The organism is Bradyrhizobium sp. OK095 (assembly GCF_900109945.1).
Lineage (GTDB): Bacteria > Pseudomonadota > Alphaproteobacteria > Rhizobiales > Xanthobacteraceae > Bradyrhizobium.
Window position 1 is genome coordinate 53,376 of record NZ_FOBX01000010.1, and the last position, 55,878, is coordinate 109,253.

Genomic DNA, 55,878 nt, shown 5'->3' on the forward strand with positions numbered 1-55,878 from the left:
ACCAGTGAAACGAGTAGCTACCCCCGCCCGAACTCGTCACCGCGAAAATGGCGGCCGATCTGGTCGAGCACCGCGTTCACCATGCCGGTCTCCTCGCGATCGACGAAGGCATTGGCGACATCGACATATTCGGAGATCACGACGCGGCCCGGCACGTCCTTGCGGTGCTCCAATTCGTAAGCCCCTGCCCGCAGCACGGCGCGCAGGATTGCTTCGATGCGCTTCAGCGGCCAGCCCTTCGACAGCGCCTCGTCGATCAGGGGATCGAGCTTCATCTGGTCGCGTACGACGCCGGAGACGATGTCGCGGAAGAACGCGGCTTCCGCCGGCAGATACGTGTCGCCCTCGACCTCGTTGCCGAGCCAGTGGCTCTCGAACTCCGCAAAAATGTCGTTGATACCGGCCCCGGCGATGTCCATCTGGTACAGCGCCTGCACCGCGGCGAGCCGCGCGGCACCGCGCCGGTTCGCCTTCTTCTCAAGCCCGCCCGGCGGCTTTTTGCTGTTGTCGGCCATGATTACGCCCGCGCCAGGCGGCGTTTGATGCGCAGCATCGCAATCGCGGCGCGCGCAGCGTCGCCGCCCTTGTTGAGCTCGCTGGCACGCGCCCGCGCCCAAGCCTGGTCCTCATTGTTGACGGTGAGGATGCCGTTGCCGAGCGGCAGCTTCCGCGCCACCGCAAGGTCCATCAGCGCGCGCGAGGATTCCTGCGAGACGATCTCGAAATGAATGGTGTCGCCGCGGATGACGCAGCCAAGCGCGATCGCCGCGTCATAAGGCTTGCCATTCGCCGCGGCCGCATCGACCGCGATGGCGACTGCTGCCGGGATTTCCAGCGCGCCGGGAACCGTGATGACGTCATGGGTCAGGCCGGCCGCCTTCAGCTCGGCGACCGCGCCGTCAAGCAGCGCGTCCTGGAGGTCGTCATAGAACCGCGCCTCGACAATCAGCGCCCGCGCGCCGGAAATGTCGGTCTGGTCCTTCAGGGGTGCGCGCCGCGCGTCAGCCATCGTCAAATCCGTTTCACAGAGGTCGGCGTTATGTAGTCGCCGCGAGAGGGTAAGCCAAGCACGAATGCCAGAGACACCGTCATTCCGGGGCGCGCAGCGAGCCCGGAATCTCGAGATTCCGGGCTCGGCTACGCCGTCACTTCATTTCCGTCAGCCGCGCCGCGTAGCGGGCCATCAAATCGACCTCGATATTGACCTCGGTCCCCGTCTTCCAGCCGCCGATCGTTGTGACCGTCAGCGTGTGCGGGATGATCAGCACCGAGAAGGTCACGTCCTTCACCGTATTGACCGTCAGCGAGACGCCGTCGAGCGTGATCGAGCCCTTGGTGGCGATGAAGCGCGCCAGCTCTCGCGTGGTCGAGAGCTCGAACCGCGCCATGTCGGGCAGGTCCTCGCGGCTGACGATGGTTGCGATGCCGTCGGCATGGCCGGCGACGATATGGCCGCCGAGCTCGTCGCCGATCTTGAGCGCGCGCTCGAGATTGAGCCGCGTGCCGACCTTCCAGTGCTTTGCCGTCGTCAGCGCCAGCGTTTCGGCGGCGGCATCGACGTCGAACCAGGTTTTGCTCCCCGCCACGCCGGAGGCGACCACGGTGAGGCACACGCCGTTGCAGGCGATCGAGGCGCCGTCGGCAATGGTGGTCTGATCGTAGCGACAGGCGATGCGCAGCCGGTGCAGCTGGCCCTGCGCGGTCGGCGTGAAGCCGACGATCTCGCCGATATCGGTGACAATGCCGGTGAACATGTTAAGCGCGCTCGTAGATGGTGAGAGTATCCTTGTCGAAGGTCTCGCTAGCATGAACCTTGTAGGCCTGGGACTGCGTGATTTTCGACAGGGGCAATGCATCGAGCGCATCGACGCCGCCGGGGCCTACCGCTTCCGCGCCGCGGAACAGCCAGATCTCGTCGACGAGGTCGGAGGCAACGAACGAAGCCGCAACGCGGCTGCCGCCCTCGACCATCAGCCGTGAGATGCCCTTCTCGGCCAGTGCATGCAGCACGGCGGGAAGATCGAGCCCGGCGGCGTTTCCGGGCGGTATACGGATGATCTGTGTGCCCGCAGCCCCAAGGCGTGTCGCGGCGGCAGCCTCTGCGAGTTCCGAAGCGATCACCCAAAGCGGCGTCTCGCGCGCAGAACGCGCGAGCTGGCTCGATGCGGACATCCGCAGGCTCTGGTCGAGCACGACGCGCACGGGAGAACGCGCTTCCATGCCCGGCAGGCGGCAGTTGAGCTGCGGATCGTCCGCCAGTACCGTGCCGATACCGACCAGGATGGCATCGCACTGCGCACGCAAGAGATGCACGCGATTGCGCACGGCCTCGCCGGTGATAGCGACCGGTCTGCCACCGGCTGCGCCGATCTTGCCGTCTGGAGAGACCGCGAGCTTCAGGATCACATGCGGGCGCTTGTCACGAATGCGGCGGAAATGGCCGGCATGGTCGAAGGCGGCCTCCGCCGCGCACAGGCCCACATCCACAATGATGCCGGCGGCGCGCAGCCGCGCATGACCCTGGCCCGCGACGTCCGGATTGGGATCCTCGATCGCCGCCACCACCCGCTTGATGCCGGCAGCGATCACCGCGTCGGCGCAAGGCGGCGACTTGCCGAAATGCGAGCAAGGCTCGAGCGTGACGTAGAGCGTGGCGCCGCGCGCCGCCTCGCCGGCCCGCCGCAGCGCTTCGGGCTCACCATGCGGGCGTCCGCCTGCTTGCGTCCAGCCGCGACCGACGATCACGCCGTCCTTGACGATGACGGCGCCCACGGCCGGATTGGGCCAGGTGCGCCCCTGCCCGCGCCGGCCCAACGCCAGTGCCAGCTGCATGAAGCGGCGATCGGCGTCCTTGGTCTCGCGGATCTTCTGGGCGAACTGATCTTCCAGGATGCGGAAGATCATTTGCGTACCGTTGTAAGCCGCGCTTCCTCCTCGCCGGAGAGCTCGCCGAGCACATTGGCGAAATCCTTGGCTTCGCGGAAATTGCGATAGACCGAGGCGAAGCGCACATAGGCGACGTCGTCGAGCGTGCGCAGGTGCTCCATCACGGTCTCGCCGATCACCTCGGAGGAGATTTCGGCCTCGCCGCCGGTTTCGAGTTCGCGCACGATGGTGGAGACCATCTTCTCCACCCGCTCCGGCTCGACCTGCCGCTTGCGCAAGGAGATCGACACCGAGCGCATCAGCTTGTCGCGGTCGAACGGCACGCGGCGGCCGTTGCGCTTGATCACCGTGAGCTCGCGCAGCTGCACGCGCTCGAAGGTGGTAAAGCGGAAATTGCAGGCGACACACACGCGCCGCCTGCGGATGACGGCAGAATCCTCGGTCGGACGCGAGTCCTTTACCTGCGTATCGAGACTGTTGCAGTTCGGGCAGCGCATCCGTTGACCTTGACCTTACTGATAGATCGGGAACCGATCGGTGAGCGCCTTGACCCGTTCCTTGATCGCAGCTTCGACCAGCGGCGCCTTGCCGTCGTCGGACTGTGCGATCGCGTTCAGGACCTCGGCGATCATGCCGCCGACCTGCTGGAATTCGGCAACGCCGAAGCCGCGGGTGGTCGCCGCAGGCGTGCCCAGACGAATGCCGGAGGTGACAAACGGCGACTCGGGGTCGAACGGAATGCCGTTCTTGTTACAGGTGATGGCGGCGCGAACCAGCGCCTTCTCCGAAGCGTTGCCCTTCAAGCCTTTCGGCCGGAGGTCAACCAGCATCAGATGGTTATCGGTGCCACCGGAGACAATATCGAACCCATGGCTCTTCAGCGTCTCGGCCAGCGCCTTGGCGTTCTCGACGACGTTCTTCGCATAGATCTTGAAGTCCGGACGCAGCGCCTCGCCGAAGGCGACCGCCTTCGCCGCGATCACATGCATCAAGGGGCCGCCCTGCAGGCCCGGGAAGATCGCCGAGTTGAACTTCTTGGTCAGCGCTTCGTCGTTCCACAGCATCAGGCCGCCGCGCGGACCGCGCAGCGACTTGTGCGTCGTGGTGGTGGTGATGTGGGCATGCGGCACCGGGGAGGCATGCACGCCGCCGGCAACGAGGCCCGCGAAGTGCGCCATGTCGACCAGCAGATACGCGCCGACCGAGTCCGCGATCTCGCGAAAACGCTTGAAATCCCAGGCGCGCGAATAGGCCGAGCCGCCGGCGACGATCAGCTTCGGCTTGACCTCTTCGGCCTGCTTGGCGACCGCGTCCATGTCGATAATCTGGTCCTCGCGGCGCACGGTGTAGTGCGCGGCCTTGAACCATTTGCCGCTCATGTTGACGGGCGAGCCGTGGGTGAGATGGCCGCCGGCCGCAAGGTCGAGGCCCATGAAGGTATCGCCGGGCTGGAGCAGCGCCAGAAACACCGCCTGGTTCATCTGGCTGCCGGAGTTCGGCTGCACGTTGGCGAATTTGGCGCCGAACAGCTTCTTGGCGCGATCGATCGCGAGGTTCTCGGCGACGTCGACCCACTCACAACCGCCGTAGTAACGCGCGCCCGGATAACCCTCTGCGTACTTGTTCGTCATCACCGAACCCTGCGCTTCCAGCACGGCCCGGCTGACGATGTTCTCGGAGGCGATCAGCTCGACTTCATGGCGCTGCCGACCGAGCTCGCCCTTGATGGCGGCGGCGATTTCCGGGTCGGCCTGGTCGAGCGCGGCGGAGAAAAACGAATCGGGCGCGGAAGCGGTTTTGGCTGATGTCATCTTGCGAATATCTCCACCGCCGCAGCCTTGTGGCGGGCTACGGGCGGGTCTGGTGTGGCGATCGGAAGCACGCGCGATCTACCACATCGCCCGCAACAGGCCAAGGGTTTGCGGGTCGGGCCTGATATTTATGCAAGATATGGTGGGATTGAAGGATTCGAGCACGAGGATATTGATCCGGAATCGTGCCGATCCGATCAGCCTTAACAGGTCCGATCTGGGCCCTAACCGCCCTCTCAGCGAGGGCCAATTGGGGCCGGTTTCCCTGGAGCACGGCAAACCCCGCCTTGACGGTAACCACACTGCTGCCGAGCTGCCGCTTGCCGAATGCGCCCCTGCAATGGCAGGTTGCCTCCGACAGACGAGTAGGTCATCTTCCGGCCGTTTTCGGTGCGGTGCCCGATGTTGAGACCTTTCGCTCTTTGCTTTCTGATCTTCGTCGTCACTGCTCCAGCCCTCGCCGGCCTTGCGCCAGGGGGCCCTGCCCGCGCTCATCTTGAAGAGGCTGTCAAGGATCGCCCCAACGAGCCGACGCGGTTCGGCGGAACCGTGCACTGGAGCAACGACACCATCAGGCGCGCCGACGGCTCGCCCGAGGTGATCGCGCGCGCGGATGTCACCATACCCGAGCGGCGGCTGAAGATCAGCCTGCTCTTCCAGAACGATACGGGAACCGGTCCGCTCGGACAGACCATCCAGATCTCGTTCGACGTCCCCGCAGATTTCGCCGGCGGCAAGGGCATTCGCGAGCTTCAAGAACTGCGTATGCGCGAGGCCGAGACCTCGATCGGGATTCCATATGGCCGCGCCGTACAGAAAATCCGCGACGGCGTTTTCCTGATCGGCGTCGCACGCGACGTGCTCACCGCAGAGGCGTCATTCAATCGCAGAGACTGGGACTGGATCACGCTTTCGCTCGTCTACGGCGACGACCAGCGCGCGCAGCTTGTGGTCGGAAAAGGCCATGACGGCCAGCAAGCCATCACGGCTATGAACGAGCAAAACGAGAAGCTGAAGCTGACGCCGTCTGCTGAAACTGCTCCGAAGCCGGCGGTGGAGCGCAAGCCGGAGCCACCCAAGCCGGTGTCTAAGGCGGAGCACACGTTCGACGTGAACGTGCTCCGCGCACTGCTCGAGAAGCGTGATCCGACCGGGTCCGCAGCAACCCGCCGTCTATTTCAGGAAAGCCTCGATCGCATCACGGAGAAGCTCGCGCAATGCTGGCGACCCGACAAGACCTTCAAAGGGACGCTGCGCTATCGCGTCGCCCTGGAGAAGGACGGCAAGATCGCCAAGATGATCCCCTTTGCCGACAACAGGAACGACAACGGCATCGATCGGATCGCGACCGCAGCTCTGCAATCCTGCCAACCCTATGCTATCCCCGCATCGTATCGCAGCTCGAACTTCTTTGAGGTCGTGCTGACCCAAGGCGTGGAAATTGTCTCCCTCGCGGACATTCCGCCGGAACAGGGCAAGCCATTACCCGCCGCGGTGAGACTCGCCAACGATCCCTCAAACCTCGCGAGCTCGGAAAGAGAAAAGCTCGCGGCACAAGTTAGAAAATGCGTGCCAACACTGGAGCCGGGCAGCATGGCCGAGATCGACCTCCGTCTGAATGTCGACGGCTCCGTCGCACCGACCTCGAAGGTGGTTTCAAGTACGACGCCAGGCCTGGGCCAAAGATTGTTGCAGGCAACGTTCCAATGCCAACCCTATCTGCTTCCAGCGGAGAAATACGATGCATGGAAAGCGATCGTGCTCGACTTTGGCCACGGATCGTGACGAAATTCGCGGCTGACGAATTTTGGTCGCTGAGGATGTTCGGCTTTTGCAGCAGCGTCCCTTACGAGCGCGCCTGGAATGACCGGAGAGCTGCAGCGCTTCCACGCCTGGCTATCGCCCTCATGATTGCAATGGCGTCCACCGCCGCGCGATCGCAGGAGGCCGTCACGCTCGACGCCCAGCCCTTCTCTCTATCCCCTTCACCGGTCTTGAAGATGGACATCCTGGGCATCAGCCCGGGAACGCCGTACGAAAAAGCCAAGAAGATACTCATCGACGAGTTCGGCGCGACCAACGTCCTGGAGAGGACCACATCGTTCCATGAAAGCCGTCGAGAGGGCAACGTGGAGATATCGGTGAAATCCACCGAGGTGGTCCATTCGCTCGTCGTAAACACGAAGGCCGTCTTCGACGGGGTGGAATTCGGCAACCGGTACACGCTGCTTACAGTGCCCACCTTGCGCGAAAACCCTGTGTATCTCGTCCATCGCCAAACCTATTATTCATCGCCATCCAAGGCGCCGGACTTTGCAACAACGCTTGTGTCCATCCAGACAAGATATGGCAAAGCACCTCAGACCACCCAACGTCCGATCGTCGAGCGGGGACGGCAGGGAACGCGCCACTTCTATGGATGGGAATTTCTGAAAGACTCGGCACTCGTGCCGGCCAATGGCGGCGTCCGAATGCCCTCGTTGATCGCCGTCAAACCATTCTTCGACACCAACAAGACCTTTGAAGATCGGGTGGAATGCAAGACGGGAGCGGCATCCGGACACGATTCCGAGGCCTTCGTGGAACTGGACCAGTACGAGGGTAAGCTCGCCGCCATAACGGTGGCGCTGTCCAGCGCGGAACTATGCAACCTTGGATTTGAAGTCCTGAGACGTCAGATGGAGGAAGCACTAATAAGGGCAAGCGGCGGGGTGATCAGGCCCGGAACGCAGAACAGGACGCCTCCGCGACAGGAGACGATCGAAATTCTCGTGGTGGACCCTGCCGAACGACGCGGGCTCCCGCGCCAGCGTCCCTGATCGCCGGCAGACCGGCCGTCGCTGCCCCCAACCGAGAGCAAGCTGCGCCTGCTACAGCCCAGTAAACCCCGCCTTCACGGGGTCCACGCTGCCGTCGAGCTGGCGCAGATAGGTCAGGCCGCAGACCGTCAACCTGTGGGTGTCTTTTTCGCCGGCTTCCATCAACGTGTTCAGATAGTTCGTGACCTTGGCCCGCGCCTCTGCGCTCGCCGCGGACGTGCGGTTTGCGAGCAAATCATAGGTCTGCATGATGCGGTCGATGGCGGCTTCCATGGCACCCTCTGGCTGTCTTGAATTTTGGGAGTTGTGATCAGGCAACCGCGCGGGCATCGGACTGCGCCTCGAAGCGGGTGATCGCCTTGTTGGCGAGCCTGAGCTTGTTGCACTCGCCGTGCTGGAGCAGTTTGACGATGATCTCGAGCAGGCGTTCGTTGGTGACGAGCGTGTCGGGGATTGCGCCGGAGCGGCGCAGGTAATTCGCGGCGATCGCATAGGCATCGCTCACGAGTTCGACACTCATTGCCTGCAATCCGCGCTCGACCAGCATCGCGTCCTCCGATCCGGAGTGACAACTGCGCTGCGGGGAACTGGTTCCGTCCCGTTAGGTCATTATTTCGCAGGTGCGAAAACGACAAAACGCACCGGTCCGGGGGCAACTCCGGGCCGGCGCGCTTGGGGGAAGTGAGGCACGTTAGAGAGGCTTGCCGGTCTTGTTGCGGGCCGGCTTGGCCTTGGTCCCGTCGAAAAAATCAGAGCCGGTACAGGATCTGGTCGGTCCAGAACCGCTCGAGGCGGTGCAGCGACTTGTTGAGGGTCGAGAACTCCTCGCCGGAGATGCCGCCGACCTGCTCAACCGTCTTGACGTGCTTCTGGTAGAGACTGTCGACGATGCGGCGGATTTCCTGGCCCTGCGGCGTCAGGCGGATGCGCACCGAGCGGCGATCAACGCGGGAGCGCTGATGATCGAGGAAGCCGAGCTCGACGAGCTTCTTCAGATTGTAGGAGACGTTGGAGCCGAGATAGTAACCGCGCGTGCGCAGTTCGCCCGCGGTCAGCTCCTTGTCGCCGATGTTGTAGAGCAGGAGTGCCTGCACGGAATTGATGTCGGCGCGGCCACGACGATCGAACTCGTCCTTGATCACGTCGAGGAGCCGGCGATGCAGCCGCTCCACCAGAGTCAAAGCTTCCAGATAGAGCGACTGCACCGAACCCTGCTGGCCGGAGACGCGCTCTGCGGTATCTGCCGCAGTTGCGACGGCTTTCATCATGACACTTCCCCTGTTGTCGTTTTTATCGACACTTATTCGACGAAACTTGTGCTCCGTCTGATAGGTGCAACTTAAGGGGAGGCGTTTGAAGATCGGCTTAAATAAGAGAATAAAGAGATCATGAATTTAAGACAGTGAATTGCGGATTAAGCCTGTCCCACAAGGGCTTTTCGCAACCCTCTATTGACCCTGGCAAGGTCCTGTTCACCCTCCGTCCGCACCTGATGTCGCATTCCAGAACAGCCCCGCCCCGTTTCGAAACGCGCGCGTAACAGCTGTGGCGGACCACGCTGGTTAGCGAAAAGTTACGTCGAATTTTACGCAACCAACGGTCAACCAATCGCAGCATTCTCGTGTCCCGGACGAGCGCAGCGAAGATCCGGGACCCGGGAGCCAAAAGCGAGATCGCGGAGAAATGGGCCCCGGCTCTGCGACGCATCACGCCGCAAGTGCGGCGCGCTGCATCGCGTCCGGGGCACGAGATGCGCGCTAAAAATCTAACCGCTATGGCGGCCGTTCGCGTGCGGCCATCCAGGCGAGCGCGAGGTAAGCGGCGAGCATGAACACCTCGACGCCGACCACGACCAGGCTGCCGCCGTAGATTCCCGGGAACATCAATTCGATCACCGCCATCGACACCACGGTGGTGAGCCAAACCACCGCGCCCCAGGGCGTGGCAAGCCAGAGGCCGACCGCGGCGACGAGCTCGATCACGGCGAAGTAGATGGTCGAGGCCTGCCAGGCCATCGACTGGTTCTCGAACGCCTCGTCCTCGCCGCCGACGAAGCCCGTCACCTGCGCCCAGTGATAGAGGCCCTTGAGGATCGACAGCAGCGCCATCACGCGCAGGAACAGCACCAGCCGGCGCGTCCAGACATTGTCATCGGATTCCGGCCGCTCCGACGAGATCGCCGCCACCGACATCGCATTGTCTCTGGCGTTGTCTCTGGCATTGTCGCGGGCGGCATCCCTGGCATTGGCGCTGTCGCGGGCCGCATCACGGGAGGAGATCTCGGACATGGCCCCCTTGTGGCTGCTTCGCCCCGCAAAATCAATCGGCTGCCATCCCTTGCGGAAGGTCAAGCCGCGGTGACGGGAACCATGCGAGCTGGTATAAGAATAATTCCAGCCGGAGGAAGAGTGATGGCGATCAAATACGGACGTCCGATCGAATTGCGCGAGGTTTCGCGCCGGGATGGCACGGCCGCCTCCCCTGCCCTCGATCTGACCATCCGCCCGCGCCGCAACCGCAAGGCCGAATGGGCCCGGCGCATGGTGCGCGAGAACGTGCTCACCACCGACGATTTGATCTGGCCGCTGTTCCTGATCGACGGCAACAACAAGCGCGAGCAGATCGCCTCGATGCCCGGCGTCGAGCGCCTCAGCGTCGACCAGGCCGTCCGCGACGCCGAGCGCGCAATGAAGCTCACCATCCCCTGCCTTGCGCTGTTTCCCTATACCGACCCGTCCCTGCGCGACGAGGAAGGCTCCGAAGCGACCAATCCGAACAATCTGGTCTGCCAGGCGGTGCGCGCGATCAAGAAGGAGTTTCCCGAGATCGGCATCCTCTGCGATGTCGCGCTCGATCCCTTCACCAGCCACGGCCACGACGGCCTGATCACCGACGGCAAGATTTTGAACGACGAGACGGTCGCGGTGCTGGTTCGCCAGGCGCTGGTGCAGGCCGAAGCCGGCTGCGACATTATCGCGCCCTCAGACATGATGGATGGCCGGGTCGCTGCGATCCGCGAGGGGCTGGACCATGCGGGCCTGCTCGACGTGCAGATCATGGCCTATGCCGCGAAATACGCCTCCGCCTTCTACGGCCCGTTCCGCGACGCCATCGGCTCGGCCAAGACGCTGACCGGCGACAAGCGCACCTACCAGATGGACAGCGCCAACACGGATGAAGCGCTGCGCGAGGTCGAGCTCGATATCGCGGAGGGTGCCGACATGGTGATGGTGAAGCCCGGCATGCCCTATCTCGACGTCGTCCGCCGCGTGAAGGACACGTTTGCGATGCCGACCTTCGCCTACCAGGTCTCCGGCGAATACGCGATGATCGCGGCCGCCGCCAACAACGGCTGGCTCGACGGCGAGCGCGCGATGATGGAAAGCCTGCTGGCGTTCAAGCGCGCCGGCGCCGATGGCGTGCTCAGCTATTTCGCGCCGAAGGCGGCGGAGAAGCTCAGGGCGCAGTAATCGTCCCGCCACCGCCCCCGAATCGCCGGAATATTTCGGCTTGTTAACGTCCGCTCACCCTTGGCAGGGGTATAGCCTGTTCCCATGTCCTGCCACGGGAGTTTTCCCTGGGAGGACGGACGATGTCATATGACTCGGGCAATTCAGGCGCTTGGCGCAGTGATGGCGCGGCTCATGCCTATGACCCCTATCTGCATCCGGACCTGTTCCGCGGCGTCGCGACGCGGCGAGTGTTCGCCTTCCTGATCGACATGGTCGTGATCTCGGTGCCGGTGATCCTCGGCTACCTCTTCATCGCGGTGTTCGGCGTGGTCACGCTCGGCATCGGCTGGGCGCTGTTCTGGCTCGCCTGGCCCGCTTCCGTGATCTGGGCCATCGTCTATTACGGCGCCTGCATCGGCGGATCCTCGTCCGCAACGATCGGTATGCGCCTGATGGATCTGGAGCTGCGCACCTGGTACGGCGCGCCGGGCTATTTCGTGCTCGGCGCCACCCATGCCGTGCTGTTCTGGGTGACGGTCTCGTTCCTGACGCCCTTCGTGGTGCTGGTCGGCCTGTTCAACGGCCGCCGGCGCCTGCTGCATGATTTCGTGCTGGGAACGGTCGTGATCAACAATTCCGTCCGGGCCCCCGTGCCGCAGGCCGCCAGAACGTATTGATCAAGGACCTGTCAACCAGGACCCACTAAGCTGACTGATCTGACCTGCCGAGCAGGCCAATTGACCGGGGGCTTCCGTAGCGCGATGCTGATATTCACTTCGGAGGCCCACGACGTCCCTTGACCCAGCACTCGCGCGACACCCCCCAATTTTACCTCACGGCGCCCTCGCCCTGCCCGTATCTGCCGGGCCGGCATGAGCGCAAGGTGTTTACGCACCTCGTGGGCGAACGCGCGGGCGACCTCAACGACCTCCTGACCCATGGCGGCTTCCGCCGCAGCCAGTCGATCGCCTACCGTCCCGCCTGCGACCAGTGCCGCGCCTGCGTCTCGGTCCGGGTGGTCGCCAACGAGTTCCGTGCCTCCCGCAACTTCCGCAAAGTGATCGCGCGCAACGCCGACATCATCGGCGAGCAGCGGAGCGCCGTGCCGACCTCCGAGCAATATTCGGTGTTCCGCGCCTATCTCGATTCCCGCCACCGCCATGGCGGCATGGCCGACATGACCGTGCTCGACTACGCCATGATGGTCGAGGACAGCCATGTCGAGACCCGCATCATCGAGTACCGCAAGCGCGGCGTCGACAGCGGCATCACCGGCCGCGGCGATGAGCTGATCGCGGTGGCGCTGACCGACGTGCTCAGCGACGGCCTGTCGATGGTCTATTCGTTCTTCGAGCCGGGCCAGGAAAGCCGCTCGATGGGCACCTTCATGATCCTTGACCATATCGCCCGCGCCCGCCGGCAAGGACTGCCTTACGTCTATCTCGGCTACTGGATCGAAGGCTCCAAGAAGATGGACTACAAGGCCCGCTTCCTGCCGCAGCAGCGCCTAGCGCCCTCAGGCTGGCTGCGCATCGATGCGCAGGGCGATGCGGCGTCCGAGCCCCAGGATTAGAAAGCTGTGGTTCGATGTCGCGCGGTGAGCAAGGACGCACGCTTGCGATCGGCACATTGCGCTCTCTTCGCTCTCTTCGCGTTGATCATGCCGGCGAGCAGTGACGCTCATGCCTGTAACACTGGCGACAAAGAGTATTTTGGCCGCTGTATTGCGGTGACGCCTCCGCCCCCAAAGCTTCGCACGTTCCTCAAGGACTACGGCCAGCCGATCGACAAGGTCGGCGAGATTGCCGATCTCTTCGCGCCCGACGTTCCCTTGTTCGACAAGCCCGAGCCTGGCCGCAAGATCATTCACACATGGCGGAGCCCGAATGCGGACGTTGAATCCGAGGCACGGATCGAGGACGTTCTTCCCAATTTTTACGTCGTAACGGTAAGCCTGTACGAGGGCCCGACGTCATGCGGAATCGAGGAATTCAGGCTTAAGGGTCCGAAAGCGACGTTACGGGGTTACGTGCCGAAAACCAGTCCGCAAGGACTACCGTCGCTCTGGAAGTTCAAGCACATGAGCGGGCTCTGCTAGCAGCCACGGAGACCTTCTCGCATTCAGAAAGCGGCAGCGTGGGCGCCCCACAGTTGCTGGCATCGATCTTGACATCTTAAGCGCTAGATATACATATTTCAGGAAGTATATCCGGCGGAGGTAATAACATGCAGGTCGCCAAGTGGGGAAATAGCCTTGCCGTCCGCCTTCCCGCCACCGTCGTCGAGGTGCTTCAGTTGAAGGAAGGCGACGAGATCGAAATTCACGTTGCTGGAGAGCGGGAGTTCGGTGTGGCGCGCAAGCCGGACCGTGCCGAGTTGCTAAAGCGTCTTCGCGCCCTTCGGGGCAGCCTTCCTGTCGATTTCAAGTTCGACAGAGATGAAGCGAATGCCCGCTAGCTTCTTCGACACCAATGTCCTCGTCTATCTCGTGTCAGGCGACGCGGTGAAGGCTGATCGCGCCGAGCAAGCTCTTTCGCGCGGGGGCGTGATCAGCGTGCAGGTACTCAACGAACTTGCCAACGTAGCCCGCCGGAAAATGCAACTGCCGTGGCGCGAGACACACACCTTCCTGAACTCGTTGCGCGGGCTACTTACGATTCATCCCGTCACGCTTGATATTCATGATACCGGCCTGCGCCTCGCAGAACGTTATGGGATGGCAACCTATGACGCGATGATCGCAGCCTCGGCGCTTCACGCGGGATGCCAGACATTGATGTCTGAAGACTTCCAACATGGGATGGTCTTGAAGGAAGGCCTTCGCATTACCAATCCCTTTGTGTGAAATCCACCGCTGAGCCAAACGGTCTCGTGGGCGGCCTCACCCAAGGATCGTATCCGCCAGCAGCTTCACGTTCAAAACCACGATCACGCCCGCGACAATCCACGCGATCGCGGCAACTGACGTCGATATCGCGAACTGGCCCATCTTGCGGCGGTCGGAGACGAAGCGGACCAGCGGGATGACGGCAAAGGGCAGCTGCATCGACAGCACGACCTGGCTGAACACCAGCAGATCGGCCGTACCGCGCTCGCCATAGATCGCGGTCACGACGATCACCGGAATGATCGCGATGCCGCGCGTCAGAAGGCGGCGCGCCCAGCTTGGCAGGCGCAGGTCGAGAAAACCTTCCATCACGATCTGGCCGGCGAGCGTCGCCGTCACCGTCGAGTTGAGGCCGGAGGCGAGCAAGGCCACCGCGAACAGCGTCGAGGCAATGCCTAGGCCAAGCAGCGGCGACAAGAGCTCGAACGCCTGGCCGATCTCGGCAACGTCGGAATGCCCGCTCTTGTGGAAGGTCGCAGCTGCCACCACCAGGATCGCGGCGTTGATGAACAGCGCCAGCATCAGGGCGATCGTCGAGTCCGTCGTCGCCCATTTGATCGCTTCGCGCCGGCCCTCGTCGTTGCGCTCATAGGCGCGCGTCTGCACGATCGAGGAGTGCAGATAGAGATTATGCGGCATCACGGTCGCGCCGATGATGCCGATCGCGATGTAGAGCATTTCAGGGTTGGTGAAGATCTCCGTCGTCGGCACAAATCCCCTGAGCATCTCGGCAACCGGCGGCGCTGCCGCGGCGAGTTGGACCCCGAAGCAAACTGCGATCACGACGAGCAGCGCGATGACAAAGGCCTCGAGGAAACGGAAACCGCGATTCATCAGGATGAGGAGCAGGAAGGCGTCGAGCGCGGCGATCAGCGCGCCGCCGATCAGGGGAATGCCGAACAGCAGTTTCAGTGCGATCGCGGTGCCGATGACTTCGGCGAGATCGCAGGCGATGATCGCCGCCTCGCAGGCGATCCACAGCAGGAAATTCACCGCCGGCGAATAGGTCGCGCGGCAGGCCTGCGCGAGGTCGCGGTCGGTGACGATGCCGAGCCGCGCTGCCAGCGCCTGCAGCAGGATCGCCATCAAATTCGAGAGCAGGATGACCGAGAGCAGCGTGTAGCCGAACTTCGAGCCGCCGGCGAGGTCGGTCGCCCAATTGCCGGGGTCCATGTACCCGACCGAGACCATGTAGCCCGGACCGACGAAGGCGAGCATCCGGCGCCACCACACCCCCGCCGTCGGGATGGCAACCGTGGCATTCACCTCCGCGAGGCTCTTGGTGGTTGGCGCGTCAGTGCGCCAGCCGGCGGCGTCTCGGGTCAAGTCGGGCGAGCGAGCATCCATGAGGCGAGAATACCGAAGTCGGGCCTTATTGCAACTCATTTGCAACTGCATCTAGCCGCATGGGTTCCCGGGCGGGCTGTTATTTGCCGCCCTGTCGGGAAGCGGGTGGGTTTGACCGCGCTCAGGGGCGAATACTGGCGCCAGATCGACTTTGCAGGAAATGAGCCATGTCAAATCCCCCGCGCCTTCCCGACACCTTCAGCCGCCTCGCCTGGTCGAACCTCGCCGCGCAATCGGCCGAGCAGATCGCGCTGGCCGCAGCTCCCATCGTTGCCGTGCTGACGCTGGGCGTCGCCGAAGGCCAGACCGGCCTGCTCCAGACCGCCCTCACTTTGCCTTTCGTCCTGTTCGCGATCCCGGCAGGCCTGCTCGCCGACCGCATCTCCCGCCGCGCGCTGATGGCGGGCGCGGAGGCGCTGCGGGCGGTCGCGCTTGCGACCATTGTGCTCCTGCTCGCACTCGGCGGGCTCAATCTGCCACTGCTCGCGCTGCTCGGCTTCACGGCCGTGTGCGGCACCGTCGTCTACAGCGTCGCCGCGCCGGCGCTGGTGCCCTCGCTGGTGAGCGCAGAGCTGTTGCCCGCGGCCAATGCACGGATCGAGCTTGCGCGCACCATCGCCTTTGCCAGCGGCCCTGCGCTCGGCGGCGCGCTGGTGGGGTGGTGGGGTGCAAGCCCCGCCTTCGGCTTTGCCGCGGCGCTCTCGGCCATCGCCGTGGTGCTGCTCTCCGGCATCTACGAGCCCTCGCGTGCGCCCGTCCCGCGACGCCATCCGTTCCAGGACATCCGCGAGGGCGCGGCCTTCGTGTTTCACCACCCGCTGCTGCGGCCGGTATTCATCACCCAGTTCATCTTCAACACCGGCTGGTTCCTCCAGATCGCCGTGTTCGTGCCCTACGCGGTGCGCCATCTCGGCTTGACGGCAGCCGGCGTCGGCACGGTGCTGACGATGTTCGGAATCGGCATGGTGATCGGCGCGCTGCTCGCCACGCGCGTGATGCAGCATATCGCTTTCGGCACCGTGGTCGGCCTCGGCCCGGTCACCGGCTTCGTCGCCTCATTGGTGATGGCGTTAACGGTGCTGGTCCCCTCGCCCTGGCTTGCGGGTTTGAGCTTCTTCCTGCTCGGCGTCGGGCCGATCCTGTGGGTGATCTCGACCACGACCCTGCGCCAGTCGGTGACGCCGCCGCGCCTGTTGGGACGCGTCTCCGCCATCAACATCATGAGCTACGGCGCTCGTCCCCTCGGCTCGGCGCTCGGCGCGATCGTCGGCGGCTTCTGGAGCGCGGAAGCGTGCCTCTATCTCGCGGCCGCCGTGTTCGGCGTGCAGGCGCTGGTGATTTGGCTCTCGCCCGCTGTGGCGCTGGATCGGCAGCCCAACATGGTGGGGGACGAAGCAGCGGCGCGGGCTTGCTGACGGGATCGTCTCAGCGGCGGAACGCACGCGCCAGGCGGGCAACCGCCGGCGCCATGACCTGTTGCGGATAGCCACTGAAGCCCAGCATCAGCGCCGATTGCGCGGGAGCCTCGACATAGAGGCGGCTCATGGCGCGAACCACGACGCCGTGCTCTTGCGCGGCGCGTTCGATCGACACGTCTGACAACCCTCGCCGCATATAGGCCACCAGATGCATGCCCTGATCCGGCGGCTCGACAGTGAGATGGTCGCCGAGGCGGCTCCTGAGCGCAGTCACCAGCGCATCGCGCTGATTGCGGTACGCCTCCCGCATGCGGCGGATGTGAGACGCGAAATGTCCCTCCTCCATGAAAGCGGCGACGACCGCCTGGCAAAGGGTCGCCGGCTGGCGGTCCGCGAGATAGCGCGCGGTCACGAAAGCGCGCACGAGCGAATGCGGCACCACGGCGTAGCCGAGCCGCAGCCCCGGAAACAGCGCCTTGTTGAGGGTCCCGACGTAGATGACCCTCCCGGCTTCGTCGAGGCCCTGGAGCGAGGCGAGCGGCCGGCCGCCGTAGCGGAATTCACTGGCGTAATCGTCCTCGACGATCCAGGCGCCCTGCTCGCGCGCCCAGCCGAGCAGTTCGAGGCGCCGCGCCATCGTCAGGGCGACGCCCTTGGGAAACTGATGCGAGGACGTGATGAAAGCGGCCCTCGCCTTTGGCGCGCGACGAACGCCTTCGGCAACATTGATGCCGTGTTGGTCGACCGGTATCGGACAAATCTTCGCTCCCGCTGCCACGAGCGCAAGCCGGGTCAGGGCGTAGCCGGGATCTTCGATCCAGACCTCGCTCTCCGGTCGCGGCATGATGCGGGTCATGATGTCGACGGCCTGCTGGGTGCCTGAGGTGATCACGATTTGCTCGGGCTCGCAGCGCACGCCGCGTGCGGCCCGCAGATAGTCGCAAACTGACTTGCGCAGCTCCGGCATGCCACGTGGATCGCCATAGCCAAGGTGAGATCGCGCAAAGGAGCGCAGCGTGCGCGCGCTGAGCTTGCGCCACAATTCGGCGGTGCGCGCGTCCACCAGCGTGCGCCCCAGATTGAAGGGACGGTCATCGTTCTGCGCCGTCACGTCGACGAAATCGCCAAAATCCCGGAAGGTGGACGCAATTGCCACCGCAGGCGCCGGCGGCTTCTTGCGATCACGAAGCGCCGCAAAGGGCTCGGGAAGATCGGAGGCAACGTAGGTCCCCGCCCCTGTCTTGCCGGACGCATAACCTTCGGCCAGAAGCTGCTCGAACGCCGCGACCACTGCGGAGCGCGACACACCGAGTTGCGCCGCAAGCTCGCGCGTCGAAGGCAGCTTGGTTGCGGGACGCAGCGCGCCTGACAGGATTGCAGACCGCAACTGCGCGTAAATCTGACGGAACACCGGCGCATCGGCCGCACGGTCGATGTCGAGCGAATACAGCTCCGCCCAGCCTTGTCTGCTCTTCACGTGTCCTCGACCGGCAATATGAGCGCGTGGCAAGTGGTATGCCTCAATGGGAGCAAGTGGACCTTTGCCTAAGACCACTGCCTTCCTATCCTGTTTCGGATAACAAGGAAACTCGAAATGACCGCTCCATCGAACGAGGACGCAAAGCGCCCATGAGCTCGCCGCAAATCCGGCGCGCGGACCGCGCCATGCCGCACGATCGAATGCTGGACATGCTGGCACAAGGATATAGCGGGCGCCTGGCGACGATCAGCGAGGATGGCTTTCCCTATTGCATCCCGCTGCTCTATCTCTGGATCGACGAAGAGGTGTATCTGCACACCACGAGCGCGAAAGGACATCTGCGCGCGAACATCGAACGGGACCAGCGCGTCTGCTTCGAGATCGATGAGCACGAAGGCGTCTTCGACTACGGTCGGTTCGAATGCGACTCCGGCCTCGCCTATCGAAGCATCTGTGTGTTCGGCACGATCAGGGTCGTCGACGACGTCGACGTCAAGCAGCGCTTCTGCGAGACGCTGATGGTCAAATACGGCAAGCCGGACACAACGCGCCCCAAGGGGTTCTTCCCACGGCTCGACATCATGACCGTGTATGCAATCGCCGTCGAGCGCATGACCGGCAAGGAAACCGCGATGCCGCCGCTGTCCGATCAATGGCCGGCCAAGGACCGGACGAAAACACCGAATGCCGCGCTGCCCGTGAACGGTCGCTAATTCGCCAAATAGCGCTCGTAGCTGCCCGTCACCGGCTCATTGCTGTCGACATCGGGATCGAGTGTGTAGAGATCCTGCGCGCGGCCGATGCCGCGCAGCGCAAAGCGGCCGGTGGAGACGAGATAGCGGCGGCCGGCGGCGTCCAGGCCCTTGTAGAACTCCGCTGATGCCAAGAGCTCGCGGTCGACCGAGCGGCTCATCGAGGCGATGCGGCTGACCTCGTTGACGGTCGGCCCCACCACCGTGAAATCAAGCCGGTCCTCGCTGCCGATATTGCCGTAAAAGACCTCGCCGACATGCAGGCCGATATAGGCCGACGTGATGGGGCGGCCGTCTGCCTCCCGCCGCTTGTTCAGCGCCGCGACGTTCTGGCGGAACAGGTGCTCGGCACGGAGCGCCGCGCGACGCGAATCGGCCATGTCCTCGCCGGTGAACATCGCGAGCACGCCGTCGCCGATCAGCTTCAGCACGTCGCCGCCGGCGTCGTGGATCGCGTCGATCACGGCCTGGGCATAGTCGTTGAGGAACGGGATGATCTCGTCGGGGCCGATGCTCTCGCTGATCCCGGTCGAGCCGCGCAGATCCGAATACCACAGCACGGCGTTGATGCGCTCGGTGACACCGCGCGTGATGCGTCCGCCCAGCACCTGCTCCGAGGCGCCGCGGCCGAGATAGACCCGCCCGAGCGTCCGCGCGATGTCGACCTGCTGCGCCGACTTGATCGCGAGCCCCAGCACCGGCACGAGATCGCGCAGCGCCACAAGCTCCGGCTCGGAGAAACCGCTGTCGCGGCGCGTGGTCCAGCAGGAGTACAGGCAATCCATCAGGCCGAGCGCGCCGTTCTCGCCGAAGCGATGCACGAAGGCGAGATAGTGCTTGTGGCCCTTTTCGGCGAGCTCGCCGATCTGCGAAAAATCCATCGAGGGCGCATCGGCGAGATCAATCACCATCTCGTCCTGGCCATGCTCGAGCATGTGAAAGAACACCGAACGGCGCCAGCTCTGGGCCGCATCGCCCTCGGCGGTCGAGCCATATTCGAACGCGTCGCTCTCGTTGCTCGCCCGGTCGCTCCAGCGGAAGCCGCGGCCCTCATAGATCGGATGCAGCGTGTCGATGACCACGAGCCCGCGCGAGAGTTCCAGCCCCTCGGCGCGGCAACGCTCGCAGAAGCCGCGGAGCAGTTCGATTTCGGGCAGGCCCGTGAGCCCCTGGCCGGTCAGCCAGTTCATCAGCGCAAGGCGCGACGTCAATTGCATACGCTATTATGGCGTGCATTCGTGACGAGCGAAAGGCCGCGCGCGACCAAGGCTCCCATCCGCAGCAGGTCGAATATGCCGTGGGCGCTGTTGACGCGCTCGCGCCGCAGGCTGCAAATGCGGGCCGATGACACCGCCGACCAGACATACAGGAATATGAGCCAGCGCCAGCTTCCGATCATCCTGGCGCTCGGCACGACGCAGACCCTGGCCTGGGCTTCCAGCTACTATCTGCCGGCGCTGCTCGCCGATCCGATGGCGCACGACCTCGGCATCTCCACCAACTGGATCTTTGGCGCGTTCTCGGCCTCGCTGGTGATCTCGGCCATGCTCGGCCCGCGGATCGGGCGTCAGATCGATCTCGTCGGCGGACGGCAGGTGCTGTCGGCCTCCAATTTGATCATGGCCGCCGGTCTCGTGCTGCTCGGCTTCTCCCAATCCGTGGCAGTGATGGCGATCGCCTGGCTCGTGCTCGGCATCGGTATGGCGATGGGGCTCTACGACGCCGCCTTCGCCACGCTCGGCCGCATCTACGGCACCGAGGCGCGCAGGCCCATCACCGGCATCACGCTGATGGCGGGCTTTGCCTCCACCGTCGGCTGGCCGCTCACCGCCTGGGGGCTCGCCCATATCGGCTGGCGCGAGACCTGCTTTGCCTGGGCCGCCGCCAATCTCCTGATCGGCCTGCCCCTCAACTTCTTCATGCTGCCGGCGATCAAGGGCGCCAGGCACGCTGCTGCAACGGCTACGAAGCCGCCCATGCCGCTCGACCGCACCATGATCCTGCTTGCGTTCGTCTTCGCCGCGGTCTGGACCGTCACCGGCGCCATGGCGGCGCACTTCCCGCGCATCCTCGAGGCGACGGGCGCAACGCCGGTCGAGGCGATCGCGGCCGGTGCGCTGATCGGCCCGGCACAGGTCGCCGCGCGCATTCTCGAAGCGGGCTTCCTCAGCCGCTTCCATCCGCTTTGGTCGACGCGGCTGGCCTGCCTCACCCATCCGATCGGCGCGGTGGTCATAGCGATCTTCGGCGGCGCCGCGGCAAGCGCGTTCGCGCTGTTCCACGGCTCGGGCAACGGCATTTTGACGATCGCCCGCGGCACGCTGCCATTGTCGATCTTCGGCCCGAAGGATTTTGGCTATCGGCTGGGCGTCATCGGCGCACCGGCGCGGATGGCGCAGGCGGTGGCGCCGCTGGCCTTCGGCCTGCTGATCGACGTCATGGGCGCCAGGGTGCTGATGGTCTCGTCCGCGCTCAGTCTCTCGGCACTGGCCGCCCTGTTCCTGATCCGCGCCGAGAAGCGGCCGGATTGACCGCGCCGCGGCTTTCGCGCACAAGCGAACCATGACCGAAGACAACCGCCCGCCTCGCACATTCAAAGGCCTCCTGCGCTGGGCAGTCACGCCGCCGCAGGCCTGGGGCGTCTATCTCCTCGCCATCATCCTCGTCTGGCTGCTGTCGTTCTATGCCGGCATGCTGAAGCCGAAGAAGACTCCGGAAGGCAGTCCGCCCGCCGTCACCGCACCGAAGAGCTAGGCGGCGCGGACGTCCTCAACAAAGCTGCCGACTTCGCTTGTCAGCTGCACGGCCTGTCGCGACAGACCGTCCGCCGCGCTCAGCACCTCGGTCGCCGCGACGCCCGTTTCCGTTGCCGCCTTGCTCACACCGCCGATGGTCGCCGTCACGTCCTTCACCGATTGCGACGTCTGCTGAACGTTGCGGGCGATTTCCGCCGTCGCCACGCCTTGCGCCTCCACCGCCGTCGCGATCGCATGCGAGATCGAGCTGACCTCTTCGATCGTTCCGGTAATTCCGCGGATCGCGTCGACAGCCTCCTTGGTGGCAGCCTGAATTTGCGCGATCTGGGCCCCGATTTCCGCCGTCGCCGTCCCCGTCTGGGTCGCCAGCATCTTCACCTCGGAGGCGACCACGGCAAAGCCTCTGCCGGCATCCCCGGCCCGCGCCGCCTCGATCGTCGCATTCAAGGCCAGCAGGTTTGTTTGAGCGGCGATGGCCTGGATCAAGGTGACCACCGCGCCGATCTTCTCGGCCCCCTCAGCCAATGTCTGCACGATCTTGTCGGTCCGCTGCGCATCGGCCACCGCCCGGCCGGTGATCGTCGAGGATTGTGCGACCTGGCGGCTGATCTCGCTGATCGATGCCGTCAGTTCCTCGGCTGCAGAGGCAACCGTGCTCGCACCCACGCTGGCTTCCTCGGCGGCCGCCGCGACCGTTGTCGCCTGTCCCTTGGTCTGCGTCGCGGTCGAGGACATGGATCGCGCTGTCGTCTCGAGCTCGGTAGCTCCCGACGCCAGCAGCGCCACCATCGCCCCCGCCTTGGTCTCGAAATCGCGAACCAGGCCTTCGAGACGCGCCGAGCGCTTCTCCTTGACGACCCGCTCGGCGGCCTGTTCTCCAGCCAGTCGATTGGTGGTGGCCATGGCCTCTTTGAAGATCTGCACTGCGAGCGCCATGCCGCCGATCTCATCCTTGCGGGCGGCAAATGGCACCTCGGCCTCCTCGTTGCGGGCAAGCCGGGTCATTACCTCCGATAGCTTCGAGATCGGCGTGAGCAAGTGGCGCACGAGCAGCACCGACGACGCTAAAGATAATCCCAGAACGACCAGAATGGCTGCGCCAGCGAATAAGATGCCGCCCAGCCCGCTGGCTTCGTCCTGTTCGGCCACGGCCTGCGCGTCGCGCAAGGCGGCGTCGCGGATTCCCAGCAGCGAGGCGTTCGCGCTCGTGGCGGACTTGCGCCAGTCGTCAACCGATACCTCATAAGGGGTGCTGTTGAATGCGGCTTTCGTCAGTCCGTCGCGCAGCGGCTTGTCCGAACCGAAGTAGCGATCCCTGGCGGCGCCGACGCTGGCCCGCGTGTTCTTGGGCGCATGAAAATCATCGCCACGGTCGAGGATCTCGGCCCAGAGCCGTGTCATTTGGCCGTTTGCACCGCTTAATTCGTCCCGCTCCGCCAACGTGGCCGGACGGCCCGCAGTCACGAGGCCCGAAATCAACAGCGAAACCTGTCCGGCGGTCTGCCGGATCACCCACCCCTTTTGCGCGACATCGAGCAGATTGCCCGCCGTGGTGCTGAGCCGCATCGTCGCCTTGATGCCGGTCTCCAGCAGTTCGTTCAGGCTCGCCATCGCCTCGGCGTAGTCTCGCATCGCTTTGGCGGCGATGCCGCCGGGACGTTCAGCCAGCGGCTTCTGCCAGTAGGAAGCGGCCTCCGCGCGCGTGGCGGCAATCTTCGCTACGGCGGCTTTGACCCGCTGCGTCAAGTCGGCATCGCCGAGGGCAAGCGTCTCCAACTTCGCCAGCGCCTCGTCGCTGGTTCGGCGATTGTCGGCAAACTCCTTGAGCACCGCATCATCGGCTGCGGATTTCCCGATCAGCGCCCGATTGACGGGACCACGCTCGACGGTCAGGCTGCCGACGGCATCGAAGCCGGCAGCCAGACGGGTCTCCAGGGCGTGCGCAGCGATGGCGTTCTGGTAAGCGCTCCAGCGCTCGCTCAGCTGCAGGCCCGACGTCAGAACGACTACGCCCGACATCAGCGCTGCAATCGCAATTCCCGACCGCTTGATAGACATGCCCCGCTCCTCATTCGCAATGGTGCCCGCGACATGAGAGCCGGCCCCCGCCGGTCCTCACGCTCCAGCGGCACGCCCTATTTCAGCTCGAACTCGACGAGCTCGACAGTCGATGTCCCAGCGTTTCGCATCGTCCGCACGGGGCCCGCATTTTGCCACGCGAAATCGCCATACTTCAGGTTGAGCTTGTGGTCCGGCTTACCCTCGATGCCCTCGACCAGCATGCCGCCCTGCACGACGATACGCACGCCGGGCGCCGCCTGCTGCATCGCCGGCGCAGCCTCGCCGGGCGGCAGGATCAACCGCCAGGCCTGGACACGGTGATTGTCCATGACCGGGACGTAAGGCGCGGGGCGAGCAGCCGGTGAAAAGCGGCCAGGCTCCGAATCGAACAGCTCGAACCCCATGATCCGGAAGTCGCTGGAGCCGACATTGGCGACCTGATGCACGCCCGGCTTCTTCGCATAGTTCGTGAACAACACTTCGCCGACCTTGCGCGGCGTGATGACAGGCTTGCCGCCAAGCGGCGTGCCCTCCGCATCCGAGACAGCCATGTACACTTGGGCGAAGTCCCTGGTGTGGCTGTGATAGGCCGCGATCTGCCCGGGCGGGATCGTGACATTCATGAACTGCAAATATTCGTTCTTGAACGTCTGGTCGTGAAAGCTCGCAAATTCGATCGGCACGATCTCGGGATTATCAGCGGCGTTCACGCGTCCCGGCAGTGCCGCAGCTCCAAGCACCGCGCAACAACCGCACAAGAACTGTCGCCGTCCGATCGAATTACGCATGTCCTGGCCGCTCTGTTGAATTATGCACGCTTGCATGCATATCGGCCGACTCTTTAAAGGACGCTTAAATGAAGGCTCCTTCGGAATTTCAGAGAACGCATGCCTGTCCCTCCGATCGGCATGGCTGCTGGATGAATGATCGCATTGGCGAAACTATAGGCACTGCAACAGCAGCACATCGCGCTCACCTGCATCGATCTGCACGGCATCCTGCAGCGAGAGCTAGGCTATCCCTAGAGTTCGACGAAATTTTTAATCCGTCGCGTTGCGCGAGGCTGATCAATTCGTCTTCGCCTCTCCGGTCGCGATCCAGATTCCCGCGAAGACAGCAATCAACCCGATCAGGAGATTCGGCGTGATCGGCTCGCCGATGAGCAATGCCGCGAGCAAGGTGGCCGCGATCGGATTGACCGTCATTGTATTGGCGACCCGCGTCGGCGTCGCCCGCGCCAGCGCCATGACCCAGAGGATGAAGGCGAGCGCGCCGCCGCCGATGCCGAGATAGATGCCGGCGATCCATTGTGCCGTCGTGAAGTGATCGAGCGCCGCAAAGCTGCCCTTCACGAGCCCCGCCAGCACCAGCACGGCGGCGCCCGCGCCCATGCCGACGGTGAGAAAGCCGAGCGCGCTCGAGCGCTGCATCAGCGGGCGCGACAGCACGTTGTAGAACGCCATGCAGAACACGGCACCGGTCATGATCAGCTCACCGCGCCAGGCCCCCGGCGGGCTCTGCGCGAGGCCCGCGGCCAGCGCTGCCGCCACGCCAAGCACGGCGATGCCGACGCCAAAGATCTTGCGCGCGGTCAGCCGTTCCACGCCGAGGATCGCCCCGACCACCATGGTGTGGAGCGGCAGCGTCGCCAGCGCGAGACTGGCGCGTGCGGCAGTCGTGTAGGACACCGCGATATTGTAGAGGATGAAGAACAGGCCGAAGAAGCAGATGCCGAGCAGCGCCACGGCCGGCCAGTCGGATCGCTGCGGCCAGCGCACGCGGAGCAGCAGCGCGCACGGCAGCAGGCAGAGAAAGCCGATCCCCCAGCGCAAGATCGCCAGCAGGACCGGATCGGCGCCGCCGACGAGATAGCGCGTGATCGCCGCGGCCGTCCCGCCGAGGCTGCTCGACACCAGCGCGATCGCGACCCCGGCCCACTCTCCCACGATCATCTCCTGTCGCGGCGTTGAGGCGGGCCTTAGCACGGTGCTGCTGCCAGTATCATGGCAGCAGCATCAGAGCGCATCAGTCGTAAAACGCCGGCGCCATCTTCTGGCTGTCGCGCTGGGCCTTGTCGTGGTTGATCCAGAGCTGCGCCTTCTCCTTGTCCAGCGTGTCCGAGATCTTCTGCATCGAGGCTGCGCTCTGCTCCTTGTTGGCGTTCATGCTGGGCACGCGGCGGTTGTCCCAATTATCCCTGAAGTGCACGGCATCACCTGACAGCACCACCGCGCCGGTCTTCGGCAACTTCACCAGCAGCGACTGGTGCCCCGGCGTATGGCCTGGAGTCGACAGGATGGTCAGGCTGCCATCGCCGAACACATCCTTGTCGCCTGACAGCAGCTCGACCGGATGCGAGGGCTTGAAGCGCGGCTCGTTGTTGGCGCCGGGCCAGTCATATTCGGCCTTCTGCACGTAGAGCGTAGCCTGCGGGAACAGTTCGACATTGCCGGAATGGTCGGGATGGGTGTGCGAGACCGCCATCGCCTTGACGTCCTCGGGCTTGACACCGAGTTGCTCGAGTTGGCCCGCAAGCGTCTTCGGCCGCCGCCAGGTCACGGCCTTGGGATCGGCGGGCGCGAGGCCATTGGGCATGGAAGCGACGGAATCGGCGATGCCGGTGTCCCACAGGAACCAGCCCTTGCTGTGCTTGATGAGATAGCAGCTATCGACGAAGTCCATCGTCTTGCCCTCGTTCAGGCCGGGCGTCCAGCGCGAGATGTCGCCGGCGGTGCCCTCCCCGCAATTGAGGACGTAGAGCCTTTCGACGCCGGTCTTTTCCGATTGCGCCATGGCCGCATGAGCGGACAAAGCGAGCGCAGCGGCGGCGAGAGCGAGCTTGATCTTCATGATGTTGGGCATCATCCTTGGTCCCTCTTTGCAGCTTTCGGGTCGGCTGCGACCGAGGATCAACCCCGGCCGCGCCGCAGAATTCCGTCTGCGCGGATCACATCAGTGCGGGCAGGTCTCGACCTCGACGGTGACGTGGCTGAGGCCCTTCAGCCCGGCGAGCCGCTTCTTGTAGACCGCCGGCTGCTTCGGCTTGTCCGACACCACGGACACCAGCACGGCGCAATGGCCGGGACCGACCTGCCAGAGATGCAGATCAGTGACACGATCATCACCGACCTCCATGCGTGCCCGGATCACCCGCTCCAGCTTCTCGTCGGCGCGCACGTCGAGCAGCACCGCGCCTGAGCTCTTGACCAGCCCGAACGCCCAGCTCGCGATCACGGCACTGCCGATCAGGCCGACGGCAGGGTCAGCCCAGACCCAGCCCGAATACATCGCAACCACGAGGGCGCCGATTGCCAGCACCGAGGTCGCCGCGTCCGCCATGACGTGGACATAGGCCGCGCGAAGGTTGTTGTCGTGATGATGGTGGTGGTGATCATGATCGTCGTGATCATGATGCGCATGGCCGTGATGGTGGTGATCATGGTTGTCACGCAGCAGCCACGCGCTGGCGAGATTCACGCACAGCCCCAACACGGCGACCGCGATCGCCTCGCCATAGACGATCGGCACCGGCGTAAACAGCCGCAGCACGCTCTCATAGGCGATCTCGACCGCGATCAATCCCAGAATGATCGCGCTGGAGAAGGCGGCGAGATCGCCGAACTTGCCGGTGCCGAAGGTGAAATGCGCATTGCCCAGATGCCGGCGCGCGAAGCGATACGCGAATGCCGCAATGCCGAGCGCCGCCGCATGCGTGCCCATGTGCCAGCCGTCCGCCAGCAGCGCCATCGAGCCGAACAGCGAGCCGGCGATGATCTCGCCGACCATCATGACCAGTGTCAGGACCACGACCAGCCAGGTGCGCCGCTCGTTCTCGTCGTGCTTGTCGCCGAGGAAGGCGTGGTCATGGGTCCATTGGTCAATGGAATGGGAATGCATCGGCAAGTCTCCGAAAGGTCAGGTCCGTTGGCCCCAATATAGACCCGCGGGGCCAGCGCACAAAATCGACGAAACGAGCCGTTGACAGGTCGCGGCGGTTTCGGTGTATTAGAGTTCATGGGGATTTGAGCGATCTCCCCACGAGGCGACATGCCCAAGTATCGCGTCCCGTTTGTTCTTACGAGGGCGCATCATGTCTTCCTATACAACGATATCTTCTGACAAATTGGCACGGCTGATCGGTATGGCGAACGCGCCTGTCCTGATCGACGTGCGCACCGACGAGGATTTCGCCGCCGACCGGCGGCTGATTCCAGGCTCCATCAAGCTCAGCCACGACAAGGTTCCGGACTGGGGCGGCGAATTTGCCGGCCGCTCCGCCATCGTCGCCTGCCTGCGCGGCGCAAAGCTCGCGCAGGGCACCGCGGCCTGGCTCAGGCAGCTCGGCGTCCAGGCCGAGACGCTGGAGGGAGGTTTCGAGGGCTGGAAGGACGCAAAACTGCCGCTGGTCGATGCGAGCAAGCTGCCGCCGCGGGACACCAAGGGGCGCACCGTGTGGGTGACCCGGGCGCGGCCCAAGGTCGACCGTATCGCCTGCCCCTGGCTGATCCGCCGCTTCGTCGATCCCAACGCGGTGTTCCTGTTCGTCGCACCGTCCGAGGTCGTCGCGGTCGGCGAGCGCTTCAACGCGGCGCCATTCGACATCGAGAACGTGTTCTGGAGCCACCGCGGCGAGCTCTGCACTTTCGACGTGATGATCGAAGAGTTCGGCCTCGCGACGCCGGCCTTGCTGCGGCTGGCAACCCTGGTGCGCGGCGCCGACACCGCGCGGCCCGATCTCGCACCGGAGGCGCCCGGCCTGCTCGCAGCCTCGCTCGGACTGTCGCGCATGTATGACGACGATCTCGAACAGCTCGAGGCCGGCATGACGCTCTATGACGCCTTCTATCGCTGGTGCCGTGACGCCACCGGCGAGACCCACAACTGGCCGACCAACAAGGTGAAGGCGTAATGGACGTCCGCGCCAATCAAGCAGGAGCTGATGCCGGTCACGGCATCAGCTTCGGCGAGGCCTTTCGCGTCTGGCTCCGCGTCGCCTGCCTCAGCTTCGGCGGGCCCGCGGGCCAGATCGCGGTGATGCACCGCATCCTGGTCGAGGAGAAGAGGTGGATCTCCGAGGGACGTTTCCTGCATGCGCTGAACTACTGCATGCTCTTGCCGGGGCCGGAGGCACAGCAGCTCGCGACCTATATCGGCTGGCTGATGCATCGCACCGCCGGCGGGCTGATGGCGGGCGGGCTGTTCATTCTGCCCGGCATCATCGCCATCATGGGTCTCAGCTACATCTACGCGGCTTTCGGCAATGTCAGCTTCGTCGAAGCGCTGTTCTTCGGTCTGAAGGCGGCAGTTCTCGCGATCGTCATCGAGGCCGTGGTGCGTGTCGGCAAGCGCGCGCTGAAGAGCCGCATCATGATCGCGCTAGCCGCGATAGCCTTCGTCGCGATTTTCTTCTTCGCCGTGCCGTTCCCGATCATCATCATCGCCGCCGGCGTGATCGGTTATGTCGGCGCCAGACAGGGCCGCCCCGAATTCGCCCCGGCCGGTCACGGTCCTAGCGGCAGCAGCGCCGTGATCGACAGCATGCTCGGCGACGCCGTGCCCGATCACGTGCGCCCCGATACGGCGCGCGCGATCCGGGTTGGCGCACTATGGCTGGCTCTCTGGCTGGTGCCCGTGATCGCGCTGCTCCTGGCCCTCGGACAGGCCAACGTGTTCAGCCAGATCGCGCTGTTCTTCTCGAAGATGGCGCTGGTCACTTTCGGCGGGGCCTATGCGGTGCTGGCCTATGTCGCCCAGCTGGCGGTCGAGCATTATCACTGGCTGAAACCGCACGAGATGCTCGACGGCCTCGGCATGGCCGAGACCACGCCGGGCCCGCTGATCATGGTGCTCCAGTTCGTGGGTTTTATGGCGGCCTACCGCGATCCGGGCGGCCTGTCGCCGATGGTCGCGGCGACCTTCGGCGGATTGCTCGCGACCTGGGTCACCTTCACGCCCTGCTTCCTCTGGATCTTCGTCGGCGCGCCCTACATCGAGCGCCTGCGCGGCAACACCGGCCTTGCCGGCGCGCTCAGCGCGATCACGGCCGCCGTCGTCGGTGTGATCCTCAACCTCTCGATCTGGTTCGCGCTGCACACGCTGTTCCGCGAGACCGTGCCGGTGCACGCGTTCCCGCTGAATTTTGATAGGCCGGTGCTGACCAGCGTCGACGTCCCCGCGCTCGTGCTGGCGATTGCGGCGGCCACCGCGATCTTCCGGTTCAAGCTCGGGATGCTGACGGTGCTGGCAGGTAGCTGCGCGGCGGGCGTGGCGCTGCGGATGGTGGGGGTGATTTAGGGGGCCGCGAAAACTTTTCATTCAAAAATCGAGGCTTATGTGGTATAAGCTAACCCATGCATGGGAAAATAAACAAACCATCTCAGCCGAAGTCCAAGGGGCTGGTCATCGGCCGCAAGGGCTTTGAGAAGCTCAGTGCCGTCGAAGGCATTCGCATGTCTCGTGAGATGAAGACGACCTTCCGTTCGCTCGACAAGAGCGGAGCCTCCGCGGAAGCGCGTCGAACCACTATCGCCAACAAGTACGGGAAATAGCCAGGACCGTGTCGCTCTACGAGACCGACGACGATACCTATTGCTATCCAGGCACAACGGTTCTCAAAAATCTCAGAAACCTACGAACGCAAAAGGCCCTCACACGCTTTGAGACTGCTGCGACGGCCCAGCGCTTTGATGAGCCTCTGCCAACCGGGCTATCGAGCGTCAGACATTTTCTAGGAATTCATCGTCACCTCTTCCAGGATGTTTACCCATGGGCCGGCAAGCCTCGCACGGTGCGCATCAGTAAACCGGGGAGCGCACCTTTCTGCTATCCGCAGCACATAGACGGTCAGCTAAGGCAGGCATTTGGCCGCTTGAAGGCCAACCGCTACCTCCGCAACCGGAGCGCCGACGAATTTGCGGTAGCGGCCTCTGACTTCCTGAGTATCCTGAATGCCATTCATACGTTCCGCGATGGCAATGGCCGCGCGCAAATGGCTTTCATGGCGGTGCTTGCCGATAAGGCTGGTCACTCGCTGCATCTGGACCGGCTTCATCCCGAACGCTTCCTACGGGCGATGATCCGGAGCTTTGTCGGCGACAATGGCCCGCTTGAGAGAGAGTTGCGGTTGCTCATCGGCTAGTTGGTTCGCTGTCGCCGGCTACCGCATCATCATCCGCGCGATCGCTTCTCCAATCACCACCGTCGTGAAGTGGGTGTTGGCCCGGCAATCCGACGGCATGATCGAGGCGTCGGCGACGCGCAGGCCAGAGATGCCTTTCACGGTGCCATCGGGATTGACCACACCATCGGCGTCGTTGACGCCGGTCATGCGGCAGCTACCGGCGGCATGCTGGATGTCGCCGGTCTCACGGCGCAGCAGCGCATCGAGCTCGTGGTCCGACAGGGCTGCTGCCTGCGGCAATGTCAGATCGGTGTCGATGAGCCTGATCCAGTCGGCGATGCCGGACAGCGCCGGCTGGGAGGTGATCACGGCGAGCCGTTTCACTGCATCGATCATGCGCAGCATGTCGCGGGGATCGGCCAGCATGTTCTCCTCGACGACAGGGTCGATCGCAGGATCGGTCGAGGCCAATTTTAACGTCCCACGCGAATACGCGTTGAACAGCCCGGCGCCGATCGCTCCTGGCACGCCGACGCCGCGATGGTTGAAGGCGATCAGGATCATGTCGCGCTTGCCGCCATCGGCGAGGCCCGAGGAATAGGTCACGCAACAATTGGTGTGTCGGGTATCGGGATCGGTCGGCCGCAGGTTTTCGTGGAGCTGGATCGTTGCGCGAAACAGCGGATGGTCGAAGAAGTGCCGGCCGACCGGCAGATCGCGCTCGACCGCGATCCCCATCGCCTTCAACTCATCCGCAGGTCCGATGCCCGAGCGCAACAGGATTGCCGGGCTGTGGATCGCGCCGGCGCAGAGCACGATCTGGCGTGCGCTGATATCGTGGGTGCCCTGCCCCTCGATGTGAACACGAAGCCCGGTCGCCCTTCCGTCGCTGATCAGCACGCGATCGACCAGCGCACGCCCACGGATCTCCAGATTGGCGCGGCCGCGCGCGGGCTCGAGATAGCCCTCATTGGTGGTGATGCGGCGGCTGTCGCGGCTGTTGATGGGATAGCAGGCGACGCCCTCGCCATCAGGGCCGTTGACGTCGGCGCACCAGGGATAGCCGCTGGCCAGCGCCGCATCACGCAAGCCACGATCGATCGGGCCCCATTTTTCGGGCGGCGCGCGATAGACCGGCAATGGTCCGCCGCGGCCGTGGCCTGCGGTGTCGCCGAACTCGAAATCGTCCTCGATCACCGAGAACAGCGGCATCACCTCTTTGGCCGACCAGCCGGTGCAGCCATTGGCGGCCCATTCGTCGAACGCGTCGGCAACGCCGCGGATCGCGATCTGGCCGTTCATCATCGATGAGCCGCCGAGCCCCTTGCCGCGCCAATAGAAGCGCGGCTCCTGCTCCGCCACCCGGCGCGTCAGGAGATGCGGCCACTGCCATTTCTCCTGATACTCGCGCTTGTGGATGATCGGGATGGGATTTGGCGTCCTCACCTCCCACGGTGCCTCGTCGGCGCGCCAGTCGAGACCGGCTTCGAGCAGCAGAACGCGCCTTGCGGGATCTTCCGAGAGCCGTGCCGCAACAGCAGCGCCAGCGGAGCCGCCGCCGACAACAATGACATCGTACATCGCGTTACTTCTCAACGTTCCAGAACACCGGGATGGCGGACGGTATCAGACCGCGCAAGGTCGCGCGATAGGCAGCCGGCTGGGCGAACTGGCCCCACGGAATTCCGGGCGCCTGATCGTACATGATGCTCTGGATCTCACCGGCGATCTTCTTGCGATCCTCCTCGGCCGGCGCCTTGGCGAAGGCTTCCACCAGCGGCGTGATGCGCGTATCGCACTGCCATCCCGTGAAGTCGGCGCAGTTGAAGGCGACCATAACGTTGGTCAGCGGCGAGCCGAGGTCAAAACCGCCGGCGTGAACGCCATAGACGCTCCAACCTTCCTTCTTGGCGCGGCGCGCCAGCACGCTCGCCCAGTCCATGACCTGCAAATCGACGTTGAACCCGGCCTGCTTCAGCCGTTCGGCCAGCACCTGCGCCGAGACGCGCGGGGCTTCGAGATCGTTGGCTTCCATGACGATCACGGGCTCGCCGGCATATTTGGTCGCCTTCAACGCCGCCTTCGCCGCCTCGATCGACGGCTTGGCGGCGGCCTCGGTGCCGGCCTTGCTGTCATAGGTGGTGCCGCAAGTGAAGAACGTCGCGCAAGGCGCCGCGTATTTGGCATCGAGCCCGAGCGCATCCAGCACTTCGCGCTGGTCGACCAGCTTCCACAGCACGCGCCGGATCTCGGGATCGTCGAACGGCTTCGATGCCGCGTTGAGACGATAGGCACCGGCGAACATGTTGCCGCCGGTGAAATTGACCAGCTTCACGCGCGCGTTCTTCTCGAGCGCCGGCAACAGATCGAACGGCGCATATTGCATGAAGTCGATCTCGCCGGCCTGGAGCGCGGACGCGGCGGTCGAACCGTCGGGAATGACGCGGACCTCGAGCGTGTCGATGTTGACGCGCTTGCCGCCGGCTAGGAAGTCGGCGGGCTCGGACCGCGGCACATAATCGGCGAACTTCTTCAGGATCATGCGATCGCCGGTGCGGTGATCGGCCTTGCTGTAGACGAACGGGCCGGAGCCGACGATCTCGGTGATGCGCTGATCGCCCGGCGTCTTGGCAATGCGCTCGGGCATCATGAAGGCGACGGGGCTGACGGGATTGCCGAGCGCGTCGATGACGAGACCGGACGGCTCCTTCAGCGTCAGCACGAAGGTTTTCGCATCCGTCGGCTCGAGCGAGGCCGTGATTGCAAAGATGCGACGGCCAAGCGCGCTGCGGGTACCCCAGCGGCGCAGCGAGGCCACGCAATCGGCCGCGGTGACCGGCTGGCCGTCATGCCATTTCAGGCCGTCGCGCAGCGTGAAACTGTAGGTCAGACCATCGGGCGAGACCTTCCAGTCCTGCACCATCTGCGGCTTGATGTCGCCTTTGGAATCCTTCGCGAACAGCGTGTCGAACACCATGTAGCCGAACGTGCGCGAAATATAGGCCGTGGAAAAATGCGGATCGAGCATGACGATCTCCGCCTCGAGCACCGCGACGAGATTGCCCGCCGCATGCACAGGAGCCGCAACAATCGCGAGGGCGAACAGCGCCGGAATGAAAGCCTTCAGTTTGAACATTGGTGTGTTTTTGCCTTTTGACTGGAACGTTCGCAGTCGCCAGAAAAAAGCAATGTTCGTGCCCATACGACAAAATCACGTATGCGCTCGTGGCTAGCTGCCGCGCGTTTGCGGGGTGCGCACTTTTGAGTTGGAGAGCGGCGCCATCACAGCTCGTTATTGCGAGCGGAGCTCTCGTGCCCCGGACGCTGCGCAGCGACGCTAGAGCGTTGCAGCGCGTCCGGGGCACGAGAGACTGCGCACCTACCCGATCACCTTGCCGAACTTGTTCGACTTCGGGAAACCCTTCGGCGGCATGCGCCCAGCATCTGCGCGGGTACCTTTCCACTCGGCGAGTTCTTTCATCGTCGCCGAGAATTCGCGCCCCGCGGAGTCCTTCCAGGTCAGGCCCGCCTTGGCCTCGAACACGGCAATGTCCGAGAGGCCACCGTCCTTGTACTTTTGCAACCGAACGCCGCGACCGCGCGCCATCTCCGGCACCTGGTCGAGCGAGAAGATCAGCATCTTGCGGTTCTCGCCGATCACCGCGACGGTGTCGCCGATCACTTCGGTGACCGTGCGCGCCTCGTTCGGCATGTCGACATTGAGGACCTGCTTGCCCTTCTTCGTCGTGCCGACGCAATCGTCCTCGTTGACGACAAAGCCCTGACCTTCATGGCTCGCGACCAGGAATTTGCGACCGCCCTTGTTGACGAACAGCGTGACCGGCGCGGCCTCCGGTTCGAGATCGATGAACTGGCGGATCGGCTCGCCATGACCGCGGCCGCCCGGAAGTTTTGCGACATCGAGCGAGTAGAATTTGCCGTTGGTGGCGAACAGCAGCAGCTTCGACGTCGTTTCCGCGAAGAACGCGAAGCCGAGCTTGTCGTCCTGCTTGAAGGCAAGCCCCGAGAGATCCTCGACATGGCCCTTCAGGGTGCGGATCCAGCCCTTGTCGGAGACGACAACGGTCACCGGCTCGCGCTCGACGAGAGCTTCCTCCATCGCGGCGAGGTCGTGCTCGGGGGCGTCGGCAAAGGTGGTGCGGCGCTTGCCGAGCGGCGTCTTCGGCCCGAACATGTCGCGGACCTTGCCGACCTGCTCGGCGACCTTCTTCCACTGCTCGGGCTCCGAGGCGAGGATCGCGTTGATGCCCTTGAGCTCGTTGCGGAGATTCTTGTCCTCGGTGCGGATTTCCATCTCTTCGAGCTTGCGCAAGCGACGCAGCCGCATGTCGAGGATGGCCTCGGCCTGGACTTCGGTGAGCTTGAATGTCTTCATCAGAACCGGCTTCGGTTCGTCTTCGGTGCGGATGATCCGGATCACCTCGTCGATGTTAAGGAATGCGATCAGATAGCCACCGAGGACCTCGAGCCGGTTTTCGATCTGTATCTTGCGGTAATTGCTGCGGCGGAGCAGGACATCGCGCAGATGGTCGAGCCATTCGCGCAGGCACTCCGCGAGCCCGACCACCCTGGGCACGCGGCCCTTGATCAGCACGTTGAGATTCAGCGGAATCTTGTTTTCGAGCTCGGTCAGCCGGAACAGCGATTCCATCATCAGCGCCGGATCGACGTTCTTCGATTTCGGCTCGATCACGATGCGGACGTCTTCGGCCGACTCGTCCCTGATGTCGCCGACCAGCGGCAGCTTCTTCTGGTCCAGCAGCTCGGCGATCTTCTCGATCAGGCGCGACTTCTGCACCAGAAAGGGGATCTCGGTGACGACGACGACCCAGGTGCCGCGTGCGCCCTCTTCCTGTTCCCATCGGGAGCGGACGCGGAACGAGCCGCGGCCGGTGGTGTAGGCTTCAGCGATCGCCTGCTTGGAATCGACGCAGATGCCGCCCGTCGGGAAATCCGGGCCCTTCACCCATTTCAAGAGCGCCTTGGATTTCGCGTCGGGCTTCTCGATCAGATGCAGCGCTGCCTCGCAGAGCTCGGCGGCGTTGTGCGGCGGGATCGAGGTCGCCATGCCGACCGCGATGCCCTGCGCACCGTTGGCGAGCAGGTTCGGAAAGCCGCCGGGCAGCACGACCGGCTCCTTCGACTGACCGTCGTAGTTCGGACGGAATTCGACCCCGTCCTCGTCGATGCCGTCGAGCAGAAGCCGCGCGACATCGGTCATGCGCGCTTCGGTGTAGCGGTAGGCGGCCGGGTTATCGCCGTCGATATTGCCAAAGTTGCCCTGGCCGTCGACCAGCGGATAGCGCGAGGAGAAATCCTGCGCGAGACGCACCATGGCGTCGTAAATGGCCTGGTCGCCATGCGGATGGAACGAGCCCATCACGTCGCCGACGATCTTGGCTGACTTCTTGAAGCTGGTGCCGGGGTCGAGCCTAAGCAGGCGCATGCCGTAGAGGATGCGCCGATGCACCGGCTTCAGGCCGTCGCGCGCATCCGGCAGCGCGCGATGCATGATGGTGGAGAGCGCATAGGCGAGATAGCGCTCTTCCAGCGCCTCACGCAGCGGCACTTCATGAATTTCGGCCGGCTCTTCCGGCGGAATCAATCGTTTTCCCATGCCGCCCGGTTAAACCGTGGAAGCGAATCGGGCAAGGATCGATTGGTTCCCTGTGGGCGGCCTACTGGCCTGCCCACCCGGCGGTAACGGTCTGCGGGGGCTTGGCCTGCGCGGTGACCGGCGCATTGGCCACGCAACGCCGGGCCACCTCGATTTCGGCTTCGGTCGCCCCCTTGGACCGCGCCCAACTCTCTGCAGCCGCAGCGGAATATTTCGCCACATAGTACCGGACGACGGTGCAGGATGCCCGGCGAAACACGCCGGGTTGCGGTTCACCAGCCATTGCATCCGGCGCAAATGCGAGCAGCGCCGCGGACAGGGCAAATCCCTTGATCAACATTTAGGCCGTCCCCGTGATGGAACCTGTGGGGCAAACTCAACCCGCCGGCTTTCGTTCCGGGGAACGCCATGCCCTACGACAGGGCAGAGTCCCCGTCAGGTCATGGCGCGGGAAGCGCCGCCTTGGCTTGCTGCCGCGTCAAGGCGTTGATGAAGCCGGCCCGGGCGTCGGAATGGCCCTGCCCCCGCGGCTCCAGCACATGGCGCAGCAGGAACAGGCCGGTCAGCCGAAAGCCATCCTGGAGATCCTGATCGGTGAGATCGCTGGTGGTTTCGCCCTGGCGCAGGAACTGCGGCAGCCGCAACAGCCGGTCGCGCCACGGCTCACCCGCGCCGCGCGACACCGCGCCGCCGGATTTCGGCGAGACATAGATCAGGTCCGTGGTCTCCCCGGTCACTGCGCAATTCTCCAGTGCCAGCCCGAAGCCGAGTTCGCCGAGCATCGCCAGCTCGAAATGGATGACGTGTACGGCGGCGCTGCCGATGTCGTCGAAATCATCGAGCGAATGTTCGAGCATCGCGAAGATCTGCTCGTGCGGATCGCGCTCCGGAAGAAGCCGCGTAATGGAGGCAAGATGGGTGACGCCATAGACCCCATGGGACGATTCGAGCAGCGTGGCGGCGCGCAGCTTCAACCCCTCGATCGCGTAGGTGCCGAGATGCTCGTCGAGCCGCGCCCGCCACACCACGCTGACGCTGTTGCCGGGTTGCAGCAGCGGCCGCATCCGTGAGCCGGCGCCGCCGCGCACGAGACCGAGATGCCGGCCGTGCGTCCGCGTCAACAGCTCGACAATGGCGCTGGATTCGCCATGCCGCCGTACACCCAGCACGATGCCTTCGTCGGTCCATTCCATGGGTGAAGTCTAGCGGATTCCGGCCTTCAATCGTAGGGCGGATTAGCCGAAGGCGTAATCCGCCAATTGCCCGTGCACACCAAAATGGTGGATTACGCTTCGCTAATCCACCCTACGCGACCTCACGCGTTGAACCAGCCCTGCGCGTCGCCGCTGAAGGAAAAATATAGGCCCATCGTCGTCAGCACGCAGGAGACGATCTCGATGACGCTGTCGAGCTCCATGCCCTTTTCGCCGATGATCTGGCCGAGCGAGATCACCGACAGCACCAGCGCTGCCGCCAGCACCCAGCGCGGCCAGTTCTTGCGCCAATGCGCGGCCAGCCAGACGAAGTAGACCAGCAACAGGATCATCCCGCCGGCGAGCATGGTCGCCGTCATGATCATCTGCTCGGTCATCTCGGCATTGGGGGTGCGGTCCTGCACCGCGACCGACAAGGCATCCAGCATCAACGATGCATAGAGCAGCGCTTCGAAGCGCCGGACGTTGCTGGGTACGCTCATCAGTGACCGATCTTTTCTTGGTTATTCTTTGGGGAATTCCAGGCCCATCTCGCGATAGCGATCGGGATCGTCGCCCCAGTTCTCGCGCACCTTGACAAACAGGAACAGATGCACCGGGACGCCCACGATCTCGGCGAGCTCCTTGCGCGAGTCCGCACCGATCGACTTGATGGTGGCGCCGCCCGCGCCAAGCACGATCTTGCGCTGGCTCTCGCGCTCCACGAAGATCGTCTGCTCGATCCGCACCGACTTGTCCTTGCGCTCCTCCCACTTGTCGGTCTCGACCGTCGACTGGTAGGGCAATTCCTGGTGCAGCTTGCGAAAGATCTTTTCGCGCGTGATCTCGGCCGCAAGCTGCCGCATCGGCGCATCCGACATCTGGTCTTCGGGATAGAGGAACGGCCCCGGCGGCACGATCTCGGCCAGCGTAGTCCTGAGGTCGTCGACGCCGTCACCCGAGATCGCCGCGATCATGAAGGTCTTCGCGAACGGCATGCGCTCGTTGGCGGCCTGCGCCAGCGCCAGCAGCTTCTCGCGCTGGACCAGGTCGACCTTGTTGATCACCAGGATCTTCTCGTGTTTCACGCTGGCGACCTTGGTGAGGATCGCCTCGGCCTCCTCGTCGATCCCGGCCTTGGCGTCGAGCAGCACGCAGACGAGATCGGCGTCATGCGCCCCGCTCCAGGCGGTCGAGACCATGGCACGATCGAGCCGACGCTTGGGCAGGAAGATGCCGGGCGTATCGACCAGGATGATCTGCGCATTGTTCTCGATGACGATGCCGCGGATCAGCGCGCGCGTGGTCTGCACCTTGCGCGAGACGATTGTGACCTTGGCCCCGACCAGCGCATTGACGAGCGTGGACTTGCCGACATTCGGCGCGCCGATCAGCGCGACAAAGCCGCAGCGCGTTGCGGCGGGCGCTTCGCCGCTTGTTTCAACCGTCATTGCCGCCGCCAACACCTTCGCGTTCGATCATCACTGAAGCCGCTACCTTCTCCGCTGCACGCTTGCTGCCGCCGGTTCCTTCGGCCGGCGCCAGCCCCGGCAAGTCCACCGCGACACGAAATTCCGGATCGTGGTGCGGGCCGGTGCGCTCGACCTCGCGGTAGATCGGCGTCGGTAGTCCCTTGCCCTGTGCCCACTCCTGCAGCACGGTCTTGGGATCGCGCAAGGGACGCCGCGGCTTGTGCATGCGCTCGGTCCAGTTGCGCTTGACGAAGTCGTCTGCGGCCGCATGGCCACCGTCGAGAAAGACGGCGCCGATCACGGCCTCGCAGACGTCACCAAGGATGGACTTGCGCAGGCGGGCATCGGCGCTGGAGCCGACCGAGCCGAGCTTGATGTCGTCGAGCAGACCGAGCGACTTGGCGACGTCGGCGCAGCTCTCCTTGCGCACGAGCTCGGCGAGGCGCTTGGACAGCTCGCCCTCATCGGCGTTCGGGAAGGCGTGATAGAGCATGTCGGAGACGACGAGGCCGAGCACGTGGTCGCCGAGGAATTCCAGCCGCTGATAGCTATCGCCGCGCTTGCGTCCGGACTTCAGCGCCGAGACATGCGTGATCGCCTGCATCAGCAGGTTCGGGTCGGCAAAGCCGTGCCCAATACGCGCCTCAAGCGCAGCGTTCGCGTCCGCCGCCTTGGCCTTTTCTTTGGCCTTGCTGCCCCTTACCCGCTTCTTCTTCGCAGGCGTCTTGGAAGCAGCTTCGCCACCAGGGGCCGCAGCCGGCTCGGTCGTTTGGGGTGCGATGTCCTTGGCTTCGTCTTTCATCGGACGATTTTGAAGAAGCGATTCCAGCGCACCGACCACGGCCAGCGCCAGAACATCCAGGCGTGCTCACCCTCGCCGATGGAGAAGAAGATCATCTGGGCGCGGCCGATCAAATTCTCCTGCGGCACATAACCGACCTGGCCGAGGAAGCGGCTGTCGGTGGAGTTGTCGCGGTTGTCGCCCATCATGAAGAAATGGCCTGCCGGCACGTTGTAGACGTTGGTATCGTCCATGTAGCCGTGGTCGGCGCAGTCCAGCGTCTCGTAGGACACGCCGTTCGGCAGCGTTTCCTTCCAGCGCTTCACCCGCGAGATCGCGCCGCTTTCGGCGCCGCACGGGTCCTCGCCGACATATTCGCTCATGCGCTGCCGTTCGACCGGCGCGTCGTTGATGTAGAGGAGGCCGTCCTTCATCTGGACGCGGTCGCCGGGAAGGCCGATCACGCGCTTGATGTAATCGGTCGAGTCGTCCTTCGGCAGACGAAATACGACGATGTCGCCGCGGTTCGGGTCCGAGCCCCAGATCCGCCCCGAGAACAGCGGCGGCGAGAACGGGATCGAGTAATGGCTGTAGCCGTAGGAATATTTCGAGACGAACAGATAGTCGCCGACCAGCAGCGTCGCCTTCATCGAGCCGGACGGGATGTTGAAGGGCTGGAACAGAAAGGTGCGGATCACCAGCGCGATCAGGAGAGCGTGGATCACGACCCGGATCGTTTCGCCGACGCCACTCTCAGTTTTCGTTCCCGAAGTCACGCTCATTGCTCTCTCAATTCCGGCCGGCGGTCATAGAGCGCCCTCCTCCCGCGAACTGCCCACCGTTCGCGACCCAAGGAGATTGTCCTGATTCTGATAATGAGGGCCAATTCCGGCGTAAAGCCGAATTCGCCCAGCCTGATTTGCGTCCGCGGACTTTTAGACGGTTGTCGGAGGCCACGCAATCAAGGATCGCATCAAAACTGCATAAGATATTGATTTTTAAAAAGAATTATAAAATTACCCCCTGAACAATCAGGGTCTGGCCAGCGGAACGGCAGAAATGATGACGAAGGCCTGTGCCAATGGCCAGTCATCGGTGATCGACAGGTCGATCTTCGCCTCGAACCCCTCCGGCGTCAGAGCCTGGAGCCGGGCCAGCGCCCCACCCGTCAATTGCATGGTCGGCCGTCCCCCCGGCAGGTTGACCACGCCCATGTCACGCCACCAGACCCCGCGCCGGATCCCGGTGCCGAGCGCCTTGGAGCAGGCCTCCTTGGCGGCAAAGCGCTTGGCGTAGGTCGCCACCACCATCTTCTCGTTCTTGGCGCGCCGCTCGGCCTTGGCCCGCTCGGCCGCGGTGAAGATGCGGTCGAGGAAACGCTCGCCATGGCGCTCCATCACTTTGCCGACGCGGGTGATGTCGATCAGGTCGGAGCCGATGCCGATGATCATGCCAGGCTCCGGCCGCGGTCCATCGCCGCGCGCATGCTGCGCACCGTCTCGGCAAGACCCACGAACAGCGCTTCGCCGATCATGTAGTAGCCGATGTTGAGCTCCATGATGTCAGGCAGGGCTGCGATGGTCTCCGCCGTCGCATAGTCGAGCCCGTGGCCGGCGTGAACTTCCAGCCCGGCAGCCTTGGCCAGCTTCACGCCCGCGACGATCCGCTTCCACTCGGCTTCGGCCTTGTCGGTGTGGCCGTCGACCACGGCGTCGCACCAGGCCCCGGTGTGGATCTCGATCACGGGCGCACGCAGCCGCGCCGCCATCTCGATTTGCGCGGGGTCGGCGGCGATGAACAGCGAGACGCGGATGCCGGCATCGTTCAGCCGCGCAATATAGGGCGCGAGCGCATTGTGCTGGCCGACCGCGTCCAGTCCGCCTTCGGTCGTCACCTCCTGCCGCCGCTCCGGCACCAGGCACACCGCATGCGGCCTGGTGGCGAGCGAGATGCGCATCATGTCGTCGGTCGCCGCCATCTCGAAATTCAGCGGCTTGGAAATCCCCGCCTTGAGCCGCGCCATGTCCTCGTCGCGGATGTGCCGGCGGTCCTCGCGCAAGTGAGCGGTGATGCCGTCGGCGCCGGCCTCGATCGCCAGCAGCGCTGCGCGGACCGGATCCGGATGGCGGCCGCCGCGTGCGTTACGGACGGTCGCGACATGGTCGATATTGACGCCGAGGCGGAGCGGAAGAGCAGGCATTTCAGGACTCACGAGATCGGAGAAACAGGCGAAGACGAAAAGGCGCCTATCCATTAACACGTTCGACTTTGGCGACGACCGCCTTGGCGCGCAGCTGGGCCAGAATCGCGCTCAAATGCTTGAGATCGTAGACTTCGAGGTCGATCGTCGTCTCCGTGAAATCAGGCGAGCGGCGCTGCATGCTGATATTGTCGATATTGCCGTCGTGCTCGGCGATCACGGTCGCGATCTGCGCCAATGCGCCGGGCTCGTTGACGTTCTCGACCCTGATGCGGGCCGGGAAACGCTGCGGCACCGTATCCTCGATGTCCCAGCGCACGTCCAACCAGCGCTCCGGCTCCTCCTCGAAATCCTTCAGCGCCGGCGCCTGGATCGGATAGATCGTGATGCCCTCGCCCGGCGTGACGATGCCGATGATGCGGTCGCCCGGCACGGCACCGCCGTTCGGCGCGAACTTGATCGGCAGGTCGGAATTGATGCCGCGGATCGGGATCGCGACCGGGCTGCGCGGCGGCTCCGACGGCTTCTCCTTGAGCTTGGCGGCAAGCCCTTTCTTGATGCCATAGCGCGCGATGCGCTCTTCCTTGTAGTCGGGATACATCGCACGCGCGACGTGGGAGGCCTTGATCTCGCCGCGCCCCACGGCCGCCATGACGTCCTCGATCGAGGTACGCGCGAGCCGCGGCAGCGCGCCCTTGAGCTTGTCGTCGGCGTATTCGATCTTGGCGCGCTCGAACAGGCGCTCGACGATGCGCCGGCCGAGGCCGACATACTGATCGCGCACGGCGGTGCGCGTGGCGCGGCGGATCGCGGCGCGCGCCTTGCCGGTGACCGCGAGCGTTTCCCAGGCCGACGGCGGCGCCGATTGCGCTTCCGACGTCAGCACCTCGACCTCGTCGCCGTTCTGGAGCTCCGAGGACAGCGGCGCGAATTGGCCGTTGATCTTGCAGCCGACCGCGCTGTTGCCGACGTCGGTGTGCACGGCATAGGCGAAGTCGATCACGTTGGCATGGCGCGGCAGCGCGATCAGCTTGCCCTTCGGAGTGAAGCAGAACACCTGGTCGTGGAACAGCTCGAGCTTGGTGTGCTCGAGGAATTCTTCCGGGTTGGCGCTCTCCGAGAGGATGCCGATGGTGTGGCGCAGCCAGGCGAACGCGGTGGACTCGCGCTTGAGGAGTTCGGTCGGCGAGCCCACGCCTTCCTTGTAGAAGACGTGCGCGGCGATGCCACGCTCGGCGATCTGGTCCATGGCCTCGGTGCGGATCTGAAGCTCGACGCGCTGGTTGCCGGGGCCGATGACCGTCGTGTGAATCGAACGATAATCGTTCTGCTTCGGCGTCGAGATGTAGTCCTTGAAGCGCCCCGGCACGACCGGCCAGGTGGTGTGGACGATGCCGAGCGCGCGATAGCAGGATTCGATGTCGTTCACGACGACGCGAAAACCGAAGATGTCGGACAACTGCTCGAAGCCGACGGACTTGCGCTCCATCTTGGTCCAGATCGAGAACGGCTTCTTGCTGCGGCCGTAGACCCGCGCGCCAAGACCCCTGTGGCGCAGATTGTTGGAAAGCTGTGCCTCGATCTCGCCGATCAAATTGCGGTTGCGCTCGGCGAGCGCGTCGAGCCGCTGCATCACCACCGAATAGGCGTCGGGATCGAGGGTGCGGAAGGACAGATCCTCCAGCTCCTCGCGCATTTCCTGCATGCCCATGCGGCCCGCCAGCGGCGCGTAGATGTCGAGCGTCTCCTCGGCGATTCGCCGGCGCGATTCCGGCGGCACGAAATCCAGCGTCCGCATGTTGTGCAGGCGGTCGGCGAGCTTGACCAGGAGCACGCGGACATCGTCGGCAATGGCCAGCAACAATTTGCGCAGGTTCTCGGCCTGCTTGGCCTCGCGCGACACCAGCTCCAGCCGCTTCAGCTTGGTCAGGCCCTCGACCAGCGCGCCGATCTCGGGCCCGAAGATCTGATCGATCTCCGCCCGCGTCGCTTCGGTGTCCTCGATCGTATCGTGCAGCAGCGCAGCCACGATGGTGGCGTCGTCGAGCTTGAGGTCGGTGAGAATCGCCGCGACTTCGAGCGGGTGCGAGAAGTACGGATCGCCCGAGGCCCGCGTCTGCGAGCCGTGCGCCTTCATGGCGTAGACATAGGCGCGGTTCAGCAGATCTTCGTCGGTGTTGGGATTGTAGGACCTGACGCGCTCGACGAGGTCATATTGGCGCATCATCCGCGCGCGCGGCTTCGCCGGGCGTGCCACCGGCGCAGTCGGGGCCACGGCAACCGATTCGGTTGCGGCCTGCATCTGCGTTGGTTTGCGGCGTCGATACACCATGCCGTCCTGCCTTCAAACGGACCACCAGGCGGCCCGTTGTATACATCTTAGCTCCGATCGCGCGCGCGTCCGATCAATTCGATGACAGGTGCACAGCGCGAAGCGACAACGCTATGGTAACCACGAAAACGCCAACAAAAGCAAAGGCCCGAACAACGGTTCGGGCCTTTGATAAGATCACAAGAAGTCGACGGCTGCGACGGACGATTTACTCGTCCTCCTCGGGCTGCTCTTCCGGCGGCGCGAGGCCCTCGAGGCCCTTCAGGAGCTCCTCTTCGGTCATGCGCTCAACAGCAACTTCGGTATCGTCCGCATCGACGCTTGCGCCGGCGGAACCAATCAGCGGCACCGTATCGGGCTCGGGCTCGTCGACCTCGACGAACTTCTGGAGCGAGTGCACCAGCTCCTCGCGGAGGTCTTCCGGCGAGATGGTCGTGTCGGCAATTTCGCGCAAAGATACAACAGGGTTCTTGTCGTTATCGCGGTCAACCGTTAGTTGTGAACCAGACGAAATCATGCGGGCACGGTGGGCAGCCAGCAGGACCAGGTCAAACCGGTTGTCGACCTTGTCGATACAATCTTCTACGGTGACGCGAGCCATGGACTGTCGCTCCGTTGTGGGTGGGACGAAATATGTGGATGATTGGGGCTAGTTATAGGGACCGGGCCGGTTTCGCAAGGCCAATTTGTGATTTGGCCTCGCCAAACGGCTCTGCTACCCCCACATTGGGGCTGGGACGGGTGGTTTCCCGGGCTGCCATCGTGGGTGGCGCCGGGTGTATGAAAGTCCGCCATAACTATACCTTGATTGCCCCGACTTCTCCGGATTTGCGGTTTCGACGGGTTTAGGCGATTTTGGAATTGCGCGGCTTGCTGTCGCCGCGCCAACAATAAACGATCAATCACGAACACTACGCGAGCAAACTGAATGTCACCTTCCTCTTCCGACAAGATCGCGCTCTTCATCGATGGAGCCAATCTCTACGCGACGGCAAAAACTCTGGGCTTCGACATCGATTACAAGCGATTGCTGAAGGAGTTTCAGAGCCGCGGGACGCTGCTGCGGGCGTTCTATTACACCGCCATCATCGAGGATCAGGAATACTCCTCGATCCGCCCGCTGATCGACTGGCTCGACTACAACGGCTACACCGTGGTCACCAAGGCGACCAAGGAGTTCATCGACGCCTCCGGCCGCCGCAAGGTCAAGGGCAACATGGACATCGAGCTCGCCGTTGACGCCATGGAGCTCGCCGAGAATATCGACCAGATGGTGTTGTTCTCCGGGGACGGCGACTTCCGCTCCCTGGTCGAGGCCGTCCAGCGCCGCGGCGTGCGGGTCACCGTGATCTCAACCATCGCGAGCCAGCCGCCGATGATCGCAGACGAGCTGCGCCGCCAGGCCGACGTCTTCACGGACCTCGTCGAGCTGCAATCCAAGCTCGGCCGCGATCCGTCTGAACGCCCTGCTCCGCGCGAGCGCGGCGATCGCGAGCCGCGCCATCATGCCCCGCAGTTCCTCCAGCGCGCGACGACGATGGCGCCGAGGGGCGATGACGACCTCGACGAGTGAAGCGGCCCGGGTAAGCCGCCGGCCCCTTACCGTCGTCCCCGACCGTGACTGTCCACTCTGCCCGCGCCTGGTCGCCTTTCGCGAGGCGAACCGCGCGCGGGAGCCGTTGTGGCACAACGCACCGGTCCCGCCCTTCGGCGACATCAAGGCGCGCCTGCTGATCGTTGGCCTCGCGCCCGGCATGCAGGGCGCCAACCGCACCGGCCGTCCCTTCACCGGCGACTATGCCGGCGACCTGCTCTACGCCACGCTGCTCGAATACGGATTCGCTGAGGGTACCTACCAGGCGCGGCCCGATGACGGCCTGAAGCTGGTCGACTGCCGAATCGCCAATGCCGTGCATTGCGTTCCGCCGCAGAACAAGCCGCTGCCGGTCGAGATCAACACCTGCCGCCAGTTTCTCGTGGCGAATCTCGCAACGATGCCGAATCTGCGCGCGATCGTAGCGCTCGGGCGAATTGCGCACGACACGGTGCTCAAACCGCTGAACCTGAAGGCCTCGCAAGCGCCCTTCGGACACGGCGCGGTGCATCAGGCCGGCGCGTTCAAGCTCTACGACAGCTATCATTGCTCTCGCTACAACACGAACACGAGGGTGCTGACGACGGACATGTTTCGGTCGGTGTTCGCGAAGATTAAGGCCGAGCTCGATTAGCCCTTGGCAGGATTGGCCTTCAGCCAGTCCAGGACATCGCCAGCGTTCCGGTCGGGCGGAAACACCGGATAGAACACGTGCGTGATCTTCGCATCGTCGATGATCAGCGCGAGCCGCTTGATCAGCGTCAGCCCCGCGACCTCCATGGTCGGCAGATTGAGCGCGCCCGTCAGCGCCAGATTCTCATCCGACAGCACCGGAAACGGCAGATGCAGCCGCGAGGCCATCTCGGTCTGGTAGGCGTTGCTCTGGGTCGAGAGGCCGAACACCTGGGCGGCGCCGGCGGCCTTCAGCTCGGCGAACAGATCGCGAAACGAGCAAGTCTGCGGCGTGCAGCCCCGCGCACCCGGGATCATGTCCCAATCGTCGACCAGCGAGATCTTGCCGGGCTCACCGGTGCGCGGATAGGCGAACACCACGGTGCGGCCGGCGAGTGCAGACAGCGTGACCGAATTGTCGTCGGTCGCGAGCAGGCTGATCGCAGGCAACGTCATGCCGCGCAGATGCGCGGCGCCGCCGTCATCGGCAGGCGCGGGAATCTGGCTCCAGTCGACCTCAAGCAGGTTTTTCTGATTCATCTCGTTATCCCCTCGCCCGCATCAGCCGGCCTTTCTCCCGACTCCAATCGCGCTTCTTCTCGGTCTCGCGCTTGTCGTGCAGCTTTTTGCCCTTTGCAACTGCGAGCTGCAGTTTGGCGCGTCCGCGCTCGTTAAAGTAGAGCTTGAGCGGGATCAGCGTCATGCCCTCGCGGTCGACCGCACCCATCAGCTTGTTGATCTGCTTGCGGTGCAGGAGCAGCTTTCGCGGCCGTTTCGGCTCGTGGTTGAAGCGGTTGCCCTGGAGGTATTCGGGAATGGTGGCGTTGATCAGCCAGATCTCGCCGTCCTTGGAATCGGCGTAGGATTCCGCGATCGTGCTCTTGCCGCTGCGGATCGACTTCACCTCGGTGCCGGTCAGCGCAATGCCCGCCTCGACCGTATCCTCGATCGCATAGTTGAAGCGGGCCTTGCGGTTTTCCGCCATGACCTTGATAGGACGTTCGTTCTTATCGGCCATAGCAAACAAATCCGGTCGAGATGGGTCGCGACCCTAACAGTTTGGATGAAGCGCGCGCGTCAAGACTTCTTGAGGAGATCGCGGATCTCGGTCAGCAGCGCGACCTCAGCCGACGGCTTCGGCGGCTCCGCGGGCTTGGCCTCATCCTTGCGCTTGAACTGGTTCATGGTGCGGATGACCATGAACAGCACGAAAGCGACGATGACAAAGTTCACGACCAACGTGAAGAAACTGCCGTAAGCCAGCACCGCACCCTGCTTCTTGGCATCGGCGAGATTGGTCTGCGTGACGTTTTTGGAGAGTCCGACGAAATAGTTGGAGAAATCCAGGCCGCCGGTGGCCGCGCCGATGATCGGCATGATGATGTCGCTAACCATCGACGTCACGATGGCACCGAAGGCTGCGCCGATGATGACCGCAACGGCAAGATCGACGACGTTGCCCTTCATCGCGAAATCGCGGAATTCCTTGAGCATGCTGGTCCCCCTGCGTTGCCTGTGGCGATGAAGTTACGAACGCGGCCTAGTTGATCAGGCCGGCGTGCACCATGGCGCTGCGGACCGCAACGCGCGTCGGCTCCGTAACCGGCACCATCGGCAGCCGCAGCGTCTCGTCCAACTTGCCGAGCAGCGACAGCGCGTACTTGATCGGCGCCGGATTGCTCTCGATGAAGAGGTTGTTGTGCAACGGCATCAGCTTGTCGTGCAGTTTCAGCGCGGTGGCATGGTCGCCCTTCGCCCACGCGGCCTGGAACTCCGAGCACAGCCGCGGCGCGACGTTCGAGGTCACCGAGATGCAGCCGTGGCCGCCATGCGCCATGTAGCCGAGGATGGTCGCGTCTTCGCCCGAGAGCTGGTTGAAATCCTCGCCCATCGCCGCGCGCTGCTGCGACACACGGACCATGCTGGCGGTGGCGTCCTTGACGCCGGCAATGTTCTTCAGCTCCCACAGCCGCTTCATGGTATCGACCGACATGTCGATCACCGAGCGCGGCGGGATGTTGTAGATGATGATCGGAATGCCGATCGCATCGTTGATCGCCTTGAAGTGCTGGTACATGCCTTCCTGAGTCGGCTTGTTGTAATAAGGCGTCACGACCAGCACCGCATTCGCGCCCGCCTTCTCGGCATGCTGGGCGAGCTCGACCGCTTCCTTGGTCGAGTTGGAGCCGGCGCCGGCGATCACGGGCACCCGCCCCTTGACCTCCTCGATGCACCATTCGACGACCTTCTTGTGCTCGTCATGGCTGAGCGTCGGGCTCTCGCCGGTGGTGCCGACCGGGACCAGGCCGTTGGTGCCCTCTGAAATCTGCCAGTTGACCAGCGAGCGGAACGCCGCCTCGTCCAGCGAGCCGTTCTTGAACGGCGTGACCAAGGCGGTGAACGAACCCCGGAATTTCGTCTTGGCTGCCATGGACTTCCTCCGTACGCGGGCGAGCTTTTTGGGCAAGCCCAATACATATCGGGTCTATCCCGCAGGTAAAAGGGCCGCATCCGTGTGACGCACCGTTTAGGCCGCGATTTTGCCGCGGTGGTGGTGCAAAGCGGGCGAAGGTAAGCGGCTCTTGGTATTTTGTCCGCATATTCAATCAAATACAGCCAGATCTTGTACAACTAGGTCTTGAGCCATTTCACTGATTCGGGGCGACGAAACGCCGTGACCTCCTCTCCTCGTGCCGCCTGGCGATCCGCGGGTCTGGTTGTAAGCCTGTTGGCGGGGCTTTCGGTCGGCTGCGCCGCTTTGGCCAAGTCCAATGAGACGCCTGCCGAGGGGACCAAGGAACCCGCGAAGCCCGCGGCCAAGGACGCAGCGAAAGGACCAGCCAAAGGAACAACCAAGGGAACCGGCAAGGAAGCGACCAAAGGAGCGACGAAGGGAGCGGCGAGCGCCCCTGCCAGGGATGCTGCGAAGAAGCCGACCAAGGATGCCGGCAAGAGCGCGGGCAAGGACCCCGCGAAGGACAAGCCAAAACCTGCGGCCGCGGCCCCCGCGCCAAAATCACAACCGGCCGCCAACGGCTCCTCTCCCAAAGCCGCGCCCGCCGTGACGGCCACCGTCAGACCCACCGCCCCGGCGGCCACCGCCAAACCGATCGCAGCGCCTATGCTTGCGCCGGCAACCCGCCAGCACGCCGCGCCGCGCAAGCCGGTCACGCCGGCTGCGGTCGCGGCAACCTCGTCGACGTCGCAGGCCGACAAGGACACGCTGGAGAACGTCATCGAGCTCGTGCGCAAGCGCAAGGCGGGCGACGCCACCAATGACGCAGCCTCGATCTCGGACCCGGTCGCGCGAAAGCTTGCGGAATGGATCATCCTGCGCAGCGAGGACAATGGCGCGACCGTCGAGCGCTATCGCACCTTCCTCTCCGCAAATCCGAGCTGGCCGTCGCAGACCTTCCTGCGTCGCCGCCTCGAGGCGGCAATGTGGGATGACAGGCGCGATGATGGTGTCGCGTGGTCGTGGTTCGAGGGCGAATCCCCCGTCTCCGCCAAGGGCCGCTTCACGCTCGCCAAGGCGATGCTGGCACGCGGCGACCGCGCCAATGCCGAGCGGCTGGTGCGCGAGGCCTGGCGCAGCGATCCGATGTCGGAGGACACCGAGAACAACGCGCTCGACCAGTTCGGCGCCCTGCTCACGCCGGGCGACCAGAAGGCGCGGATGGACACGCTGCTCTACGGCAGCGAGAACGAAGCGGCGCTGCGCGCCGCAAAGCGCCTCGGCGCCGGCTATGTCGTGCTCGCCAAGGCCCGCATCGCCTCCTTGAAGAAGGCGCCGAACTCGCGTGCGCTGCTCGAGGCCGTGCCGCACGAACTGCACAACGATCCCGGCTTCATCTTCAGCAAGATCCAGCTGCTGCGCCGCGAGGAGAAGTTTGCCGAAGCCGCCCAGCTCATGCTGTCGGCACCGAAGGATCCGGGCCGTCTCTACAATCTCGACGAATGGTGGATCGAGCGGCGCCTGCTGGCGCGCAAGATGATCGACACCGAGGAATTCCGCACCGCCTATCTGATTGCGCGCGATGCGGCCCTGCCCTCGCGCGACATCTACAAGACCGAGCAGGAGTTCACCGCGGGCTGGATCGCACTGCGCTTCCTCAATGACCCCGCCGCCGCCGCCCAGCATTTCGCCCGCATCGGCGTCGGCAGCGTCAATCCCACCACGCTGGCGCGTGCCGGCTATTGGCAGGGCCGCGCCGCGGAGGCCGCCGGCCGCCAGCAAGAGGCGCGGAACGCCTACGCGCGCGCCGCAGAGCAATCCACCAGCTATTACGGCCAGCTCGCGCGCGCCAAGCTCGGCCTGCCGCAGATCGAGCTCAACGGCCAACCGCGCGGCCGCGGCGCCGAACGGCTCGAGATCGTGCGCGCGGCGCAACTGCTCTATGAGCTCGACGAGCGCGAGATGGCGATACCAATGCTTGCCGACATGGGCGAGAACGGCGATCCCGAAGCCCTCACCGGCCTCGGCGAGCTGACCCAGCGCTACAGCGACGCGCGCGGCATGCTGCTGCTCGGCAAGGCCGCGCTCAACCGCGGCCTGCCGTTCGACTTTTATGCTTATCCCGTCAACGGCATTCCGCAGTTCACGCCGATCGGCCCCGAGGTCGAGCGCAGCATCGTCTATGCGATCGCGCGGCAGGAAAGCGCGTTCAACCCCTCGGTGGTCTCGCCGGCGCAGGCCTATGGCCTGATGCAGGTGACGCCGGACGCGGCGCGCTATGTCTGCAAGCGACACGGTGGGACCTACGACCTGTCCCGGCTGAAGAACGATTCGGTCTACAACGCCACACTCGGCTCGGCTGAACTCGGCGGGCTGATCGAGGATTATCGCGGCTCCTACATCATGACGTTTGCCGCCTATAATGCCGGCCGCGGCAGCGTGAAGAAGTGGGTCGACCGCTACGGCGACCCGCGCGACCCCAAGGTCGACGCGGTCGACTGGGTTGAGCTCATTCCATTCTCCGAGACGCGCAACTACGTGCAGCGGATCATGGAGAACCTGCAGGTCTACCGCGCGCGCTTCGGCGGCGGCACGCGGTTGCAGATCGAGGCCGACCTGCGCCGCGGCGCCGGCAGCGTGGAATAGCGGCGGCGCCTTCTCCAGAAGCGAAACCCTGCCCTTCATTTACGGCGATGGCATGGATTGAGCGAGACGACCTCCACCCGCTGTAGTAGTGTGTGCCTGGGAGAGGCATTTGCTGTCCCGGGCAACAAAAAGGAGGAAGGCTAATGAAGATGCTGGCAGTGTCCGCTCTAACTCTTGCAGCCCTGTCGATTGGGCCAGTGAGCGCCGCCCCCATCCAGCAAGCCGGGGCCAAGACAAGCAACAGCCCCTATGTCGGGTGCTCTCTTTCCGGTTCGGCGGTCAATGGTTGCAGAAACGTTCTCAACTTCAAGACTTACTACGAGTGCCGAAGTAACAGGATGGAGCGGGGCTGGACCGATGTCGAGAGCTCCTATTATTGCCGGGCCCTCGACCTGAAATAAGGACGGTTTCGGTTTGGACTCCAGGAGGCCGCCTCTTTTGGCGGCCTTTTTCGTATCAAGAGCCGGCACCGCAACCGTCTTTGCGACTCTTGCCTGGCGACTACCGCCCGTCCTTCGACCGCCAAAGACAAACCACCAAAAAGAAAAGCCCCGGCGGTTTCCCGCCGGGGCTCTGTCAGGTCGTTAGACCGAACTTACCAGTTGCGCTGAGCGCGGAGGAGCAGAACGAGCGTGTCCTGATCCTTCAGCTCGTAGGTCGCGACCGGCTTGGCGGGAACCGCGATCAGAGCGGCCGGGGTCACAGTGCCCGAGTACTTCTGGTCGAGGTGGGTCCAAGCGAGGTCGGCCGAGAACGTCAGGTTCTTGACCGGGGTCCAGCGGGTGATGATACCGACCTGGCCGATGGCGAAGTCAGGATTACAACCCGTAACACCAGCCTGGCTGGCGCCCGTTACGAACGTGCCGCCGACGCCGCAAAGCGTGGTCTTGGCGAGCGAGCCGTACTGAGCCTGAGCGTAGGCACCGTAGATCGCCGTGTTCCAGTAGGGATCCCAGTTGTGGGTGTAAGCACCACGGAAGCCCCAGGTCTTGATGGTTTCCTGCGAGCTACCCGTGACGTACACGGTGTCCGGAGCGGTGGCGAAGCCAATGCTCTGGTAAGCCGTGCTCGAGCCGCCGAACATCGAGTAGGTGCCGCCCGCCAGGTTCTGGAAGTTGTAGCGGCTCGCGCCGTCGGTGTAGACGCCCTGGACGTTGATCGTGTCGCCCGCACCCGTCGGGATGTTCTTGATCGACAGAGCAAGCTGAACCGCCCAACCCCACTTGTCGTCGGGGTGGCCAGTCGGCTCGGCAGCGCCGTAGTAGCCGACGTGGTTGTCATGCGCAGCCACCGACGCCTGGAAGAGACCCCAGGCCTGGTCGACACGCACCATCGCGACGAGGTTCGGCGAACGCGTGCCGCCGATGGCGTTGCTGCCGTAAGCACCCTGCAGCATACCGTACGCGCTCGCGCCGGACATGTTGAGGTTGCCGGCCTGCATGTAGGAGGAGACGTCTTCAGCCGAGAACGCTGCCGTCACGCCCTGACCGAAGTCAGCGGTGTAGGTGAACTGGTTGATACCAGTGACCGTGCCGCTGCCGCCGACGAGGCTGTCGAAGTTGTTGCCGGGATAGTTGCTCCAGGGCGCGTCGAACTGCGACACGGCCTTACCCATCGTGAAGCCGGCGAACTGGATGAAGGCGTAATACACGCCGAGCGAACCGCCCGAGGTGTTGCTGTCGGTGCTGTTCACCGCGCCGGAGCCCGAACCGTAGAGGGTCGCAGCGCCGGTCAGCGGGTTGGTGCCAGCAGCCAGCGTGCCGCTGTAGGCGGTGGTGCCGGTGCCGCTGTTGGTGCCGACGTAGTTGCCGGACGACCAGGAGAACACGCCGTCGAAGAAGGTACGGACGACGCCGTACTCGGTCGCGGTGCGCGTGTCGATGTTGAGATCTTCACGAGCGCGCATCGTGTAGTAGTTCGTCAGACGGTTGCGGGAACCGTTGGCGCCCTGGCTCGAAACGTTGAGACCGCCGCCGAAGTCCGAGTTGGTGCCCAGCGCGACTTCAGCGCGCAAGTAACCACCCAGCTTGATGCAGGTGTCGGTGCCCGGGATGTAGTAGAAACCCGCGCCGTAAAGGGAGCAGATCTTCACGTATTCGACCGCTTTGGCCTTCACGGGGAGATCGGCTGCCTGCGCTCCGCCAACGGCGATCAGACCAGCCGCCGAACCGAGCAAAAGGCTCTTAACCAACTTCATGTTAAACCTCCAAGTTTGCCATAGGGAAGGTTCCGGATCCGCTGGGTGAAGACACCCTAAGGTTGGTTCCCTTGTCCCTTAACTCACCGCTTAGTCGCTTCGCGCCTTCGGACACACCCGCTGAACGCGAGGGACTTAAGCGAACCACCTAAGACGGGACGACCTCGGGATGCCCCCCTCCGTCGCTCAGTCACAATTACCGAACGTCTTTGCACACACAACAACAGAACGCTCCGAAACGGGTCAATGAAGCGCGTTTCCCGGCAAGTGTTGCACAAATAACACGCAGATGTGATCAGAGCACCCTCCCAACATATTGTTTTTGTTTGCATTTTCTGAGCGGTTCCATTTGCCGCCAAAATTCCCCACGTAAGGCGTGATCGACGTGACCTCGGTCCAAAACGGCTTTGACGCGCTCGAATCGTGGAATCAGAAGAAGACTCAAAGAGAAGGCACAGCCTCTCCTCCATCACTCTTTGTTTGTCGCAAGCGCGGTCACGGCGACGCTCACGGCCGGCGCGGCGGACACTCTTTATGGATAGCGGGGATTATTGGGACCGGGGCCGGCAGCTCGATTGGCGGGGACGGAAAGATTCGAAGCCTCGATAAGCCCCTGCCCCGAAAATCGTTGGGAATATTCGAGCGCAAACACACGGTTACAAATTGACCGGCCCAAGCAAATAGATGCATAAGGCTCGCACCGGAGAGGTGGCCGAGTGGCTGAAGGCAACGCTTTGCTAAAGCGTCATACGGTCTCAAGCTGTATCGAGGGTTCGAATCCCTCCCTCTCCGCCACCCAACGGCAGAATCACGGATCTGCGCGTTCTTTCTTTTGAAAGCGATCGCCGGCACGAAAGCCTGGCGCAAGAATCATCGCCGCGAGCCCAGCCCGATTCGCACTCTCCTTATATGTGCGTGCGCAGCTAGATGCGGGATCGCCAGATTCGCCAATGCGAGGGCGATATCAGCACGGCCTCGTCCGCCCAGACATTGAACCAGACGCCAGCCTTGCGGCGGCATGGAAAGGTTAGAGGCAGAATGCCGGTCTTGTGCGGCCGTCCGAGTTCCAGATCGCAATCGTCGGGCGCGATCTGAATCGGCAGCCACTGACTCGCTCCTGAGTCATTCTTGTCGGGGTTGCTCATGTCGGGCGGATCTAGGCGCCGGCCCGACGCAGGAACTTGATTCAGCGCAACCAAATCACCCCGTGCAAACACGGGGCCGGATGCGATTCTCAGTTCAGCGTGCGGAAACCCACGCCCTCGCCTCGCGCTGCGCGGCCGAGATCTCGGTCTCCGACATCTGCCCGGCAACTTCCTGGCGCAGCGTCACGGCGTCCTTGCGGCCCTTCAGGGCGGCGAGGTTGAACCATTTATGCGCGGCGACGAGATCGACGAGGCCGGAACGCCCGCTCGCCCAATAGATGCCGCGCTCGAACAGCACGTCCGACAGCGCGCTCGCGTCGATCGGTGTCGCCGTCTCCAGATCGAAAGTACCCTGAAACATAACGCATCCCCTTTTTCTTATGCCGCCTCGAATCCCCCGAGCGCGGCTCCCGTCCAACTCTGATCTGCAAAATCCCTTCTGGGATCGTGCGCTGTTCAACTCATCCCCAGGGCGTCTTGCCCAATGCCGTTTGCCGGCTTGTTGGAGGCGATGATGCCGGGCAAATTTGAATGGCAGTTTAAGTATCGCGATGAAGCAGACGTAAACGCGCGCGCGCGCCACCCGCACGCGGAATTCGAGAAGTCCCTGATTTGCAGGCACTTCTGCGATTCGTCAGATTTGGTTTACCCTGGGATTTTGGGAGAACGATAACCATCGCACGCGGTGGCGCGTGACCTGTGGCTGCAATTTGTGGGAGCGAATCGCCGTCGCGACCCCACGAGCCCCTGTCATTCCCCACTGG

At 64.0% G+C, this 55,878-nt stretch carries 57 protein-coding genes and 1 tRNA gene; 20 read left to right on the plus strand and 38 right to left on the minus strand.

What is annotated here, in order from left to right:
• Positions 1 to 17: 17 nt before the first annotated feature.
• From nusB to glyA, 6 genes are all read right to left on the minus strand, one after another.
• A complete protein-coding gene (nusB, locus tag BMW89_RS25490) occupies positions 18 to 515 on the minus strand; it encodes a transcription antitermination factor NusB (protein WP_092029952.1) in 498 nt (165 codons plus the stop codon).
• Between the two features lie 2 nt (positions 516 to 517).
• A complete protein-coding gene (gene ribH, locus BMW89_RS25495; RefSeq protein WP_092029955.1) occupies positions 518 to 1,009 on the minus strand; it encodes a 6,7-dimethyl-8-ribityllumazine synthase in 492 nt (163 codons plus the stop codon).
• A 136-nt stretch (positions 1,010 to 1,145) separates the two neighbouring features.
• Positions 1,146 to 1,754, minus strand: coding sequence for a riboflavin synthase (locus BMW89_RS25500; RefSeq protein ID WP_092029958.1), 609 nt, complete (start codon positions 1,752 to 1,754; stop codon positions 1,146 to 1,148).
• Position 1,755: 1 nt separating this feature from the next.
• Positions 1,756 to 2,904 carry a bifunctional diaminohydroxyphosphoribosylaminopyrimidine deaminase/5-amino-6-(5-phosphoribosylamino)uracil reductase RibD gene (ribD, locus tag BMW89_RS25505; RefSeq protein ID WP_092029961.1) on the minus strand — a complete coding sequence of 383 codons (1,149 nt, stop codon included), beginning with the start codon at positions 2,902 to 2,904 and terminating at the stop codon, positions 1,756 to 1,758.
• Complete coding sequence (gene nrdR, locus BMW89_RS25510; protein ID WP_092029964.1) at positions 2,901 to 3,383, minus strand: transcriptional regulator NrdR; 483 nt, start codon at positions 3,381 to 3,383, stop codon at positions 2,901 to 2,903. Before nrdR ends, ribD begins: the two co-directional genes overlap by 4 nt.
• Positions 3,384 to 3,398: 15 nt before the next feature.
• Positions 3,399 to 4,697, minus strand: coding sequence for a serine hydroxymethyltransferase (gene glyA / locus BMW89_RS25515; RefSeq protein WP_092029967.1), 1,299 nt, complete (start codon positions 4,695 to 4,697; stop codon positions 3,399 to 3,401).
• 597 nt (positions 4,698 to 5,294) lie between these two features.
• On the opposite strand from glyA, the gene tolA reads away from it, so the two are divergent.
• Positions 5,295 to 6,482: a cell envelope integrity protein TolA gene (gene tolA, locus BMW89_RS25520; RefSeq protein WP_143062828.1), complete on the plus strand. Its 1,188-nt coding sequence runs from the start codon at positions 5,295 to 5,297 to the stop codon at positions 6,480 to 6,482.
• Complete coding sequence (locus tag BMW89_RS25525; RefSeq protein ID WP_092029973.1) at positions 6,479 to 7,516, plus strand: hypothetical protein; 1,038 nt, start codon at positions 6,479 to 6,481, stop codon at positions 7,514 to 7,516. The genes tolA and BMW89_RS25525 overlap by 4 nt, the downstream gene beginning before the upstream one ends.
• 51 nt (positions 7,517 to 7,567) lie before the next feature.
• On the opposite strand, the gene BMW89_RS25530 is transcribed toward BMW89_RS25525, so the two are convergent.
• The 4 genes from BMW89_RS25530 to BMW89_RS25545 all read right to left on the minus strand — a co-directional run bounded on the left by BMW89_RS25530 (position 7,568) and on the right by BMW89_RS25545 (position 9,804).
• Positions 7,568 to 7,789, minus strand: a complete 222-nt coding sequence (locus BMW89_RS25530; RefSeq protein WP_092029976.1) for a hypothetical protein — start codon at positions 7,787 to 7,789, stop codon at positions 7,568 to 7,570.
• Positions 7,790 to 7,826: 37 nt separating this feature from the next.
• Positions 7,827 to 8,063 carry a hypothetical protein gene (locus BMW89_RS25535; protein ID WP_092029978.1) on the minus strand — a complete coding sequence of 79 codons (237 nt, stop codon included), beginning with the start codon at positions 8,061 to 8,063 and terminating at the stop codon, positions 7,827 to 7,829.
• A gap of 202 nt (positions 8,064 to 8,265) precedes the next feature.
• Entirely contained in the window at positions 8,266 to 8,784 is a 519-nt protein-coding gene (gene ldtR, locus BMW89_RS25540) for a transcriptional regulator LdtR (RefSeq protein ID WP_092029981.1), read from the minus strand.
• A gap of 504 nt (positions 8,785 to 9,288) precedes the next feature.
• The gene (locus BMW89_RS25545; protein ID WP_092029984.1) at positions 9,289 to 9,804 is read right to left on the minus strand and encodes a DUF6163 family protein; all 516 of its coding nucleotides are present in this window, start codon (positions 9,802 to 9,804) and stop codon (positions 9,289 to 9,291) included.
• A 123-nt stretch (positions 9,805 to 9,927) separates the two neighbouring features.
• On the opposite strand from BMW89_RS25545, the gene hemB reads away from it, so the two are divergent.
• The 6 genes from hemB (at position 9,928) to BMW89_RS25575 (ending at position 13,813) form a co-directional block, all read left to right on the plus strand.
• The gene (gene hemB, locus BMW89_RS25550) at positions 9,928 to 10,986 is read left to right on the plus strand and encodes a porphobilinogen synthase (protein ID WP_092029986.1); all 1,059 of its coding nucleotides are present in this window, start codon (positions 9,928 to 9,930) and stop codon (positions 10,984 to 10,986) included.
• Between the two features lie 122 nt (positions 10,987 to 11,108).
• A complete protein-coding gene (locus BMW89_RS25555; protein WP_092029988.1) occupies positions 11,109 to 11,645 on the plus strand; it encodes an RDD family protein in 537 nt (178 codons plus the stop codon).
• A 119-nt stretch (positions 11,646 to 11,764) separates the two neighbouring features.
• On the plus strand, positions 11,765 to 12,541 hold the full coding sequence (locus tag BMW89_RS25560; RefSeq protein ID WP_092029991.1) for an arginyltransferase: 777 nt from the start codon (positions 11,765 to 11,767) through the stop codon (positions 12,539 to 12,541).
• Positions 12,542 to 12,697: 156 nt separating this feature from the next.
• Positions 12,698 to 13,066 (plus strand): hypothetical protein, encoded by a 369-nt coding sequence (locus BMW89_RS25565; protein WP_143062829.1) that lies wholly within the window; start codon positions 12,698 to 12,700, stop codon positions 13,064 to 13,066.
• 128 nt (positions 13,067 to 13,194) lie between these two features.
• Positions 13,195 to 13,425, plus strand: a complete 231-nt coding sequence (locus tag BMW89_RS25570; RefSeq protein WP_092029996.1) for an AbrB/MazE/SpoVT family DNA-binding domain-containing protein — start codon at positions 13,195 to 13,197, stop codon at positions 13,423 to 13,425.
• Positions 13,415 to 13,813, plus strand: a complete 399-nt coding sequence (locus tag BMW89_RS25575) for a PIN domain-containing protein (protein ID WP_092029998.1) — start codon at positions 13,415 to 13,417, stop codon at positions 13,811 to 13,813. The genes BMW89_RS25570 and BMW89_RS25575 overlap by 11 nt, the downstream gene beginning before the upstream one ends.
• Positions 13,814 to 13,849: 36 nt before the next feature.
• On the opposite strand, the gene BMW89_RS25580 is transcribed toward BMW89_RS25575, so the two are convergent.
• Entirely contained in the window at positions 13,850 to 15,202 is a 1,353-nt protein-coding gene (locus tag BMW89_RS25580; protein WP_092030000.1) for an Nramp family divalent metal transporter, read from the minus strand.
• 167 nt (positions 15,203 to 15,369) lie between these two features.
• Here BMW89_RS25580 and BMW89_RS25585 point away from each other — a divergent pair, with 167 nt between their 5' ends.
• Entirely contained in the window at positions 15,370 to 16,617 is a 1,248-nt protein-coding gene (locus BMW89_RS25585) for an MFS transporter (protein ID WP_092030002.1), read from the plus strand.
• A 10-nt stretch (positions 16,618 to 16,627) separates the two neighbouring features.
• On the opposite strand, the gene pdxR is transcribed toward BMW89_RS25585, so the two are convergent.
• Positions 16,628 to 18,097, minus strand: a complete 1,470-nt coding sequence (pdxR, locus tag BMW89_RS25590) for a MocR-like pyridoxine biosynthesis transcription factor PdxR (protein WP_143062830.1) — start codon at positions 18,095 to 18,097, stop codon at positions 16,628 to 16,630.
• Positions 18,098 to 18,285: 188 nt separating this feature from the next.
• Between pdxR and BMW89_RS25595 the strand changes: the two genes are divergently transcribed.
• Complete coding sequence (locus BMW89_RS25595; protein ID WP_177196307.1) at positions 18,286 to 18,813, plus strand: pyridoxamine 5'-phosphate oxidase family protein; 528 nt, start codon at positions 18,286 to 18,288, stop codon at positions 18,811 to 18,813.
• Here BMW89_RS25595 and BMW89_RS25600 read toward each other — a convergent pair.
• On the minus strand, positions 18,810 to 20,069 hold the full coding sequence (locus BMW89_RS25600) for an adenylate/guanylate cyclase domain-containing protein (protein ID WP_092030006.1): 1,260 nt from the start codon (positions 20,067 to 20,069) through the stop codon (positions 18,810 to 18,812). The two genes, BMW89_RS25595 and BMW89_RS25600, sit on opposite strands and share 4 nt — an antisense overlap.
• A 156-nt stretch (positions 20,070 to 20,225) precedes the next feature.
• On the opposite strand from BMW89_RS25600, the gene BMW89_RS25605 reads away from it, so the two are divergent.
• Both BMW89_RS25605 and BMW89_RS25610 read left to right on the plus strand, forming a co-directional pair.
• A complete protein-coding gene (locus BMW89_RS25605; RefSeq protein WP_092030475.1) occupies positions 20,226 to 21,383 on the plus strand; it encodes an MFS transporter in 1,158 nt (385 codons plus the stop codon).
• A 31-nt stretch (positions 21,384 to 21,414) separates the two neighbouring features.
• A complete protein-coding gene (locus BMW89_RS25610; protein ID WP_092030009.1) occupies positions 21,415 to 21,606 on the plus strand; it encodes a hypothetical protein in 192 nt (63 codons plus the stop codon).
• Here BMW89_RS25610 and BMW89_RS25615 read toward each other — a convergent pair.
• The 5 genes from BMW89_RS25615 to dmeF form a co-directional block, all read right to left on the minus strand.
• On the minus strand, positions 21,603 to 23,666 hold the full coding sequence (locus BMW89_RS25615; protein ID WP_092030011.1) for a methyl-accepting chemotaxis protein: 2,064 nt from the start codon (positions 23,664 to 23,666) through the stop codon (positions 21,603 to 21,605). The genes BMW89_RS25610 and BMW89_RS25615 overlap by 4 nt on opposite strands.
• Positions 23,667 to 23,743: 77 nt before the next feature.
• Positions 23,744 to 24,379, minus strand: a complete 636-nt coding sequence (locus tag BMW89_RS25620; protein WP_244547681.1) for a hypothetical protein — start codon at positions 24,377 to 24,379, stop codon at positions 23,744 to 23,746.
• 357 nt (positions 24,380 to 24,736) lie between these two features.
• Entirely contained in the window at positions 24,737 to 25,615 is an 879-nt protein-coding gene (locus BMW89_RS25625; RefSeq protein WP_092030013.1) for a DMT family transporter, read from the minus strand.
• Positions 25,616 to 25,694: 79 nt separating this feature from the next.
• Positions 25,695 to 26,534, minus strand: coding sequence for an N-acyl homoserine lactonase family protein (locus BMW89_RS25630; protein WP_177196308.1), 840 nt, complete (start codon positions 26,532 to 26,534; stop codon positions 25,695 to 25,697).
• An 87-nt stretch (positions 26,535 to 26,621) separates the two neighbouring features.
• Positions 26,622 to 27,566: a CDF family Co(II)/Ni(II) efflux transporter DmeF gene (gene dmeF / locus BMW89_RS25635; protein WP_092030016.1), complete on the minus strand. Its 945-nt coding sequence runs from the start codon at positions 27,564 to 27,566 to the stop codon at positions 26,622 to 26,624.
• 193 nt (positions 27,567 to 27,759) lie between these two features.
• Here dmeF and BMW89_RS25640 point away from each other — a divergent pair, with 193 nt between their 5' ends.
• Genes BMW89_RS25640 through BMW89_RS25655 form a run of 4 tightly spaced genes read left to right on the plus strand, consistent with a single transcriptional unit; the run spans position 27,760 to position 30,807 of the window.
• On the plus strand, positions 27,760 to 28,578 hold the full coding sequence (locus BMW89_RS25640) for a chromate resistance protein ChrB domain-containing protein (protein ID WP_092030018.1): 819 nt from the start codon (positions 27,760 to 27,762) through the stop codon (positions 28,576 to 28,578).
• Positions 28,578 to 29,963 carry a chromate efflux transporter gene (gene chrA / locus BMW89_RS25645; protein ID WP_092030021.1) on the plus strand — a complete coding sequence of 462 codons (1,386 nt, stop codon included), beginning with the start codon at positions 28,578 to 28,580 and terminating at the stop codon, positions 29,961 to 29,963. Before BMW89_RS25640 ends, chrA begins: the two co-directional genes overlap by 1 nt.
• 56 nt (positions 29,964 to 30,019) lie before the next feature.
• Positions 30,020 to 30,217, plus strand: coding sequence for a hypothetical protein (locus BMW89_RS25650; protein WP_092030024.1), 198 nt, complete (start codon positions 30,020 to 30,022; stop codon positions 30,215 to 30,217).
• An 8-nt stretch (positions 30,218 to 30,225) separates the two neighbouring features.
• A complete protein-coding gene (locus tag BMW89_RS25655) occupies positions 30,226 to 30,807 on the plus strand; it encodes a Fic/DOC family protein (protein ID WP_092030026.1) in 582 nt (193 codons plus the stop codon).
• A gap of 18 nt (positions 30,808 to 30,825) precedes the next feature.
• Here BMW89_RS25655 and BMW89_RS25660 read toward each other — a convergent pair whose 3' ends face one another.
• The 13 genes from BMW89_RS25660 to rpoZ form a co-directional block, all read right to left on the minus strand.
• A complete protein-coding gene (locus BMW89_RS25660; protein ID WP_092030028.1) occupies positions 30,826 to 32,370 on the minus strand; it encodes a GMC family oxidoreductase in 1,545 nt (514 codons plus the stop codon).
• Positions 32,371 to 32,374: 4 nt separating this feature from the next.
• A complete protein-coding gene (locus BMW89_RS25665; RefSeq protein ID WP_092030031.1) occupies positions 32,375 to 33,925 on the minus strand; it encodes an ABC transporter substrate-binding protein in 1,551 nt (516 codons plus the stop codon).
• 243 nt (positions 33,926 to 34,168) lie between these two features.
• Entirely contained in the window at positions 34,169 to 36,427 is a 2,259-nt protein-coding gene (gene parC, locus BMW89_RS25670; RefSeq protein ID WP_092030033.1) for a DNA topoisomerase IV subunit A, read from the minus strand.
• Between the two features lie 61 nt (positions 36,428 to 36,488).
• Positions 36,489 to 36,767 carry a hypothetical protein gene (locus BMW89_RS25675; RefSeq protein ID WP_092030036.1) on the minus strand — a complete coding sequence of 93 codons (279 nt, stop codon included), beginning with the start codon at positions 36,765 to 36,767 and terminating at the stop codon, positions 36,489 to 36,491.
• Between the two features lie 100 nt (positions 36,768 to 36,867).
• Positions 36,868 to 37,620 carry a DNA repair protein RecO gene (recO, locus tag BMW89_RS25680; RefSeq protein ID WP_092030038.1) on the minus strand — a complete coding sequence of 251 codons (753 nt, stop codon included), beginning with the start codon at positions 37,618 to 37,620 and terminating at the stop codon, positions 36,868 to 36,870.
• Between the two features lie 122 nt (positions 37,621 to 37,742).
• Positions 37,743 to 38,123 carry a hypothetical protein gene (locus BMW89_RS25685; protein WP_092030041.1) on the minus strand — a complete coding sequence of 127 codons (381 nt, stop codon included), beginning with the start codon at positions 38,121 to 38,123 and terminating at the stop codon, positions 37,743 to 37,745.
• 21 nt (positions 38,124 to 38,144) lie between these two features.
• Positions 38,145 to 39,071 (minus strand): GTPase Era, encoded by a 927-nt coding sequence (gene era / locus BMW89_RS25690; protein ID WP_092030481.1) that lies wholly within the window; start codon positions 39,069 to 39,071, stop codon positions 38,145 to 38,147.
• Positions 39,061 to 39,894 (minus strand): ribonuclease III, encoded by an 834-nt coding sequence (gene rnc / locus BMW89_RS25695; RefSeq protein WP_092030043.1) that lies wholly within the window; start codon positions 39,892 to 39,894, stop codon positions 39,061 to 39,063. The genes era and rnc overlap by 11 nt, the downstream gene beginning before the upstream one ends.
• Positions 39,891 to 40,655 carry a signal peptidase I gene (lepB, locus tag BMW89_RS25700; RefSeq protein ID WP_092030046.1) on the minus strand — a complete coding sequence of 255 codons (765 nt, stop codon included), beginning with the start codon at positions 40,653 to 40,655 and terminating at the stop codon, positions 39,891 to 39,893. Before lepB ends, rnc begins: the two co-directional genes overlap by 4 nt.
• Before the next feature lie 249 nt (positions 40,656 to 40,904).
• Complete coding sequence (acpS, locus tag BMW89_RS25705) at positions 40,905 to 41,324, minus strand: holo-ACP synthase (RefSeq protein WP_092030048.1); 420 nt, start codon at positions 41,322 to 41,324, stop codon at positions 40,905 to 40,907.
• On the minus strand, positions 41,321 to 42,073 hold the full coding sequence (locus tag BMW89_RS25710) for a pyridoxine 5'-phosphate synthase (RefSeq protein WP_092030051.1): 753 nt from the start codon (positions 42,071 to 42,073) through the stop codon (positions 41,321 to 41,323). The genes acpS and BMW89_RS25710 overlap by 4 nt, the downstream gene beginning before the upstream one ends.
• A gap of 46 nt (positions 42,074 to 42,119) precedes the next feature.
• Positions 42,120 to 44,405, minus strand: coding sequence for a RelA/SpoT family protein (locus tag BMW89_RS25715; RefSeq protein WP_092030053.1), 2,286 nt, complete (start codon positions 44,403 to 44,405; stop codon positions 42,120 to 42,122).
• A 208-nt stretch (positions 44,406 to 44,613) separates the two neighbouring features.
• Entirely contained in the window at positions 44,614 to 45,006 is a 393-nt protein-coding gene (rpoZ, locus tag BMW89_RS25720; RefSeq protein WP_008133017.1) for a DNA-directed RNA polymerase subunit omega, read from the minus strand.
• A 327-nt stretch (positions 45,007 to 45,333) separates the two neighbouring features.
• On the opposite strand from rpoZ, the gene BMW89_RS25725 reads away from it, so the two are divergent.
• Together BMW89_RS25725 and BMW89_RS25730 are read left to right on the plus strand one after the other, a co-directional pair.
• On the plus strand, positions 45,334 to 45,978 hold the full coding sequence (locus tag BMW89_RS25725) for a LabA-like NYN domain-containing protein (protein ID WP_092030054.1): 645 nt from the start codon (positions 45,334 to 45,336) through the stop codon (positions 45,976 to 45,978).
• Complete coding sequence (locus BMW89_RS25730) at positions 45,959 to 46,633, plus strand: uracil-DNA glycosylase (protein ID WP_092030056.1); 675 nt, start codon at positions 45,959 to 45,961, stop codon at positions 46,631 to 46,633. The genes BMW89_RS25725 and BMW89_RS25730 overlap by 20 nt, the downstream gene beginning before the upstream one ends.
• On the opposite strand, the gene BMW89_RS25735 is transcribed toward BMW89_RS25730, so the two are convergent.
• Genes BMW89_RS25735 through dapA form a run of 4 tightly spaced genes read right to left on the minus strand, consistent with a single transcriptional unit; the run spans position 46,630 to position 49,102 of the window.
• Positions 46,630 to 47,211 (minus strand): peroxiredoxin, encoded by a 582-nt coding sequence (locus BMW89_RS25735; protein WP_092030058.1) that lies wholly within the window; start codon positions 47,209 to 47,211, stop codon positions 46,630 to 46,632. The two genes, BMW89_RS25730 and BMW89_RS25735, sit on opposite strands and share 4 nt — an antisense overlap.
• A 4-nt stretch (positions 47,212 to 47,215) precedes the next feature.
• Positions 47,216 to 47,689, minus strand: coding sequence for an SsrA-binding protein SmpB (gene smpB / locus BMW89_RS25740; protein WP_092030061.1), 474 nt, complete (start codon positions 47,687 to 47,689; stop codon positions 47,216 to 47,218).
• Positions 47,690 to 47,748: 59 nt separating this feature from the next.
• Entirely contained in the window at positions 47,749 to 48,165 is a 417-nt protein-coding gene (gene mscL / locus BMW89_RS25745) for a large conductance mechanosensitive channel protein MscL (protein WP_092030063.1), read from the minus strand.
• A 46-nt stretch (positions 48,166 to 48,211) separates the two neighbouring features.
• On the minus strand, positions 48,212 to 49,102 hold the full coding sequence (dapA, locus tag BMW89_RS25750) for a 4-hydroxy-tetrahydrodipicolinate synthase (RefSeq protein ID WP_092030065.1): 891 nt from the start codon (positions 49,100 to 49,102) through the stop codon (positions 48,212 to 48,214).
• A 243-nt stretch (positions 49,103 to 49,345) separates the two neighbouring features.
• On the opposite strand from dapA, the gene BMW89_RS25755 reads away from it, so the two are divergent.
• A complete protein-coding gene (locus tag BMW89_RS25755) occupies positions 49,346 to 51,772 on the plus strand; it encodes a lytic transglycosylase domain-containing protein (protein WP_092030067.1) in 2,427 nt (808 codons plus the stop codon).
• 595 nt (positions 51,773 to 52,367) lie between these two features.
• Here BMW89_RS25755 and BMW89_RS25765 read toward each other — a convergent pair.
• Positions 52,368 to 53,969 carry a porin gene (locus BMW89_RS25765; protein WP_092030072.1) on the minus strand — a complete coding sequence of 534 codons (1,602 nt, stop codon included), beginning with the start codon at positions 53,967 to 53,969 and terminating at the stop codon, positions 52,368 to 52,370.
• A gap of 702 nt (positions 53,970 to 54,671) precedes the next feature.
• Here BMW89_RS25765 and BMW89_RS25770 point away from each other — a divergent pair.
• Positions 54,672 to 54,764: transfer RNA gene (locus BMW89_RS25770), tRNA-Ser, on the plus strand.
• A gap of 128 nt (positions 54,765 to 54,892) precedes the next feature.
• On the opposite strand, the gene BMW89_RS25775 is transcribed toward BMW89_RS25770, so the two are convergent.
• On the minus strand, positions 54,893 to 55,114 hold the full coding sequence (locus BMW89_RS25775; RefSeq protein WP_092030074.1) for a hypothetical protein: 222 nt from the start codon (positions 55,112 to 55,114) through the stop codon (positions 54,893 to 54,895).
• A gap of 94 nt (positions 55,115 to 55,208) precedes the next feature.
• Complete coding sequence (locus BMW89_RS25780) at positions 55,209 to 55,475, minus strand: hypothetical protein (RefSeq protein ID WP_092030076.1); 267 nt, start codon at positions 55,473 to 55,475, stop codon at positions 55,209 to 55,211.
• Between the last annotated feature and the right edge of the window lie 403 nt (positions 55,476 to 55,878).

Coding starts and splice junctions, on each gene's coding strand:
- nusB (WP_092029952.1), bottom strand. CDS start 515: ATGGCCGACAACAGCAAAAAGCCGCCGGGCGGGCTTGAGAAGAAGGCG.
- ribH (WP_092029955.1), bottom strand. CDS start 1,009: ATGGCTGACGCGCGGCGCGCACCCCTGAAGGACCAGACCGACATTTCC.
- BMW89_RS25500 (WP_092029958.1), bottom strand. CDS start 1,754: ATGTTCACCGGCATTGTCACCGATATCGGCGAGATCGTCGGCTTCACG.
- ribD (WP_092029961.1), bottom strand. CDS start 2,904: ATGATCTTCCGCATCCTGGAAGATCAGTTCGCCCAGAAGATCCGCGAG.
- nrdR (WP_092029964.1), bottom strand. CDS start 3,383: ATGCGCTGCCCGAACTGCAACAGTCTCGATACGCAGGTAAAGGACTCG.
- glyA (WP_092029967.1), bottom strand. CDS start 4,697: ATGACATCAGCCAAAACCGCTTCCGCGCCCGATTCGTTTTTCTCCGCC.
- BMW89_RS25530 (WP_092029976.1), bottom strand. CDS start 7,789: ATGGAAGCCGCCATCGACCGCATCATGCAGACCTATGATTTGCTCGCA.
- BMW89_RS25535 (WP_092029978.1), bottom strand. CDS start 8,063: ATGCTGGTCGAGCGCGGATTGCAGGCAATGAGTGTCGAACTCGTGAGC.
- ldtR (WP_092029981.1), bottom strand. CDS start 8,784: ATGATGAAAGCCGTCGCAACTGCGGCAGATACCGCAGAGCGCGTCTCC.
- BMW89_RS25545 (WP_092029984.1), bottom strand. CDS start 9,804: ATGTCCGAGATCTCCTCCCGTGATGCGGCCCGCGACAGCGCCAATGCC.
- hemB (WP_092029986.1), top strand. CDS start 9,928: ATGGCGATCAAATACGGACGTCCGATCGAATTGCGCGAGGTTTCGCGC.
- BMW89_RS25555 (WP_092029988.1), top strand. CDS start 11,109: ATGTCATATGACTCGGGCAATTCAGGCGCTTGGCGCAGTGATGGCGCG.
- BMW89_RS25570 (WP_092029996.1), top strand. CDS start 13,195: ATGCAGGTCGCCAAGTGGGGAAATAGCCTTGCCGTCCGCCTTCCCGCC.
- BMW89_RS25575 (WP_092029998.1), top strand. CDS start 13,415: ATGCCCGCTAGCTTCTTCGACACCAATGTCCTCGTCTATCTCGTGTCA.
- BMW89_RS25580 (WP_092030000.1), bottom strand. CDS start 15,202: ATGGATGCTCGCTCGCCCGACTTGACCCGAGACGCCGCCGGCTGGCGC.
- BMW89_RS25585 (WP_092030002.1), top strand. CDS start 15,370: ATGTCAAATCCCCCGCGCCTTCCCGACACCTTCAGCCGCCTCGCCTGG.
- BMW89_RS25595 (WP_177196307.1), top strand. CDS start 18,286: ATGCCGCACGATCGAATGCTGGACATGCTGGCACAAGGATATAGCGGG.
- BMW89_RS25600 (WP_092030006.1), bottom strand. CDS start 20,069: ATGCAATTGACGTCGCGCCTTGCGCTGATGAACTGGCTGACCGGCCAG.
- BMW89_RS25605 (WP_092030475.1), top strand. CDS start 20,226: ATGAGCCAGCGCCAGCTTCCGATCATCCTGGCGCTCGGCACGACGCAG.
- BMW89_RS25610 (WP_092030009.1), top strand. CDS start 21,415: ATGACCGAAGACAACCGCCCGCCTCGCACATTCAAAGGCCTCCTGCGC.
- BMW89_RS25615 (WP_092030011.1), bottom strand. CDS start 23,666: ATGTCTATCAAGCGGTCGGGAATTGCGATTGCAGCGCTGATGTCGGGC.
- BMW89_RS25630 (WP_177196308.1), bottom strand. CDS start 26,534: ATGATGCCCAACATCATGAAGATCAAGCTCGCTCTCGCCGCCGCTGCG.
- dmeF (WP_092030016.1), bottom strand. CDS start 27,566: ATGCATTCCCATTCCATTGACCAATGGACCCATGACCACGCCTTCCTC.
- BMW89_RS25640 (WP_092030018.1), top strand. CDS start 27,760: ATGTCTTCCTATACAACGATATCTTCTGACAAATTGGCACGGCTGATC.
- chrA (WP_092030021.1), top strand. CDS start 28,578: ATGGACGTCCGCGCCAATCAAGCAGGAGCTGATGCCGGTCACGGCATC.
- BMW89_RS25650 (WP_092030024.1), top strand. CDS start 30,020: ATGCATGGGAAAATAAACAAACCATCTCAGCCGAAGTCCAAGGGGCTG.
- BMW89_RS25660 (WP_092030028.1), bottom strand. CDS start 32,370: ATGTACGATGTCATTGTTGTCGGCGGCGGCTCCGCTGGCGCTGCTGTT.
- BMW89_RS25665 (WP_092030031.1), bottom strand. CDS start 33,925: ATGTTCAAACTGAAGGCTTTCATTCCGGCGCTGTTCGCCCTCGCGATT.
- parC (WP_092030033.1), bottom strand. CDS start 36,427: ATGGGAAAACGATTGATTCCGCCGGAAGAGCCGGCCGAAATTCATGAA.
- BMW89_RS25675 (WP_092030036.1), bottom strand. CDS start 36,767: ATGTTGATCAAGGGATTTGCCCTGTCCGCGGCGCTGCTCGCATTTGCG.
- recO (WP_092030038.1), bottom strand. CDS start 37,620: ATGGAATGGACCGACGAAGGCATCGTGCTGGGTGTACGGCGGCATGGC.
- BMW89_RS25685 (WP_092030041.1), bottom strand. CDS start 38,123: ATGAGCGTACCCAGCAACGTCCGGCGCTTCGAAGCGCTGCTCTATGCA.
- era (WP_092030481.1), bottom strand. CDS start 39,071: ATGACGGTTGAAACAAGCGGCGAAGCGCCCGCCGCAACGCGCTGCGGC.
- rnc (WP_092030043.1), bottom strand. CDS start 39,894: ATGAAAGACGAAGCCAAGGACATCGCACCCCAAACGACCGAGCCGGCT.
- lepB (WP_092030046.1), bottom strand. CDS start 40,655: ATGAGCGTGACTTCGGGAACGAAAACTGAGAGTGGCGTCGGCGAAACG.
- acpS (WP_092030048.1), bottom strand. CDS start 41,324: ATGATCATCGGCATCGGCTCCGACCTGATCGACATCACCCGCGTCGGC.
- BMW89_RS25710 (WP_092030051.1), bottom strand. CDS start 42,073: ATGCCTGCTCTTCCGCTCCGCCTCGGCGTCAATATCGACCATGTCGCG.
- BMW89_RS25715 (WP_092030053.1), bottom strand. CDS start 44,405: ATGGTGTATCGACGCCGCAAACCAACGCAGATGCAGGCCGCAACCGAA.
- rpoZ (WP_008133017.1), bottom strand. CDS start 45,006: ATGGCTCGCGTCACCGTAGAAGATTGTATCGACAAGGTCGACAACCGG.
- BMW89_RS25725 (WP_092030054.1), top strand. CDS start 45,334: ATGTCACCTTCCTCTTCCGACAAGATCGCGCTCTTCATCGATGGAGCC.
- BMW89_RS25730 (WP_092030056.1), top strand. CDS start 45,959: ATGACGACCTCGACGAGTGAAGCGGCCCGGGTAAGCCGCCGGCCCCTT.
- BMW89_RS25735 (WP_092030058.1), bottom strand. CDS start 47,211: ATGAATCAGAAAAACCTGCTTGAGGTCGACTGGAGCCAGATTCCCGCG.
- smpB (WP_092030061.1), bottom strand. CDS start 47,689: ATGGCCGATAAGAACGAACGTCCTATCAAGGTCATGGCGGAAAACCGC.
- mscL (WP_092030063.1), bottom strand. CDS start 48,165: ATGCTCAAGGAATTCCGCGATTTCGCGATGAAGGGCAACGTCGTCGAT.
- dapA (WP_092030065.1), bottom strand. CDS start 49,102: ATGGCAGCCAAGACGAAATTCCGGGGTTCGTTCACCGCCTTGGTCACG.
- BMW89_RS25765 (WP_092030072.1), bottom strand. CDS start 53,969: ATGAAGTTGGTTAAGAGCCTTTTGCTCGGTTCGGCGGCTGGTCTGATC.
- BMW89_RS25775 (WP_092030074.1), bottom strand. CDS start 55,114: ATGAGCAACCCCGACAAGAATGACTCAGGAGCGAGTCAGTGGCTGCCG.
- BMW89_RS25780 (WP_092030076.1), bottom strand. CDS start 55,475: ATGTTTCAGGGTACTTTCGATCTGGAGACGGCGACACCGATCGACGCG.